The following is a 57671-nucleotide window of genomic DNA, read 5'->3' as shown; positions in this document are numbered from 1 at the left end:
GTACTCCAGGATCCGCCGCTCCTGCTCGGTGAGCGACCTCAGCTCGCGCGGCTGCTCGACGCCGTTGCGGATGCGCTCCAGCACCCGGGTGGTGATCGCCGGGTCCAGCAGCGACTGCCCGGCCGCGACGCGGCGCACCGCGTCGACCAGGTCGGTGCCACGGATCTGCTTGAGCACGTACCCGGCGGCACCCGCCATGATCGCCGCGAACAGCGCCTCGTCGTCCTCGTAGGAGGTGAGGATCAGTCCCTTGATGGACGAGTCGACGGCGCGGACGTCACGGCACACGTCGATGCCGTTGCCGTCGGGCAGCCGTGCGTCGAGGATCGCCACGTCGGGCCGCAACGCCGGGATGCGGCGGGCCGCCTCCTGCGCCGAGCCGGACTCGCCGACCACCTCGATGTCGCCGCTGCTCTGCAACAGGTCGGCCAGGCCACGGCGGACGACCTCATGGTCGTCGAGGAGGAACACACGGATCATTCCTCGTTTCTACCCGCTGCCCACTGCCCACCGCACGGGCCGAAAGTCCCGATCGGCACGCGGCGAGCGGGCGCTCGGACCCGACTGGTCGGGACGTCCGGCCCTGCTCGGCGACCACCGAACGATGGACCGTGAAGGTACGCCGGCACCGCGGCACCACCCGCCGCCGGCCCAGTGGGAGAGGAGCACCGCCATGGACATCGGCTACACCGCAGCCCAGCTACGGACCGCCGCCGTGGACGCGGTCCGGGCACCGTCGTTGCACAACACCCAACCGTGGCGGCTACGGCTGCGCGACGGCGGCATCGAGGTGCTGGCCGACCCCACCCGCCGGCTGCCGGTGACCGACCCGAGCGGGTGGGGTCTCCGGATCGCCTGCGGCGCGGCGTTGTTCAACCTGCGGATCGCCCTGGCCGTGGCCGGCAGCCCGGCCCAGGTGCGGCTACGCCCCGACCGAGCCGAGCCGGACCTGCTGGCTCGGCTGGTACCGGACCTTCCGCGCCGGCCCACCCCCGCCGAGCAGAGCCTGTACGCGGCCATCCCCCGCCGGTTCAGCAACCGCCTGCCGTTCTGGCCGGACCCGGTGCCGGCCGACGCCCGGTGGCGCCTCGGCGAGGCGGCCCGTGCCGAGCAGTGCTGGTTGGAGCTGCTGATCGGGGTGAGCGCGGTCTCCGCGTTCGGGGAGATCGCGCGCAGCGCGCACCGGGTGCTGGAACGCGACCCCGCGTACCGGGCCGAACGGGAAGGATGGCTGCGTCGGGAGTCGACCCCGGACGGCGTGCCCGGCTCGGCCGGAGGTCCGCAGGGCGAGCCGCAGGACGTCCTCCCGACGCGCGGCTACGGTGGGCGCGACCGCGCCCCCGGACGGGACTTCGAACCGGAACCCCTGGTGGGTGTGCTGGGCTCGATGGGCAACACCGCCGTGGACCAGGTGATCGCCGGGCAGGCCCTGCAACGCCTGCTACTCACCGCCACGGATGTCGGACTCAGCGTGTCGATGCTCTCCCAGCCCATCGAGGTGCCCACGGCGCGGGAACAACTGCGGGTGTCCCTGGGCCGGTTCGGCACACCGCAGATGGCACTGCGGATCGGGTACGGCCAGCCGGGTCGGCCGACCCCCCGACGCAGCGTCGACGAGGTGCTGGACCTGCCGGTGGTGTCCGCCTGACCCGCCGGGACACGGTCAAGCGGCGAGCACGGCGGCCTCCACGGTCGGGTCCAGCCCGATCGAGCTGCGCTGCGGTCGCCCGGCACGCGGCGGAACCGCACCGACCTCGCGCAGCCAGCGCCAGGTGTCGCCGACGGTCTCGGCCACCGGCCGGCAGGTCAACCCGGCAGCCAGCGCCCGGGTCACGTCCTGCTCCAGCAACCCCCGGTACGGATGCCCGCGCGGCAGCCAGATCGGCAGGTCGCTCCACGGCTGCACCCCGGCGGCGAGGATCGACGCCGGATCGGTCCACCGCAGCCGGGCGTCGGCGCCGGTGGCGGCCACGCACGCGTCGAGCAGCTCGCCCATCGTGGTCTGCGCCGGACGACCGACCGCGTTGAACGTGCCGCGCACCCGCCGGGTGCCCGCCTCCAGCATCCACCCCGCCAGGTCGCGGACGTCGACGTACTGCACCGGCAGGTCGGCCGGCGCGGGGGCGAGCACGTCCCCGCCCCGCTCGACGCGCCGTAGCCACCAGGGCAGCCGACCGATGTCCTCGCCCGGGCCCAGGATCAGGCCGGCCCGCGCGACCAGCGCACGCTGACCGAACACCTCCCGCACGGCGCGCTCGGCACCGGCCTTGAGCTGCGGGTAGTCGCCGTCGACGGAGCCCGGGTCGGCGGCCACCACCGGGGAGTCCTCATGCAACCCCGCCGCCGCATGGTCGGCGTAGACCGAGCCGCTGGACACGTACACGTAGTGGCCGACCGCGTCGACCAGGGCGCGGGCAGCGTCGCCGGCGGCCCGGGGCGCACCGTCCCAGGTGTCCACCGCGACGTCCCACTCGCCGCCGGCCAGCGCGGCCAGGCCGTCCGGCGCGGTGCGGTCACCCCGCAACCGGTGTACGCCGGACGGCACCGTGCCGTGCAGCCCTCGGTTGAACACCGTCACCGACCAGCCGCGGCGCACGGCCTCGGTGACAGTGGCCCCGCCCACGAAGCCCGTACCGCCCAGCACCAGCAGTCTCATGCGCTTCACAGTGCCGGCCCCGGCCGGCGAAGGGCACCCCTGTTCACCGGCAGCGGATCTGCCCGCGGCAGAACCCGGGTCCGGTGCTCGGGAGACACCGGTCGGGTCGTTCACATCGGCCCCTCGTCCACCATGCAGGAAAGCCGCCCAGGGCATGGTCAACGGAGCCGCCGATTGCGAAACTGCTTCAATCTGCGTCAGCACGGGCAATCGAGGCGCACAACCCGGACGGAGAAGGCGTGTCCAGCACACCGCTGTCCCTGCCGCAGCCATCGGCGCGGGCACCCGAGTTCGGCCGGGACGCGCTCATAGTCTGCGAAAACCTGGTGCGGATCTACCAGACCGGTTCGATCGAGGTACAGGCACTGCAGGGGCTGGACCTGGCCGTGGAGAGCGGTGAGCTGGTCGCCGTCGTCGGTGCCTCCGGATCGGGCAAGTCGACACTGCTCTCCATCCTGGCCGGCATCGACGCCCCCACCGCCGGGCGGGTCCGGGTCGACCGGTGGAACCTGCTGGCGATGTCCCGCGCGGACCGGGTGGACTACCGGCGGCACACCGTCGGGTTCGTACGGCAGCAGACGGCGAGCAACCTGATCCCCTACCTGACCGCACGGGAGATGGTGGACCTGCCGATGACGGCGGCCCGTACCGCGAAGAAGGAGCGCCGGGAGCGCGCGGCCGAGCTGCTGGACAGCCTCGGTGTCGCCGACTGCGCCGATCGCCAACCCGGGCAACTCTCCGGAGGGCAGCAGATGCGGGTCGCCATCGCTGTGGCGCTGGCCAACCAGCCGCGGGTCCTGCTCGCCGACGAGCCGACCGGCGAGCTGGACGCCGCCACGTCCGCGGAGGTCTTCGGCGTGCTGCGCGACGTCAACCGGCGCTACGGCGTCACAGTCGTCGTGGTGACCCACGATCCGGAGGTCAGCGGCCAGGTCGAACGGACCGTCGCGATCCGGGACGGGCGCACCAGCAGCGAGGTGCTGCGCCGCACCACCACCGACGCGGAAGGCGACACGCACATGATCGCCGAGGAGTACGCCGTGATGGACCGGGCCGGGCGGGTCCAGGTGCCCCGCGAGTTCCGCCAGGCGCTGGCGCTGACCCGACGGGTCCGGCTGGCCCTGGAACCCGACCACATCACGATCCGCCCCGACTCGGGAAGCGGCGAGTGAGCAGTCAGCCGCTGCTGAGCGTGCGCGGCGTACACCGGCGCTTCCGCACCGGGCCGACCGTCGTACACGCCCTGAACGGCGTGTCGTTCGACGTGGCCGCCGGTTCGATGGTGGCGCTCGTCGGCCGGTCCGGCTCGGGCAAGACCACCCTGCTCAACGTCATCGGCGGCCTGGACCGCCCGGACGCCGGCACCGTGCACGTCGACGGCACCGACGTCACCGCGCTCGACGAGGATGGCCTGTCCCGGCTGCGGCGCGAGAAGGTGTCGTACGTCTTCCAGAGCTTCGGGTTGATCCCGGTGCTGTCGGCCGCGGAGAACGTCGCGGCACCTCTGCGGATGGCCCGCGTCGCCCCAGCCGAGCGCGAGCGGCGGGTCGAGTTGCTGCTGGAGCTGATCGGCCTGGCCGACCACGCCCGGCAACGGCCGGCCGAGCTGTCCGGCGGCCAGCAGCAGCGGGTGGCGATCGCCCGCGCGCTGGCCGCCTCGCCCCAGCTTCTGCTCGCCGACGAGCCCACCGGGCAACTGGACGCCGAGACCGGCCTGTCGGTGATGGCCCTGCTGCGCGGGATAGTGGAATCCGAAGGCGTCACCGTACTGGTGTCGACGCACGACGCGGTGATGATGGCCCTGGCCGACCGGGTGATCCGCATCCACGACGGACAGCTCGACGAACAGGCGGTCGGGCAGCCGTACGCTCCCGTGCCGGACGCCGGGTGACGCGACGATGAGGCTGGTCAGCCGGCGCGCCCGCGCGCAGTGGCCGTTGCTGGCAGCCCTGCTCGGGGTCGTCACGATCGGCGCGTCAGTGCTGGGTACCTGCACCCTGCTGACCACCCGCACCGCCGAGCGGGCGCTGGAGGTCGCCATGGCCCGCGCCGCCCCCGCCGCCGTCGACGTGACCGTCTACACCGGTACCGTCGAGGGCCCGGACACGCCGTCCGTCGCCGCCGACACCCGCACCGTGGTGGCCTCCACGCTCGCACCGTTCCCGGTGACGACAACCGCGCGGGCGTCGACGGTGCTGCGGGCGCTGCCGCCCGCACTCGCCGAGGGCACCACCGTCGGAGCTCAGGCGTACCTGTCGGGGCTGGACGACCTGCCGACCCGAAGCGAGCTGATCACCGGGCGCTGGCCACAGCACCCTGGCGACGCGGTGTTGCTGGAGTCCACCGCACAACTGCTCGGCCTCACCCCCGGTCACCGCGTACGCCTCGGCGCCGAGCTGGCCCACGCGCCCGTCCCGGCCATCGACGTGGTCGTCGTCGGTGTGGTACGCCCGCTGCCGGGGCGTGGCTGGGACCGCGACCCGCTGGCCGCGGCCGGCTCCGCCACCGGCTACCGGGACGGCCGCTTCCAGCAGCCGGTCAACGCCTACGGCCCGTTCCTCGTCGACCTCGCCGACCTGGTCACCACCGGTGCCACAGTCGACCGGCTGGAGGTCACCGCCCATCCTGACCTGTCCCAGAGCAAACGCCACGACCTGGAGACCGTGGCCGCAGCCGTCGACGGCGCCGACGGCCGGCTGGCGGGCACCCTCGGTGACCGCGTCCGGCTCGCACGTGTCGCCTCCGAACTGCCGCTGACCCTGCGGGCCGCCGACGACCAACGGCACGTCACCGCCGCCGTCGTGCTCGCCGTCGCCGTCCTCGGCGGTGTCCTGGCCGCGACGGCACTCGTCCTCGCCGGCCGGCTGACCACTGGCATCCGCGCCGACGAGACCGCCGTGCGGTCCGCCCTGGGCACCAGCCGTGGCCAACTCGCCGCCACCGCGACACTCGAGGCCGGGCTCGTCGCCGCCGTCGCCGCCGCGCTCGCGATACCGGCCTCGTCTGCCCTGCACGCCGGCCTGACCCACCTGCCACCGCTGGACGGCGCCGGCCTGACCGTCCGGCCGGCCATCGCCGCTGCCCAGGTCCTCGCGGTCGTCGGCGGCGCGCTGGTGCTCGCCGCTGTCCTCATCGTCCTGGCGATCCGGCCCGTCCCGGCAGCCGGCGACCAGCGCACCCGCCGCGAGCTGCTGGCCCGATCCGGCGGCGACCTGATGCTCGCGGTGTTCGCCGCCGCCGGATGGTGGCAGCTGTACGCCCAGCCCACCGCCGCCAGCCCACGCGCCGACGCGGTCCGGGTGCTCGCGCCGGCGCTACTGCTCACCGCAGGCGCCGCCCTGGCTCTCCGGGTGGTACTGCCCGCCCTTCGCGGCGCCGACCGGCTGGCGTACCGCGCCCACGGGCTGGCGCTTCCGCTGGCGGTCTCCGAGGCCGCCCGCCGGCCACAGGCGGTCGCCGCCGGGCTGCTCGTCGGGCTGGCCTGCGCGGCCGGAACCTTCGGCCTCGCCTTCGACGACACGTGGCACCAGTCGCAGCGCGACCAGGCCGCGCTCTCCGTCGGCACCGACCTGGCACTCACCCTCAGCACCGCGCCGGTGGCCGGCGACGGTGCCATCGTCAGCGCGGCCACCGCGGGGGCCGTGAGTCCGGCCCTCAACCGTGGCACCGCCGTCGGTCAATGGCTCGGCGGCGCCGGCGACGCGCCGCGCCTGGTCGCCGTCGACACCACCCGCGCGGACGCGCTGCTGCGCGGGCGGCTGGACAACGACAGCGGATGGGCGGACGTTGGTGCCACGCTGGCGCCACGCACCCGGGTCACCGGCCTCGCCGTTCCGGCTGGCGCCCCGCTCGTCCTGACCGGGACCACCGCCGGCGACACCCTGCTCGCCGTGACGCCCCGGCTGATGCTGCAGGATGCGACCGGCCTCCGCACGTCCTGCACCGGTCCCGCCGTACCGCTCGACGGCCAGCAGTTTCGGCTGCCCGCCTGCGCGACGGCTGACGGGCTGCGCCTCGTCGCGGTCGCCCTGCCGGTCACCGCCGACTCCGTCGGCGGACGCGTCGCCGTAGCCGTGACACTCACCGTGCCGCCCGCCGGGTCGGCGGAAACACCCACTGACGGATCGAATTGGACCGCCACGTCCGCGCCGCCCGTCCCGAGCAGGTTGAGCGACCCGACCGTCACGGTGTCCGCCACCCCGACGGGAACCACGCTGCGGATGGCCGCGACCGTCGACCTCGGCGGCGCCGAGGACGCCGCCCGGACCCTCGTCGCCACCGCCTTCCCGGACCCCGGCCCGGTGCCCGTGGCCGTCTCCGCCCGCTTCGCCGGCGAGGTCGGCGCCGAGAGCGGCAGCCGGCTCAGCGTCACTGTCGGCATCACGCCCGTCCCGGTCGTCGTCACCGAGGTCGTGCCGGCCGTACCGTCCGCCCCCGGCGCCGTCGCCGTCCTGGCCGACCTGGACACGCTGTCCCGCGCACGTGCCGTCACCGGCGACCTGACATTCCCGGTCGACGCCTGGTGGGTCGGCCACCCAGCCGGCCCCGGCGCCGGCGAGCGGGCCACCGCCCTGCACCTGGGCACCGTCGCGACCCGCGAGGCGGAGACCGCCCGCCTCACCAGCGGCCCGCTGCGCGCCGGGCTGCCGGCCGCGCTGCGCCTCATCGTCCCGGCCGCGGCCCTGCTGCTGCTCGCCGGCGTCGTCCTGCACGTCACTTGTGACCTCCAGGTCCGCGCCGTCGAGGTGACGCGGCTGCGCGGCCTGGGGATGTCCCGGCGCGGCATCCGGGCCGTGCTGCTCGGCCAGCACGCCGCCGTTCTTCTGCCCCTGCTCGCGGCGGGCGCCGTCGTCGGCGCGCTCGTCACCCGCGTCGCCGCTCCCCTGCTCGTGCGCTCCGAAACCGGTGCCGCGCCCGCCCCGGCCACCGAGGCACACTGGCCGTGGCCGGCCGAGGCCGCACTTCTCGCCGTACTGCTGGCCGGATGCATGCTGGCGGTCGCCGTAGTGGTCACCGTCCAGGTCCGCCGGGCCGACGCCGCACACCTGCGGGTGGCCCCGTGAACCGGTGGCTGACCCGCCGGTGGCCGGCGCTGCACTGGCCCAGCGTCCGCGGCCGTGGCCGTGCCGACGCCGGGCCGCTGCTGCTCACCGCGACCGTCATCGCGGCCGTCGCGCTGCTCGCCGGGGCCGCGCCGGTGCTGCTCCGCGCCGCCGCCGACAAGGCCGTCCAGGACACGGTCCGCCGAGCCGGCAACGACTCGAACGTCCTCGTACGCGCCAACTGGGAACGCGACGACGGGCCGACCGGCGGGAGAGTCCGGATGCCCAGCCTCGCCGAGGACCTCGACAACTTCCGGGCCCGGGCGACATCGGCGCTCGGGCCCGATCTGGACGCCGCGCTACTCCCGCCCCTCGCCGCTGTCAATGGCCCGATCCTCACCATCACCGACGGCAGCGTGCCGCGTACCTTCCAGTTCACCTACCTGGCCGGTGACCTCGGCGGCCCGGACGTGACCTGGGTCGCCGGAAGCCCGCCCGGCCCCGCCGTCTCCGACGAGTACGTCGAGACCCCCTACGACGGGCCGCCCTGGCCGGTGCAGGTCGGCCTCTCCGAGGTGGACGCCGCCGCACTCGACCTCGGCCCCGGCGATCGAATCCCGGTCCGGGACGGCCAGGGGCGCGACAAGGACGTCCGGGTCAGCGGGATCTACCGACCCACGGACAGCGCCGACCCAGCCTGGCGGCTCGCCCCGGCGCTCCTGCGCCCCGTGCCCGGCGCCGACGGCGTGGGGACCACCCGGTTCGCCGGCCTGCTGTCGCGCGAGTCGTTACCGGACGCCCGGCTCGCCGTCGACGAGGATCAACTACGGCGCGCTGTCCACTTCGCACCCGTTCCCGACGCGCTCACCTGGGACGGCACCGCGGCGCTCGCCAGCCAGGTGGTCAAGCTCAAGGCGACCTCCGGCTCGTCAGGCGACCGCGAGCAATCCCTGAAGTGGGAATCGCAGCTCGACATCGCGTTGCGCGACGCCCGTGCACGGAACAACGCCGCTTCCACACAGGCCGCCGTCCTGCTCGCCGGGGTACTGACCGCCACGGTGCTGGTCCTGCTGCTCGCCGCCGACCTGCTGGTCCGCCGCCGTACCCCGGTGCTGAGCGCCGCCCGGCAGCGTGGGGCGGCGCTACCCGACCTCGGTGCGGAACTGATCATCGAGTCCACAGTGGTGTCCCTGTCGGCCGCCGCCGTCGGGCTCGCGCTCGCGCGCGCCGCCGCTCCGGGCGTCTCCTGGACCTGGGCCGTTCCCGTGGTCCTGGCCGGCGCTCTCGCCGGGCCGGCGTTCGGCACCCTCGCCGCCGCCCGCGCCAGCCGGGACCGGCGCCAACCCGCCAACCCGGCCGCTCGGCGCTGGATCCGGGCCACCGGCCAGTTGCGCCGCGCCGCAGTGGAGGCCGCCGTCCTGATCGCCGCGGTCGCCGCCTTCGTCACACTGCACCAGCGCGGGCTCCTGCCCGTCGCCTCCGACAGCGCCACCGGTGAGCTGACCGGCGACCTCATCCTGCCGGTCAGCGCCCTCGCTCTGGGCGCGCTCGTCGGCGCGCTCGTCCTGCTCCGGCTCCTGCCCCTCGGGGCGCGGTTCGCGCTCCGACAGGCCCTGCGCTCACGCCGCCCGCTGGCCGTGTTCAGTGCCGCCCAGGCGGCCACAACGGCCGGGCGTGCGCTGCCGCTGCTGGTTCTGGTCAGCACCACGGCGCTCGCGTCGTTCGCGCTCATCCTCGGCGCCACCGCCACCCGGGGTGTGACCGACGGCGCGTGGAGCACCGTCGGTGCCGACGCCCGCCTCGACGTCGGCGCCGACGCCGAGGCCGCCACGCCCGCACTCGCCGAGCGCATCGCCGCCGCACCAGGGGTGGAGCAGGTTGTCGTCGCGCAGGTGACCGACTCCGCACGCGTCTTCACCGAGTCGACGCTGCTCACCCCACGCCTGGTCATCGTGGACACCGCAGCGTTCCGGCGCCTGCTGGCCACCACTCCGCTGCCCGACGCGCCGGCGCTGGCCCGGCTCACGGCACCGGGTCCTGGCCCCGGGGAGGTCCCAGCGCTGGTCCGCTCGAGTGACGGCGATCTGCGCACCGGCACGCGACTGCAGCTACCTCGGGAAGACGCCCCGGCGATCCGACTCGCCGCCGTCGGTACCGCTCCCTCCGTCGGCGGCGTCAACAACGTCGTCATCGTGGACGCCGCGGCCCTCGCCGACGCCGGGCTGCCCGCCGTTCCGAACACCGTCTGGGTGACCGGCCCCGGCGCGGAGCGAGCCGTGTCGAACACCGGAGTCGCCTCCGACGTCGTGCTGCGTGCGGACGTCCTGCGGGCGCAGCGGGTGGCGCCGCTCACGGCAGGGCTGGTACGGCTGGCGTGGACGGCCGCCGGGGTGCTGCTGGCGCTGGGGTTGCTCGGCCTCGCGCTCGCCGCGGCCGCCGGTGCGTCGCAGCGGTGGCAGACCCTGACCCGGCTGCGGACCCTCGGCCTGCGGCCACGCGACGCCCGCTGGGTCGCCGCCGGAGAGCTGCTGCCGCCGGTAGTGGTCACCGCGGTGTACGGCCCGCTACTCGGGGCCCTGCTCGCACGTCTGACGCTCGGCCCGCTCGACCTGCGGCTGCTCACCGGCCAGGCCGCCGACCCGGCGGCGGTCCTGCCGTGGTGGCTGCTGGGCCTGGTGAGCGTGGCGCTGCTGGCGACGGCCGCCGCTGTCGTACCTGTCGAGTCGGCGCTGCGGCGACGCGACCGGCTGAGCGAGGTGCTCCGCGCCGGCGAGTGACCGATGGTCTCCCCGTGCGGGAAGCGGAAACGGCGAGACCCGTTACCGGATATCCGGTAACGGGTCATCTGATCCGCTTGTAGATGGTGGGCGATACTGGGTTTGAACCAGTGACCTCTTCCGTGTCAAGGAAGCGCGCTCCCACTGCGCCAATCGCCCGTGGTGGCCCCGTGGGGCACATCGCGAGCGGACGACGGGATTCGAACCCGCGACCCTCACCTTGGCAAGGTGATGCGCTACCAGCTGCGCTACGTCCGCACGTCCCCGGCAAGCGCCGGCGACAGGTGAACTCTACCCGATGCCAAGATCGCTTGGCACGGCACCCTGACCGGTCGCGGTTGCGCTGGTCCCGGCCGGGGTACTGAAGGGCTCGACAGCGCACCACACCCCCTTAAGGAGGCTGTCGTGGGTATCGGCACCAGCATCTTCCTGATCGCGCTCGGCGCGATCCTCACCTTCGCACTGGACGCGAGCGTCGGCGGCATCAACCTCGACGTGGTCGGCTGGATCCTGATGGGCGCCGGCGTGCTCGGCCTGATCATGACCACGCTGATCTGGGGTCGCCGCCGCCAGGTCGTCACCACCACCGAGCAGCCGGTGGAGTACCGCCAGGTCGAGGAGCGGCGGGACATCGCGCCGCCGCTGTGACCCGGGCCGGCTCCACCGCTGGCGGAGCCGCCAGACCACCGTGATTCCGGGCCGGCCGGCCGTCTCGTCGAAGGCGGCCGGCCCGTCGCACCGCGACCCAGCAGACGACGGGTAGGCACTGCCGCCGGTGAGTGGACCGCCATGCTCCGTTGGTGCCGGCGGCGGAATCAGAACTCGATGATCAACCGGCCGCGTACCCCTCCCGCTTCCAGGAGCTCATGCGCGCGGGCCGCCTCCTGCGGCGGGAACCGGCCGGCGACCCGCAACGTCAGCGCACCCTCCTCGGCGAGCCGCCGAAGCAGGTCGAGCTTGTCGCGGCGCCCGTCGTACTCGTGCACGTACGCGGACACCATGTCGATCCTCCGCTGGTCGGCCTGCGCGCGCAGCACCGGATCGGGCCCGCCGCGCAGCAGCGCCACGGCACCACCCTCGCGCACCGCGGGCAGCAACGCGCCACCGAGCAACGCGGTGTCGACGGCGGCGTCCACCCCGTCCGGGGCATGCTCCCGGAAGCGGTCGGCGACACCCGGACCTCGGGTCACCGTCACGTCGGCGCCGAGCGCGGCGACCAGGTCGGCGTCACCCGGCGCCGCGTCGGCAAACACCCGGTGACCGGCGGCCTTGGCGAGCTGTACCGCGTACCCGCCGACGGCACCGGCCGCGCCGGTCACCGCGAGGGTACTGCCGGGCGACAGCCGCAACTGGTCCAGGGCGTGCAGGGCGGTCAACCCGTTCAACGGCAGAGTGGCCGCCTCGGCGAGTGACACGCCCGCCGGAGCGGGCACCACCCAGGCCTCCGGGAGCACTACCCATTCGGCGTACCCGCCGCCGGCCGCCCGGGTCGGGTTGATCATGGCCATCACCGGGTCACCCGGGGCGAGTACGCCACTGGTGCCGGAGCCCACCTCGTCGATCGTGCCGGCGATGTCCTGGCCGGGCAGCAGCGGGTCGCTGCCGCGCAGTCGCACCGGCGTCATACCGGCGCGGATCAGCGTGTCCGCGGGGTTGACCGCCGCGGCGCGCACCCGGATGCGGACCTCGCCCGGGCCGGCGTGCGGCGTCGGAATCTCGACCACCCGCAGCACCTCGGGCCCGCCGTAGCGCAGCAGTCCGACCGCTCTCATGCTCGACTCCTCATTCGGGTAACCGGCCGCCCGCCGTGTCCGGCGGTCAGTTCAGGCAGGTGAGCGCGACCTCGGCGTACCGCGTCAGCGCCGCCCGGTCCGGGTTGATGGCACCCATCACCCGCAGACCCTGAAGGCTGGTGACCAGGAAGCCGGCCAGGTCGGTGGCGCTGCGGTCGGTGGTGATCTGACCCCGCAACTGCGCCTCGGCGAGCAGGTCGTACAGCGCCAACTCCAGAGACTGGGTGGTCGAGCGAAGCCGCTCGGCGACCCGCACATCCTGGTGCGCCCGTTCCATCGACGCCCCGACGATGAGGCAGGAGAGGTGCCGGCCGTCGCCGGTGATGTCGTCCACCGTGCCGATGAACACCTCACGGATGACCGCCCGCGCGTCGTTGCCCGAGCGCAGCAGATCGACCATCGGTGTGGCGTAGCGCTGCCGGTACAGGTCGAGCACCGCCAGGTAGAGGCCGTCCTTGCTGCCGAACGCCGCGTAGATCGAGCCGCTGCCCAGGCCGGTCGCCTCGGAGAGGTCCCGCATGGAGGTCCCCTCGTAGCCCTTGCTCCGGAACACGTCCATGGCAGCGTCGACCGCGGCGTCGAGGTCGAACTCACGGGTGCGGGCCATGGCTGAACGCTACCCGCTATCTGGAACGATCGACAAAGTACCGCCGGTCACAGGCACCGATCCGAGCCGTTTCCGCTGGCCGAGAGGCGGGCGGACCCCGCGTTACGATCCAGATCATGGAGCCTCTCGACACGGTGCTGGCCGCGCACCGGGCGTACCTGCTCGGCTGGAACATCGGTGCCGCCGGGGGGCCGGACCTCCCGACCTACCGCAGTGACGTGCCGCACGCACCCCTCAACGGTGTGCTGCGGGTGGTCGGGCGCACACCACAGGACGCGCTCACCGAGGCCCGGAAGCGCCTGCACGGCGTACCCCGGATCTGGTGGGTCGGCCCGGACAGCGACGCCGGCACCGCGGACGGCCTGATCTCCCTCGGCACGGTGGAGGTCGCCCGCATGCCGATCATGACGGTGGGGATCGGAGCGGTGGCCGAGGTGCCGACTCCCGCCGGCGTGCAGATCGCCGAGACCACCGACCTCGCCACGTTCGTCCCGGCCTATGCCCGGGTGTCTGGAATCCCGACGGACGGTGTGGCGGCGACGATCGAACGGGAGAAGGCGTTCACCGGCGACGGCACCGTGCTCCGGCTGGCCGGCCGCCTCGATGACGGCCGGATCGTCGCGACGGCCGTCGCCTGGATCAGCCACGGTCTGGTCACCCTCTACTTCGTCGGCACCCAGCCGGAGCAGCGCCGCAGGGGCATCGGCGCGGCCATGACCAGGGCTGCCATCGAGCTGGCTGGCGAGCGGGGCGCCCGCACCGCCGCCCTGACCTCGTCGGCCGTCGGCGAGTCGGTCTACCGCGGCCTCGGCTTCCGGCCGGTGGGCGAGTTCCGCCTGTTGACCTTCTGAGAGCGATCGCCCGACCCGGCGAGCCCGAGTGGATCACGGGGTGGCCGCCCGCCGGAAACCATTGACTACGGGGTTCAGACAGCGTTGTCTTTTACTGGCGCCTGGGGAGGTACGACAGTGATCGACGATGTGTCCCTCGTGTTCTGCGTGACCGCCGACGTGTCGGTGCGCGAGCGGATGGTGCGGCGCCTGGACGGACTCGGCACCCTGGTGATCTGCACCGACCTCGCGGAGTTGCAGGCGATGATCGGCGGGCCGGTCATCAGCGGGCCGGCGCGGCTCCCCACCCCCACCCCCACCACCGCGTCCGCCCCCGCTCCGGCCGCTGCCGCAGCCGCTCCAGCCGTCGGCCTGGCCGGCCGGATCAGCCTCGGTGACCTCACCATCGACCCGCTCGACCATCGGGTGACGTGGCGCGGAGAACCACTGGCCCTGACCCGGCTCGAGCGGAACCTGCTCACCCAACTCGCCACCGCACCGGTCGGAGTCTGGACGTACCAGAGGCTGTTCGAATCGGTCTGGGGCTGCGCGTTCCTCGGCGACACGTCGGTCCTGCACTCGGCCGTGAAGCGGTTACGTCGCAAACTGCACGCCGTCGACGATGCCCTGCGCGTGCACACCGTGCGGGGCATCGGCTACCGGCTCACCGTCGACTGATGACGTGGCACCACAAGCGAAACGGCTCGTCACCGGGTCTTCCGGTAACGAGCCGTTCTCCTCTGGTGGGCGATACTGGGTTTGAACCAGTGACCTCTTCCGTGTCAAGGAAGCGCGCTCCCACTGCGCCAATCGCCCGTGCTTGTTGCCGAGGTGGGGACGGGATTTGAACCCGCGTACACGGCTTTGCAGGCCGTTGCCTCGCCTCTCGGCCACCCCACCGAGGTTGCCCCCGTCATACGTGGCGGCAGCTCCGAGCGGACGACGGGATTCGAACCCGCGACCCTCACCTTGGCAAGGTGATGCGCTACCAGCTGCGCTACGTCCGCACGCCCCCGGACGTTCCCGGGTGACGGATGAGAACTTTAGCCGAGTGGGTGTTTGACTGCCAACTCGGGGTCGCCTCGGCGCGTCCCGGGTGGCCGGGGCTGGGGCGGAGTCACCCCCGGCAGGCTTCCTAGGGGGCTGATCCGGTTTCTGGATCCAGCACGGACCGTCACACTCCGACATTCCTCGGCAATGATCGTCATCATCGCGGCGCATGCCCGACCATTGACGTCTGCGGAACTCGACACCGGGCAGCGGACCTCGACGAACACTCCCTGTGGAACGACCGACGACACCCGAAAGAAGTGTCCGGCTTCCGACTGTCACCGCGTGGATCGGCGCGCGGTGGTAACTGTTCGTGTTCAGTCGGATGGGCTACGGTAACGGTCGTGACGAGACGTGCGGCCGAGATCCGCCTGGATGCCCTGCTGCGCACCGCCTGCGACGTGATCGTGGAGCGCGGTCTGGCCAACACCCGGACGGCGGACGTGGCGAATGCCGCGGGCGTGAGTCAGGCGTTGGTTTTCTACCACTTTGCCACCAAGGAGCGGCTGCTCGCGCAGGCCTTCGCGTACGCGGTCGAGCAGGATCTGGCCCGGCTCGACGCGGTGACCCGCTCGTCGGCCGCACCGCTGACCAAGCTCCGCCGGATCCTCAAGCTCTACACCCCGGCCGGGCGGGCGACCTCCTGGTCGATGTGGATCGACGGCTGGTCCGAGTCGCTGCGTACCCCCGAGTTGGAGAAGGTCTCCCGGCGACTCGACCTGCGCTGGCGGCAGGACCTGGCCGCCGTGATCACCGCCGGGGTGGCCGACGGCACCTTCCAGTGCGCCGACCCCGACGGGGCCGCCTGGCGGATCAGCGCGGTGATGGACGGCCTCGCCGTCCAACTCGCCGTGCACGACCGGGTGATCTCCCGCCGCCAGTTCGGCGAGTGGGTCCGGCTGGTCACCTCGCGAGAGCTCGGCCTGGACCCGGCCGACCTGGACTGAGCTGAGCAGCCAGCACCGATCCCCCACACCAGGCCGGGCAAAACGGGCTCAGTCCGCCCCGTCGACCGGAACAATCGGCAGCATGGATCTCCTGGAGGCGTACCGCCGGAGCCTGGCCGAATTCATCGACCGGGTGGATCAGATCGAGCCCGGCCAGTGGTCCGACCCGACACCCTGCTCGGACTGGGACGTCCGCACGCTCGTCAACCACGTGGTGACCGAGGACCGGTGGAGCGTTCCGCTGCTCGCCGGCCGGACCATCGAGGAGGTCGGCGACCGGCTCGACGGTGACCAACTCGGCCCCGACCCGATCGCGACGGCTCGGGAGGCCGCCGCGCAGGCCGAGGTCGCCGCCACCCACCCCGGCACTATCGATCGCACAGTGCACCTCTCCAGCGGCGACACCCCGGCCATGGAGTACCTCCAGCAACTCCTCGCCGAACACCTCGTGCACGGCTGGGACGTGGCGGTGGCGATCGGCGCGCAGCCACGGCTCGACCCGGACGCGGTGCACGCCGCCGCCCAGTGGTTCGCCGGCCAGATCGACGCCTACCGGCGCAACAACCTGGTCCACACCGGCGTACAGGTGCCCGACGACGCCGACGAGCAGGACCACCTGCTGGCCGCGTTCGGCCGCGACCCCGACTGGGCGCCGAGCGCCTGACCAAATCTCGATCTGTTCGTGCGACAGCGGCTCGGGACCTTGCCGCGACCTCGGGAGACTGATATCCACAGATGCGCATGCGTCACCGCGCATCTGTGGTCGGCGACTCGCCGGCCATCCCCGCTCCCACGAGGAGGTCCCGTGCCACAACCGGAGTGGTCACCCCCGATGAGCCGGCGTCGACGCCGGCTCATCGCCATCCTGGCGACGACGGCCACTGTCGCCGCGCTGCTCCCCACCGGCGTGAGCACCGCGGCCCCCACCGGCGGCGCGGCGTCCGCCGAGCGCCGGTCCGGGCCGTTCGCCGAGGGACACGCGCCCGCCGACGCCGACAACCGGACCGGTACGGCGGCACCCGACGCCCGCCAACGCGGCCTGGCCCGCGCCGTCGACCCCGACGTCCGGTGGAACCGGCTCGGCACCCCGCAGGCGCTCGGCCCCGGCCGCACCCCGCTGGCCACCGGGCTGCCCGCCGACCCGGAGGCCGCCGCCCGCGCCTACCTGGCCGCCAACCACGACCTGTTCGGCATGGACGCCGCAACGGTGGCCAGCATGGAACGCGTGCTGGTCCGACCGATCGGCAGCGGCACCGTGGTCACCCTCCGGCAACGCTTCGGTGACCTGCCCGCCGGGCCGGACGGCCTCGTCACCCTCGCGGTCGCCGACGGCGCGGTGCTCTCGGTCAGCTCCTCGCTGGCCCGCAACACCGGCACGCCAGCGCCGGCCACCCGAACCCCCGAGCAGGCGTACGCCGCCGCGCTCGCCGACGCCAAGCTGACCGCCGACGCGGTGGCCAGCCACACCATCCGGTCGGTGGCCGTGCCCACCCCGCTGGACGGGCCGCGGGCCGCCTACGAGGTGACCATGATCGGCGCGGACACCGAGCACCCGGCCGCGTTCACCAGCTACGTGGACGGCAGCACCGGGCAGGTGCTGGTCCGCGAGGACCTCGTCGACTTCGACTCCGACAACCCGAGCTGGGCGGTCTTCCCGGCCACCCCGCCCCGCGACCTCGGCCCCGGGCAGGATCCCCGGGTGCGCTGGTGCGGTGACCCGGCCCCCGGCTGCCAGGCCGCCTTCCGCGACCCGGCCACCGGCCAACCGTGGGACGTCGACGCGGCCACCGGCACGCCGACCTTCACCTCGCGCGGCAACTCGGCGAACACCGTGTTGTCCTGGGGTGCGAACACTCCGGTCGTGCCGGCCCCCACCAGCCCGGAACGCCGCTACGAGTACCCCTTCACCGACCAGTGGCACCAGGCCCGTTGCAACCCGGCGGTGTTCACCTCCGCACAGCGCAACGACGCGGACGCGTCGATCGCCAACCTCTTCGCCATGCACAACCGGATGCACGACTGGTCGTACCAGTTGGGCTTCACCGAGTCGGCGTGGAACCTCCAGGCGGTCAACCTCACCCCGTCCGGCCTGGGCGGTGACGCCGAGCAGGGCCGCGCCCAGCAGGGCGCGCTGAGCGGCAACCGGAACAACGCCAACCAGGGCACCCCGCGCGACGGGCTGCCGCCGACCACCAACATGTATCTCTGGCAGCCACATGCCGGCGGGCCGTACCCGCCGTGCGTGGACGGCGACTACGACATGACGGTGATCGGTCACGAGTACACCCACGCGATCACCAACCGGATGATCGCCGGGCCGGACAGCGGGATCAGCGGCCACCAGGGCGGGTCGATGGGTGAGTCCTGGGGTGACCTGTTCGCCGCCGAGTACCTCTTCCAGCACGGGCTGCGCGCGCCCGGCGAGACGCCCTTCATCACCGGCGGCTACGTCACGGGCAACCTGGTCAGCGGCATCCGCAACTACGACCTGAGCCGCAGCCCGCTCAACTACTCCGACATCGGCTACAACACCGCCGGCCCGGCCGTGCACGCCGACGGGGAGATCTGGGGCGCCACCAACTTCCGGGTCCGCTCCGCCCTGGTGAAGCGGTACGGCCTCGGCACCCCGCAACGGCAGCTCGACTGCGCGCTGGGCAAGGTCGCGGCAGATCAGTGCCCGGGCAACCGGCGCTGGTCACAGCTGGTCTTCGACTCGTTCCTGCTCCAGGCCGCCAGCCAGGTCAGCATGCTCGACATGCGCGACAACATGCTCACCGCCGACCTGCTCCGCTTCGGCGGCGCGAACCAGGACCTGATCTGGGCCGAGTTCGCGCGCTCCGGGATGGGCCGGGACGCCGCCACCAACGGTGCCGGCGACACCGACCCGACGCCGAGTTTCGCCTCACCGCGCGGTGGCAACGCGACACTCACCCTGCGCCCGCGCGGGGACAGCGCCGAAGCGCCGATCCGGGTCTACGTGGGGGCGTACGAGGCGCGGGCCGTGCCGGTGGCCGACACCGACCCGGCGACGCCGATCCCGGACACCGTGGAGATGGTGGCCGGCACGTACGACCTGCTCGCCGTGGCCCCCGGGTTCGGGCACCAGCGGCTCAGCGTGGTCGCCAAGGCCGGTCAAGACGGGTACATCGACCTGCGGATGAGCCGCAACCTCGCCTCCACCGCGTCCGGCGCCACAGTCACCGGCGACGGGGTCAACCTGGACCGGGTCGTCGACGACACCGAGGCGACGAACTGGGCCTCCCTGGACGGGGTCGCCGGCCGGCAGCTCACCGTGGCGCTGCCGGGCGACGCCCCGCAGACGGTCAAGCGGGTGAACGTCAGCGCGATGCTGCGCCCGGCGATCACCGGTGACGCCGACACCGGCGCCCAGAACGCGCTCACCGCCCTGCGCTCGTTCGCGGTGTCCGCCTGCAACGCGACGACCACCGACTGCGCGGATCCGACGCGTTGGCAGCGCATCTACACCAGCGCGGGGGACGCGTTCCCCGGCGGGGCGTACCGGGCGTACAGCCGCGACATCAACCTCCGGACGTTCGCGGTACCCACCACCCTCGCCACCCACCTGCGCCTCGAGGTGCTGGCGAGCCAGTGCACCGGCGGCCCGCACTACGCGGGCGAGCAGGACGACGACCCGGCCACGACGACGGACTGCGCGACCGCCAGCCCGGCCCGCAGCCAGGTCAGGATCGCCGAGTTCCAGGCGTTCTCGAAGTGACACAGTGGGGCCGGCGGACATCCGCCGGCCCCACTGCCCTCGATCAGCGGTGCGCCCGGCGCCAGGGGTCGGCGACCTCCGGGCGCTCCCATCGCCGGTCCACCGGGGGACCCTCGCCCCCGTCGGCGTCCCCGGCCGCGGCCCGGGTCAGGTGCCGCAGCCTCAGCAGCAGCCCCACCCCGAGGAAGAGCAGCAACCCGCCGAGCAGGAAGGCGACCTGCACCACACCGAACGCGCCGGACTGCGAGACCGGACGGTTGGCCGCCGGTGGCACGGCCTCGGCCGGGTACTCCGCGACCGGCTCCTCCGTCGCCGTACTCTCGCCCTCGGCCGGCGCGCTCGCGGATTCGGTGGGCTCCGGCGGGGTCGCCGTCGGCTTCGGCGTACTGGTCGGAGCGCCGCCCACCCCGACCACCGAGCGGGTGGCGGTCTGCCGGGCCAGCAGGCGCAGGTTGGCGTCGTACGCCTCGGCCGCGAGGGTGACCCGTCCCTGGGTGACGTCCTCGGCGAAGGCCACCCGGTAGCGGGCCGTTACCGTGCGGCCCGGGCAGAGCGTGCCCGGGTCGAGCTGCCGGTCGGTCAACCGGGCCACGTCACCCTCGGTACGGATCTCCAGCGGAAAGTCGCCGGTCTCCTCCACCCGGTCCATCTTCACCTGGTCGAGCCGGAGGCCGCCCTGCACGCTGAGCACCATCGACCAGCGCACCTTCGCGCACCTGGCGCGCCGATCCGTCTGCGAGACCACAGCGGAGATCGTCCGCACCTGATCACCGGCCGTGAACCGTCCCGGCAGGCCGCTCATCTCGGTGGTGAAGGCCGCCTGTGCCGGGGCGGCCACCGCCAGCTCCACCCCGCTCAGACAGGCCAGCACCACCCCTGCCCTCAGCGCATACCGCCACACCGTCACCACCGCCGTCCTCCGTTCGGTTGCCTCCACCCCGCAACGCTAGAAGCGGGTCACCGCGCCGACCAGACGGGTGTGTTCGCACCGGACGGCAAGGACGGGGTGGGTTTTCACCGACCGTGGTGAACCGGTCACCACTCCCCCGCGACACGCCGGGAGCCGGGCCGCTGGGAGAATCACCCCGTGTCCGAGCTCTCCAGCACGTTCGTCCGGCTGCACGCGCGGCTGGCCCCGGTCCCCTTCGTTCCCGAGGTGCGGCTGCACCAGGCGGACGAGCCGATCGGCCTGTGGGAGCTGACCGAGGGCGAGTTCTCCAGCGACCGGCCGCCGCCGTTCTGGGCGTTCGCCTGGGCCGGCGGGCAGGCCCTCGCCCGCCACGTCACCGACCACCCGGAGCTGGTCGCCGGCCGGCGGGTGCTCGACCTCGCCTCCGGCTCCGGTCTGGTGGCCATCGCCGCCGCCCGCGCCGGCGCGGCGTCCGTGCGGGCCGTCGAGGTGGACGAGCTGGCGGTGGCGGCGGTCGCCCTCAACGCCGAGGCCAACGGGGTACGCGTCGACGCCGAGTTCGGCGACATCCTCGACGGCGATGCCGGGGACGCCGAGGTGGTGCTCGCCGGAGACGTCTTCTACAGCGAGGCGATGGCCCGCCGGGTGCTGCGGTTCCTGCTGCGCGCCGCCCGGGCCGGCGCGCCGGCGCTGGTCGGTGACCCCGGCCGGGCGTTCCTGCCCCGGGACCGCTTCGACGAGGTGGCCGGGTACGACGTGCCGGTGCCGGAGGCGCTGGAGAGTGTGCGGGTGAAGCGCACCACCGTCTGGCGGCTGCGGGCCGGGCTGCCGGGGGCCTCCGGCTAGCGTGTCCGGGTGCTGTTCCGCAGCTGGGCGCAGGTGGCCGACCCCGCATGGCCGGACGTGGCCCGGGTGCCGGACCACGTCGGCGGCACCCACCTGGTCGTGACCCGGCACGCGTTGGTCCGCCAGGTCCTCGCCGACCCGGTCACCTACCGGCCGGACAACGCGCTGGACGCGGTGACACCGATGCCGGTGACCGCGCTGCGGGTGCTCGCCGGGCACCGGTTCCGGCTGCCGCCGACCCTGGCGAACAACTCGGGCGTCAGCCATCCGCAGATCCGGGCGATCGTCGCGGAGGCGTTGCACCCCGCCCGGGTGGCCGCGCAGCGGCAGTGGCTCACCGCGCTGGTCCGGGACCGGGTCGCTCGGATCGGCGCCGCGCTCGACGCCGGCGAACCGGTCGACCTGTACGCGGACCTCGCCGCCGACCTGCCGCTGCTGGTGCTGGCCCGGCTGGTCGAGTTGCCGGACGCCCCGGTCGGCGCGGTCAAGGAGTTCGCCCGCGCCGCGCTGGAGTTGTTCTGGGCACCACTGGACGCCGACCGGCAGGTGGCGCTCGCCGCCGAGGTGGGTCGGTTCCACCGGGTCCTGCGTGACTTCGCGGCCGTCGGTGGCGGTCTGGCCGCCGAACTGCGCGCGGCCGGGCACCCGCCGGACGTGGTGGTCGGCGCGCTCTTCTTCCTGTTGGTCGCCGGGCAGGAGACCACCTCGCAGTTCCTCACCCTGCTACTGCACCGGCTGGCCAACGAGCCCGTGGTCCGGGCCGGCCTGCGCACCGGCGAGGTCGCGGTGGCCGACGTGGTGGAGGAGGGGTTGCGGCTGGAACCACCGATCGTCACCTGGCGGCGGGTGGCGACAACGGAGAGCACGCTGGGCGGCACGCAGGTGCCGGCGGGCAGCAGCCTCGTGCTGTGGCTGGGCCGCGCCGGTCGGGACCCGGCGGTCGTCGAGTCGCCCGACGAGTTCCGTCCGGGCCAGCGTGGATCACGCCGACACCTGGCGTTCGGGGCGGGCGCGCACCGCTGCGTCGGGGACGTGCTGGCCCGGATGGAGGCGGCCGTCGTGGTGGCCGAGGCCGCACCGCTGCTGGACGGGGTGACAGTGCTCCGTCCGCCCTGGTGCCCGGACAATCTCACCTTCCGGATGCCGGACGCGTTCGTGGTCCGCCGCTCCCCCGGGGTCACCGGGCTGACCGGATCCTGACATCCGCTCGGTATGTTTCCGGGCGTGTCAGCCATCACCACCCGTCGGATCCCTGCCGTCGTAACGCTTCTGGCCCTGCTGGCGTTGACTGCCTGCACAGTCGGTCCCAGCCACCCGGCGCATGCTCGGCAGATCACCGCGGCCCAGCCGACTCCGTCCGCACCGGCGCCGACCCCCTCGGCCGCACCGTCCCCGACCGCGAAACCCGCGTTCAAGAGCCTGGCCTGGTACGTGTCCCAGGTGCCGACGTTTCCCGAGGCGCCGCAGCCGCAACCGGTGGCGCTGCCCACGACCGGTTCGGCGGCGTTCTGGCACCGCCTGCCGACCGACCAGAGGGTCGCCTTCATCACCATCGACGACGGTGGGCTGGCCCGCCCGCCTGGAGTGATCGACTTCATCTGGGAGGCGCGCATCCCGGTGACGATGTTCCTCAACTCGCCGGCGGCGGCGGAGCACACCGACTACTTCCGGCAGATCGAGGCGGTGGGCGGGGTAGTGGAGAACCACACCGTCACGCACAACTCGCTGGCCGGCCGGTCGTACGACTACCAGAAGCAGGAGATCTGCGGTGCCGCCGACACGTTGGAGGAGCTGTTCGGCAAGCGGCCCACCCTGTTCCGGCCACCGTTCGGTGAGCATGACAGCACCACGCTGAAGGCCGCGCATGACTGCGGCGCGAAGGCGGTCTTCCACTGGACCGAGACCGTCCACGAGGGAAAGGTGCGCTACCAGACCCCGGAGAAGGTGGTCCAACCCGGCGACGTGCTGCTGATGCACTTCCGACCGGCGCTGATGGACGACCTGCTCGCGGCGTTGAAGGCGATCCACCGGGCGGGGCTCACCCCGGCGCTGCTGGAGCAGTACGTACGGTGATCAGCCCGCCACCGGCCTGACGAAAGTCAGGGGTGGGTGGTGCCGTTCGGGCGCGGCGGCATGGCAGGCCGCTCGCCTAGCGTCAGCGCATGATCACATTACGTGGGTTGACGAAACGGTTCGGGTCGACCGTCGCTGTCGACGCGTTGACAGTCGACATCGCGCCCGGCCGGGTCACCGGCTTCCTCGGCCCGAACGGCGCCGGCAAGTCCACCACCATGCGGATGATCCTCGGGCTGGACCGTCCCACCGCCGGGCAGGCCCTGGTGGGCGGGCGCGCGTACCGGGAGTTGCGCCGACCGCTGCACGAGGTGGGCGCGCTGCTCGACGCCCGAGCCATCCACCCGGCCCGGTCCGGCCGGGCGCACCTGCGGGCCATGGCGCACAGCAACGGCATCCCGACCCGCCGGGTCGACGAGGTGTTGGACACCGTCGGGCTGGACGGACGGGCCGCCGCTAAGCCGGGACGGACGCTCTCGCTCGGCATGGGCCAACGGCTCGGCATCGCCGGCGCGCTGCTCGGCGACCCGCCGGTGCTGATGTTCGACGAGCCGGTGAACGGACTCGACCCGGACGGGGTGCGCTGGGTGCGGCAGCTGATGCGCTCGCTGGCCGACGAGGGACGGACGATCTTCGTCTCCAGCCACCTGATGAGCGAGATGCAGCTCACCGCCGACCAGCTCGTGGTGATCGGCCGAGGGCGACTGCTCGCCGACGAGCCGATCGGCGAGGTGATCGCCCGCAGCACTGTCGCGGTCCGGGTCCGCAGCCCGCACCCGGACGGGCTGGCCGCGCTCGCCGCGCGCCTCACGGCCGCCGGGGCGAGCGTCGAGGCGGCCGACCGGAACGAGCTGACCGTCACCGGCGCCACCGCCGACCAGGTCGGCGACCTGGCTCACGAACTGGGGGTACGACTGCACGAGCTGAGCGCGCACGCCGCGTCGCTGGAGCAGGCGTTCATGGAGCTGACCGCCGACAGCGTCGAGTACGCCGGTGGCCCGACCGGAGGTGGCGCGCGATGAGCACCAGCACCCGTCACGGCGCCGTGGCCGCCGAGTGGACCAAGCTCTCCTCGGTGCGGAGCACCTGGTGGACGGCGCTGGCCGGGCTGCTGGTGATGGCCGCCAGCGCCGGCCAGCTGGCCATCTACGCGGCGAACGACAACACCAACGACGACCCGACCGACGACCGGGGGATCGTCACCGTCGGCAGCGTGCTCATCGACTCGGTCGAGCTGACCCAGTACGTGGTGCTGGCGCTGGGCCTGCTCGCGATCACCGCCGAGTTCACCAGTGGCACCATCCGCACGACGTTGCAGTGCACCCCGTCCCGTGGTCGGGTACTGCTGGCCAAGGCCGCGGTCGCCGGGGCGGTCACCTTCGCGCTCGGGCTGCTGCTCGGCGGCGTCGGCGCCCTGGTCGCCCGACCGGTGCTCGGCGAGTGGGGCAGCGCCCCGGCCGCCGACACGGTCGGCGACATCGTGGCGGTGGCGACCTACCTGGCGCTGATCGGTGTGCTCGCCCTGGGCCTCGGTGCCGCGTTGCGCAGTGCGGTGCTCACGCTCACCGTCCTCCTCGCCACCCTGATGATCGTGCCGCTGTCGCTTCAGGAGCCGGACATCGACGTGCTGAACCGGATCGCCGACGTGTTCCCCGGCGTGGCCGGCGGGCACTTCCTGGCCGGCGACACCGAGCCGTACCCGCCCCTGGTCGGGCTGCTCCTGCTCGCCGGGTGGGCCGGCGCCGCGCTGCTCTTGGGCCGGGCCGCACTGCGCCGCCGCGACGCGTGACGATGTCGGCTGAGCGAGGGCTCCCCGGCCCCCGCTCAGCCGTCGACCAACCCCGCCTCGTACGCCAGGATCGCCGCCTGCACCCGGTTGCGTACGTCCAGCCGGGTGAAGATGCTGGTCAGGTAGCTCTTCACGGTGCCCTCCACGAGGTGCAGCCGGCGGGCGATCTCGGCGTTGGAGAGGCCCGCCCCGACCAGGGCAAGCACCTCCCGTTCCCGCTCGGTCAGCCCGGCCGCACGCTCCCGGGCGGCGGGTCGGCGGGCCAGCCGGTCGGCCCCCAGCTCGATCACCCGGCGGGCCACCCTCGGCGACAGGTACGCCCCACCGTCGGCGACGGCGTGCACACCGGCGATCAGTTCACGCGGGTCGCCGGCCTTGAGCAGGAATCCGCTGGCACCGTGCCCGAGCGCCCGGGCCACGTGGTCGTCCTCGCCGAAGGTGGTCAGCATGATCGTCGCGGTGTCCGGCACGACCCGGCGGATCTCGGCGGCGGCGGCCAACCCGTCCAGCCGCGGCATCCGGATGTCCAGCAGCGCGACCCGGGGTCGGTGGGCACGGACCAGCTCCACCGCCGCGTGCCCGTCGCCGGCCTCGGCGACCACCTCGATGCCGGGATCGCTGGCGAGGATGGCCCGGACACCGGCCCGGATCATCGCCTCGTCGTCGGCCAGCACCACCCGGATCGGCGGTGCCCCCGTCGTGTCGGTGTCCACTACGCGATCCACTCCTTGCTGACCAGCCGGCCGTCGGTGAAACAGAGCCGCCAGGTCGGCGCGGCGAGGGGAAAGTTGCCGTCGGTGTAGTACTCGCAGCCGACCCGGTCGACAGGTGTCGGGCGTTCCAACTGCCGCCGGGGCAGCCCGACCAGCTCCGACCGGGCCGCGCCGACGCGCATCTGGTCGAAGGTGGCCCGGTCCAGCACCGTCCCGGCGGTCGCCACCGGGTAGTAGACGAACGAGAGCACCAGGGCGAAACCGACCGGGGCGACGAGCGCCACCAGCAGGCTGCGCCGAACGCGCCGCCGGGCGTCGTGCAGCCGCCGCTCGGCGTCCACCGGCCGCTCCGCCGGACCCTGTCGCTCGTCGGACCAGGACGTCGGCCCGACCTCGGCCGCCGACCCGATCGGCTCGGGCGGCGCCGCGGTGGCCGGCAACACCGCCCATACCGCGAACCCGCCGTCGGCCCGGTGGCCGGCGTCGAGCGTCCCGCCGGCGAGGCGGACCCGCTCGGCGAGGGCGAGCAGCCCACTGCCCTGCGACGGCGGGGCGGGCAGCGGCCCGGCCGGCGGAGCGTCGTTGACGACTGTCACCTCGACCCGGTCACCGTCGCGGGTGAGGCGCACGTCGACCGGGGCGCCCGGCGCGTACCGGGCCGCGTTGGTCAGCGCCTCCCGCACGATCCGGTGCGCCGCGTGCCCGGTCATCGCCGGTAGGTCCGCGACCACCGGGGCGGTGTCCAGCCGTACCGCCATGCCGGCCTCCCGGGCGCCGTCGACCAGGTCGGCCACGGTCTCCCCGCTCGGACGCAGCGACGCGCCAGCCTCCTCGCGGAGCACCCCGATGATCTCGTGCAGTCGCTCGGTGGCGGCGGAGACGCTGGCCCGCAACTCCCCCGCCGCGGCCCGGTGCCGGTCGTCCAGGTCCGCGGCGACCTCCAGGGCGGCGGCGCGCAACGCGATCAGGCTGAGGTCGTGACCGAGCGAGTCGTGCATCTCCCCGGCGATCCGGGCCCGCTCACGCAGCCGGATCCGCTCGGCGGCACCTCGCTGCTCGCGGGTCAGCGCGTCGACGTGCCGGCGACCGGCGTCGGTCAACTCCTGCTGCTGGCGGCGGTACCGGCCGACCAACCAGGGGAACACGGCGGCGAAGAGCAGCACCGAGGCGAGCAGGAACCAGGTGGCCGCGCCGGCGCCGAGCAGCCCCAGGTTGAGCGCCGTGCCACCGGCCGTGATCAGCACGAAGACCATGATCGCTGGACCCACTGTGGCGCTGCGCCGCCCGGCGAGATAACTGAAGACCGGAATGGCGAACACGAAGTTGCCATCGACCAACGACCCGAGCACCGCCAGCACCAGGGCGACCAACGGCTGACGTCGACTCGCCACCACCGCCACACTCAGCACCAGCAGCTTGCCGACCAGCAGCGGCAACGTGTACCGCGTATAGGGCGGGCTGGCCTCGGCGTAGCCGACCGGGGCGACCACCACCGCCCAGAGCAGCACGTCCAGCAGCAGGCGACGCCGCCGGTGCAGCCAAGCCGGCGGCGGGAAGTCGAGGATCCGCACGGCGGTCAGGCTACCCACGCCCGACCTGCGCGGACACCGACGAAAGTCAGGTGTTCAGCCGCTCTCCTCGGCCCAGACCCGCCAGTCGTCCAGCACGCCGTGCAGGGCCGGGGTGAGCCAACCCGGCGCGGACCGCCGGAACACGCCCGGGTCCATCGCGCCCGCGCCGTCGGGCAGAGCGCCGAGCAGGTTCGGCACCAGGTCGGTGAGGTTCGTCCAGTGCACCAGCTCCGGCCGGGCCGGCCAGGCGCCGATCACCACACCGGCCGGCACCGCCCTACGGTCCAGCGCCTCCAGGGTCAGCGCGGTGTGGTTGAGCGTGCCCAACCCGGCGCGGGCGACCACCACCGCGGGCGCACCGAGCGACACCGCCAGGTCGGCCATCGTCCACGGCTCCCCCGACGGCCGCAGCCCCATCGGAACCAGCAACCCACCCGCGCCCTCGATCAGCACGAGGTCGTGCTTGTCGGCCTCCGCACGGACGGCGTCCACCGCCGCGTACAACTCCAGCGGAGGCAGGTCCGCGACCCGCGCGGCGGCCAACGGGGCGAGCGGATCCGGGTAGCTGGCCAGGGTCCGGCCGGTCAGCGGCGCAGCCAGCCTGTTCACCGCGTCCACGTCGCCGGGCTCACCGCCGGCCGTACCGGTCTGACCCGGTTTGATCACCGCCACCCGCAGCCCGGCGGCCTGCGCGGCGGCCGCGATCGCCGCGGTCACCACCGTCTTGCCGACCTCGGTGTCCGTCCCGGTGACCAGCACCGACCCCGCCCACCCGGTCACGGCGCCACCTCGGTTCGCGACTGCGGGGCTCGCAACCCCGGCTCACTCCTCGCGCTCACGGCGCCCCCTCGGTTCGCGACTGCGGGGCTCGCAAACCCGGCTCACTCCTCGCGCTCACGACGCCCCCTCGGTTCGCGACTGCGCGGCTCGCAAACCCGGCTCGCTCCTCGCGCTCACGGCGCGGTGTCCACGATGACGTCCAGCGCCCGCTCGAACGCCGCCCGGGGCACCCCCGCGCTCACTGTGAGGCGCAGGCGGGAGCGGCTGTCCGGGGTGGATGGTGGCCGGAAACAGCCCACCGCGACGCCCCGGTCCCGGCAGTCCGCGGCCCAGGCGGTCGCCGCCTCCGGCCCCGGGGCGGTCACCGAGATCACCGCCGCGTCCGGGGCGGAGACGGTCAGCCCGGCCGCCCGCAGTCGACCGACCGCCAGTCCCACCCGGTCGGAGAGTTCGGCGCGCAGGTCGTCGCCGGCCTGGGCGAGCCGCAGCGCGGCGTGCACACCCGCGGCGACCGCCGGCGGCAGTGCCGTGTCGAAGATGAACGTGCGCCCGGTCTCGACCAGATGCCTGACGAACTCGGCCGGGCCGGCGACAACGCCGCCCGCGCCACCGAGCGCCTTGGACAGGGTGGCGGTCACCACCACGTCCGGCTCGCCGGCCAGCCCGGTGGCCGCCACCGCGCCCGCGCCGGCCGGGCCGGTCAGGCCCAGCGCGTGCGCGTCGTCGACCAGCAGCAGCGCGCCGTGACGGCGGGCCACTGCGTGCAGCCGAGCCAGCGGGGCGAGATCACCGTCGACCGAGAAGACCGACTCGGTCACCACCACTGCCGGGCGGCCGGGAGCGGCCGCGAGCGCGGCGGCTACCGCGTCGACGTCGGCGTGCGGGGTGACCACCGTCTCCGCGCCGGAGATGCGGCAGCCGTCGATCAGCGACGCGTGGTTGTGCGCGTCGGAGACGAGCAGCGTCCGAGGTTGGACGAGCGCCCGCAGCGCGCCGAGGTTGGCCAGGTAACCGGAGGAGAAGACCAGGGCACCATCGGTGCCCAGCCAGCGGGCCAGGTCCTCCTCCAGCGCCCGGTGCGCGTCGGTGGAGCCCCGGACCAGGCGCGACCCGGTCGCCCCCAGCCCGTACGCCGACAGGGCCGCCGTGGCCGCCGCGATGACGTCCGGGTGGGCGGCCAGGCCGAGGTAGTCGTTGCCGGCCAGATCGGTCATCTGGTCGTCGGCCGGACGCGGATGCAGTCGCCTGGTGAGCCCGGCCTTCGCCCGCAGCTCCGCGCGGCGGTCGAGCGCCGCCAGCCAGTCCGCCACCGTCACCCTCCCCCGCTGTGCGTGCCGGTCAGCCCGACACCCGCCGGGCGAAATTACCACCCGCCGCCACCGGCCCGACGATTCCACTCGGTGCGAGCTGTCCACGAGCTGCCAGGGCATTCCGGCTGATCGGGCGGCCTTGTAGGGTACGAGCCATGCCAGAGATCCTCGACCAGGCCCGGACCCAGGTCCTGGGTGACGGTGTCGGCCTCGATCAGGCCGGCGTCCTCGCCGTGCTGAACCTGCCCGACGAGCACCTGCCCGCCGCCCTCCAGCTCGCTCACGACGTGCGGATGCGTTGGTGCGGCCCGGAGGTCGAGGTCGAGGGAATCGTCTCGCTCAAGACCGGCGGCTGCCCGGAAGACTGCCACTTCTGCTCGCAGTCGGGCCTGTTCACCTCGCCGGTGCGTTCGGTCTGGCTGGACATCCCGTCGCTGGTCGAGGCGGCGAAGCAGACCGCCGCGACCGGGGCCACCGAGTTCTGCATCGTCGCCGCGGTCCGCGGTCCGGACGCCCGGCTGATGAAGCAGATGCGCGAGGGCGTCGCCGCCATCAAGGCGGAGGTCGACATCCAGGTCGCCGCGTCGCTGGGCATGCTCAGCAAGGAGCAGGTCGACGACCTGGTCGACATGGGCGTGCACCGTTACAACCACAATCTGGAGACCTGCCGGTCGTACTTCCCCAACGTGGTCACCACGCACTCGTGGGAGGAGCGCTGGGAGACGCTGCGGATGGTGCGCGACTCCGGCATGGAGGTGTGCTGCGGTGGCATCCTCGGCCTCGGTGAGACCGTCGAGCAGCGGGCCGAGTTCGCCGCACAGCTCGCCGAGCTGAACCCGCACGAGGTGCCGCTCAACTTCCTCAACCCGCGCCCCGGCACCCCGCTGGGTGACCGCCCGGTGGTGGAGGGCAAGGACGCGCTGCGGGCCATCGCCGCGTTCCGGCTGGCCATGCCGCGCACCATCCTGCGGTACGCCGGTGGTCGCGAGATCACCCTCGGCGACCTCGGCACCCGTGATGGTCTGCTCGGCGGCATCAACGCGGTGATCGTCGGCAACTATCTGACCACTCTGGGTCGACCGGCGACGGCCGACCTGGAGCTGCTGGACGAGTTGAAGATGCCGGTCAAGGCGCTTTCCGCCACGCTGTGACGACCATGACGACGACGGAGCTGTGGTGCGACCGGTGCGGTGAGTCGGCGACGGCCACCGCGCACCCGGCCTGCGCGTCGGCCCGCCAGTTGGAGCCGCCCCGGTTCTGCCCCCACTGCCGTCGCCGGATGAAGGTGCAGGTGCTGCCGGTGGGCTGGTCGGCGGTCTGCGTCGAGCACGGCGAGATCCGGGGCTGAGCCGGTGCTGCGAGGGCGGGCGGTGACACTACGACCGGCGACGGTCGCGGACGTGCCGGCCCTCGCCGCGATCCGGGCCGACCCGGAGGTACGCCGGTGGTGGCGGGGCGGCGACGACCTGGCCGACTCCGTACACGCCGACCTCGCCGACGACGACCTGCACGTGTACGCGATCGAGCACGACGGTCGGGTGATCGGTGCGATCCAGTGGTACGCCGAGGCGGACCCGGACTACCGGCACGCCAGCCTGGACGTCTTCCTCGACCCGGCGGAGCGCGGCGCCGGCCTCGGCGGTGACGCCATTCGCACCCTGGCCCGACACCTGATCGACCAGTACGGCCACCACCGCTTCACCATCGACCCGGCCGCGGCGAACAGTGCCGCCATCCGGGCGTACGCGAAGGTCGGTTTTCGCCCGGTGGGGGTGCTGCGCCGCTACGAGCGCGGCGCGGACGGCCGCTGGCACGACGGCCTCTTGATGGACCTGCTCGCCGACGACCTGGTGGAGTGACTCAGGCGTCGTCCCACAGCAGGTGGCCGTCGGGCAGTCGGCGGGCGCCCTCGGCCGGCGGGTGCGGGCTGAGGCGGCCGTCCGGCATCAGATGCGCCACGGGGACTCCGTTGCCCAGCGTCGCGACGTCGGCGATCAATCGCCGGTGGCAGCGCCACCACACGCTCTCGCTGCACATGATCGCGGTGGTCCGACGATCCGCCTCGGCGAGCACCTCGGCGAGCGCGTCGTCGAACTCGGCCGTCCGCGTGTGGGCGGCGTACGCCCGGAACGCCGCGACCGTCCACCAGGTGTCCGGCTCCGGCTCCCCGGCCGGGACGTGTCGTCGTCCACCGAGCCGCGGCTCCCAGCGGTAGTCGATGCCGCACTCGGGCAGCCACTGTTCGAGTTCCTCGCGGCGGACGTCCGGGTTGGTGCGGCTGGCCGGGTATCGCCGCACGTCCACCACCTGGGCGATCCCGGCCCCGGTCAGCAACTCTCCCAGCCGGCCCCGATCGGCCGCGCCGTGTCCGACGGTCAGCAACTCTCGCACCACCGTGGCTTGCCCGGAATCCCGCTGATCTATCCCACCCGGGTCCGCCCGGGAGGGCCGGGCGCCGCAGATCTTGGACAGTTACCGTTCGCGCGGAACGGTAACTGTCCAAGATCTCGTCGCGGTGCCGGTCAGGCGATGGTGCAGGGGGTGTTGTTGACGGTGATGGCGGTCGGTTTCGGGTTGGCGCCGCTGTACGTGCCGTTGAAGCCGAAGCTCACCGACGCGCCCGCCGCGATCGTGCCGTTGTAGGACAGGTTCGTGGCGGTGACCGCCGCGCCGCTCTGGCTGATCGCCGCCGACCAGCCCTGACTGACGCTCTGCCCGCCGGGGAAGCTGAACCGCAGGGTCCAGCCGTTGATCGCGGTGGTGCCGGTGTTGGTGATCGACACGTTGGCGGTGAAGCCGCCGCCCCAGTCGGTGGTGGCGTACCCCACAGTGCAGGTGCCGCCGACCGGCGGGGCCGCGGTGGTCACCGCGACCGGCGTGGACGCCGCGGAGGTGTTGCCCGCGGCGTCCACGGCCACCACGTAGAACTGGTACGCCGTCGAGGCGGTCAACCCGGACACCGCCTGGGTGGTGCCGGTCGGCGAGCCGACCAGCACGTCGGTGGCGCCGGCCTCGCGGTAGACCCGGTAACCGGTGACGCCCACGTTGTCGGTCGACGGGGTCCAGGCCAGTGTGAGCCCGGTGGGGGTGACGGCCGAGGCGACCGGCGTGCCGGGGGTGCTCGGCGCTGTGGTGTCGGCGGTGCCGGCCGGTGGCGTGGTCACGCTGAGCTTCGGCGAGGCGGCCGACTCGTTGCCCGCGCCGTCGCGCGCCACGATGGTGTACTCGAACGTCCGCTCCGGCAGCAGCGTGGTGATGGTGATCGAGTTCTCGGTGACCCGTCGGGTCGCCACCACGTCGTTACCGACCATGAACTCGCGGACGTCGTACCCGGCGAGGCCGCTGCCGCCGCTGTCGGTGGACGGCGCCCAGGTCAGGGTGACCGTGCGGGGGCCGAGGTTGGACGCCACGGGAGTACCCGGGACGGTCGGTTTGGTGGTGTCCGGTACCACCGGGCCCGGCTCCTCACCCCAGACGCGGGTCGCGCCGGAGTAGAGCGGCACCTTCCGGTTGGGCCCTGCGGTGGCCTGGTACGACGGGTCGTTTGTCGGGTCCCAGGTGCCGCCCTCCGGCACGCCGATCTTGAACTGGACCTCCATCCGGTGCTGCGACTGACCCGCCGGGGCGATGGTGTGCCCGGCGCAGTCCACCTCGACGTACCAGATGTCGCCGCTGAACTGCTTGGCGGTGGTCGGGGACGGGCAGCCCTGGGTGTAGCCGGCGGTGACCTGCACGGGGCCGGTGCCGTCGGGCCGGAAGTAGTAGCGGAACCGGCCGTCGGTCAGCGCGCGGGCCGGGAACGCGGACTTGTTGTAGACCATCACCTTGAGACCGGTGGCCCGAGGTTCGGCCTGCGTCACGGTGGTCTCCACTGTCAACTCGTCGATGTCCGGCGTCTCGGCGACCGGGAAGTTCGCCAGCGGCGTGCCGCCGTACTCGGAGGTCAGCCGGACCAGCGCGGACGTGAAGCCGGCGTTGTAGTCGGTGGCCACCTCGTTCATCACGTAGTCCGAGCGGCTGTCGCTGTACGCGTCGTTGGCCGAGGACGGGCCGCCGACCAGCGCGCCGTAGAGGGTGTGCCGGGTCTCGACAGGCACGGTCTGGCTGTCCCACCAGGAGCCGTGTGCGGTGCGGTGGTGCGGGTTCTTCGGCGCGTTGGCACCGAACCCGATGACGTAGCTGGAGTTACGGGGGTTGTCGCCGAGCGCGTAGTTGATCTGCCGGACGGCGAAGTCGTGGTAGCGGGCCTTGCGGGTGGTGTCGGTGGTCTTGTCGCTGTAGACCAGCGCGGCGAAGGAGGTGTTCGCGGCGTAGCGCAGCGCGCCCCAGGAGTCGAGCACTGCCATCCCGCCCGGCGAGTACGGCACCCGCTGCCCGTTCACCCCGACGGTCCAGTAGTCCAGCCACCGGTTGGCGTCGTCGACGTACTTCTGCTTGCCGGTCAGGTTGGCCAGCAGCACGTACGCGCCGAACTGCTTGTTGTCCCAGGCGATGGTCCACTTGTAGGAGCGGGTGGTGGACTGGTTCTCGGTGCCGAGCTTGTCGTACTCACTCTCGGCCTTGGTCAGGTAGCTGGCCTCGCCGGTGGCCCGGTGCAGCCAGATCGCGGCCCAGACCAGCTCGTCCTGCCAGCCGCTCCACGAGCGGTAGAAGCTCGTGGCGTCGGTGATGCACTCGTGGTACGCCTTCCGCACCGTGTCGGCGAAGGTGTAGAGCTGCCGGGCGTGGCCCAGCAGCTTGTCCGCGTAGGCGGCGTCGGTGGGCCGGAACACCATCGAGGAGGCGGCCATCGCGGCCGCCGTCTCCCCCGCCAGGTCCGCGCCGCCACAGCTGGCATCGATCTTGTACGCGGGCCGCGCCATCGGCATCACCTCGGCCGGGCCCCACCACTTGTGGTCGTCGTCGCCCTTGCCGACCTGTCCGTAGAGGACGTTGGCCGACGGGTGCGCCTTGATGAAGTAGTCGTTGACGAAGCGCAGGTTGTTGAGCAGGTGCGGCAGTTGCCCGGAGGAGGTGTAGCCGCTGCGGTACTCGACAGCTCCCCAGGCGAGCATGGTGGCGCTGAACGCCATCGGGAAACCGAACTTGACGTGGTCGCCGGCGTCGTACCAGCCGCCGGTGAGGTCCACCCCCGCGCTCGCGCCGTCGGTGAGCGCGCTGTCTCCGCGCCAGGAGACCCGGTTCCAGTCGGGCAGCCGACCGGACTGCTGCGCCTCGTAGAAGAGCAGCGACTTCTGCAACGCCTCGGCGTAGTTGTAGGTCGCCGCCGGCGCGGCGGAGGCGGGCCCGGACGGTGGCGCGGTCACCGCGAGGGACGCGCCGGTGAGCAGCGCGACGCCGAGGGCCAGCAGCCGCCGCGGCCAGGGCTGGTCGGCGGCCGGCGACCGGCCGGGCTGGCCGCTGAACGGCCGGGTCAGGTGGCGCATGGCGGACTCCTGTCGGAGGCGCCGCCGGCGGTCGCACCGACGCGGGACGGCGTACGGGCGGCACGGCCACCGGCGACAGCGGGGTGGCGGTGTGACCACGGGTCATGGAAGCGCTCCCATGGATAACCGACAATGTAATGTGCACGTCGTCGATTGGGAAGCCCGCGCTGCGCCGCCAGCGCCACCGCTCTCGTGGGTGTTACGACGACACGCGCACGGCAGCACGGAAGGTCGACCCGGCAGGCACTTCCGCCCGAGACGTCGTCCCAGCTCAGGCCGGTTGGCCGATGCCGTGGGCAGACCCCACCCGTGGGACCATGGGCGGCCCCCTCGACCATTCCGGAGGAATTCTCATGCCACTGCGTCGGCGCCTGACGCGCGCGGCCGTCTGCACGGCCGCCGCCACGGCCGTTCTCGCCATCGCCTCCCCGGCCTGGGCATCGAGCATCGTCCCCCTCAACCCCGCCCACGCCGGCGCGACGGCCGGGACCTTCCAGCAGGAGTGCCAGGACCCCAAGTTCGGCACGCGCCCCACCAATCAGGACGGCTGGCACTTCGTGCTGCCCACCAAGGGAGCCGGTGACTTCCAGAGCCTGACCCTGACCTTCAAGGACAATGCGGGCGTCCCGGTTACGGTGACCGTGCCGGACCCCGCGGATCCGTACACCGACTTCCTGTCCGCCAACGGCGGCGGCGACAAGCAGGTGAAGCACGCCTACCTCTTCACCCCGACGGGATGGACGTTGACCGGCGGCAGCGCCCTGGTCAGCGGCGAGGGCGACAAGTTCAACCTCAGCCACACGTGCGCCGGCACCGGCACCACCGAGTCGCCGACCCCGACGCCGACCACGCCGACCACGGAGTCCCCGACGCCGACGCCGACCACCGGCTCGCCGGCGCCGACCACCGGCCTGCCGACGCCGACCACGCCGGCGCCGACGGGCTCGGTCTCGCCGTCGGAGTCGGCAGCACCCGGCGGATCAACCTCGACCCCGGAAAGCGGCGCGGGCGGCGGCGACAACGGTGCCAGCCTCCCGCTCACCGGCGCGGCCGTCACCAGCATGGCACTCGGCGGTGTCGCCCTGATCGGCGGCGGCACCCTGCTGATGATGCGTCGCCGGCGCGACCGGATCACCTTCACCAGCTGACGCAGGAACGCCCACGACCGGCTCCGGACATCGCTTCGGCTGCCGGTCGTCGGCGTTTCGCATGCCCCGCGCGCCGCGTTCCGTACTCACGGGTAACCCAGTCAACAACCTCACACTATTCATTGTCATCAATTGGTTGATTGCCATCCTCGCTGGCCACGACACCCCTCTCGGAGTTGACCATCAAGCGGCTTCGGTCGGCCGGCGGCCAGCCAGATAAACGTACTGTTGCTGACCCACTACCAAGCGCGAGACAGTACCGCTCACCAGCGGTGCCGTCGACGCCGCCGCTCCCTGGTCAACCCTGAGGAGAAGCGATGGCACTACGACTCGCCGACGACACCGCCTGGACCGACATCCTGGCCCGCGCGGTGGCCGTCACCCCGGAGGCGTTCGGCGCCGAGGTCGACGGCGTCACCACACTGCACAACCTGGTCGAGGGCGAATGGCGGGCGGTCGGCCAGCCCACCCCGGTCCGCACCCCGGTGGACAACACAGTCCTCATCAACCTGCCCCGGGTCGATGCGACCACCGCGCGCGCCGCGGTCGCCCACGCCGCCGACGCGCACCGGGCCTGGGCCCAGACCCCGCTGGCCGACCGCAAGGCCCGGGTCGCCGGGGCCGTGGACTCGCTCACCGCCCACCGCGACCTGCTCGCCCTGCTGCTGGTGTGGGAGATCGGCAAGCCGTGGCGGCTGGCCTGCGCCGACGTGGACCGGGCCCTCGACGGCGTCCGCTGGTACGCGGGCGAGATCGACCGGATGCTCGCCGACGGCCGCGAACCGCTGCCCGGCCCGGTCAGCAACATCGCGTCGTGGAACTACCCGATGAGCGTGCTGGTGCACGCCGAACTGGTGCAGCTCCTGGCCGGTAACGCGGTTATCGCCAAGACCCCGTCCCAGGGCGGCGCGGTGTGCCTGACCGTCGCGCACGCGCTGATGCGCCGGGCCGGGCTGCCCGCCACGCTCGTCTCCGGCAGCGGCGGGGAGCTGTCCGAGGTGCTGGTCCGGGCACCCGAGATCGGCGCGGTGGCGTTCGTCGGCGGCCGGTCCAACGGCGGCAAGGTGGCCGCCGCGCTGCTCGACAGCGACAAGCGGCACTTCATCGAGCAGGAGGGTCTCAACGCCTGGGGCATCTGGAACTTCTCCCAGTGGGACCTGCTCGCCACGCACCTCAGGAAGGGCTTCGAGTACGGCAAGCAGCGCTGCACCGCGTACCCCCGGTTCGTTGTGCAGCGCGATCTGGTCGACGAGTTCCTCGACATGTACCTGCCGGTCGTCCGCTCGGTCCGCTTCGGTCACCCGCTCGCCGTCGGCGACGACTGGGCCGCCGGTGACCCGCTGCCCGAGCTGGACTTCGGGCCGCTGATCAGCGCCGCCAAGGCCGACGAGCTACGCCGCACTGTCGACGAGGCGGTCCGCGGCGGCGCGATCCCACTGCACCGGGGCAAGCTCACCGGCGCGCCGTTCCTACCCGGGCAGGACACCTCGGCGTACGTGGCGCCGTCGGTGCTGCTCGCCCCGCCCGGACGGTCCCGGCTGATGCACGCCGAGCCCTTCGGGCCGGTCGACACTATCGTCGTGGTGGACACCACCGACGAGCTGCTGGCCGCGATGAACGCCTCCAACGGCGCGCTGGTGGCCTCGCTGGCCTGCGACGACACCGACGAGGCCGGCAAGCTCGCCGTGGACCTGCAGGCGTTCAAGGTGGGCATCAACAAACCGCGCTCACGCGGTGACCGGGACGAACCGTTCGGCGGCCGGGGCGCCTCCTGGAAGGGGGCGTTCGTCGGCGGCGACCTGCTGGTGCAGGCCGTCACCGTCGGCGGAGACAGCCGGCTCTACGGCAACTTCCCCGACTACAACAGCTACCCCACCACCTGAGCACCGGAACCGGAGAGGCCCCCTTGTGGACGCTCGCCGGGCACAAGGGGCCCTCGTCGGCACGTACCGTCGGGAGATGGCATTGATCGCGCAGCTCTCCCTGGGCGTGTCCGACGCCGAGCGGGCCGCAACGTTCTGGGCCGCGGCCCTCGGCTACCGTCGCCGCGAGCCCCGATTCACCGGCGACGAGTGGATCGTGCTGGAGCCGCCGCCGGGGGTGTCGGGAGTGGCCCTCGCGATGGACCTCAGCGAGAGCCCCGTGCGGGAGTTCCCCCGACTCCACCTGGACCTGGACGCCGGCGACCGACCCCTCGACGAGGAACTCGACCGACTGCTCGCCCTCGGCGCGCGGATCGTCAACTGGCGGCACTATCCCACCGATCCACACCCGACCGAGCCGCCGTACGTGGTGCTCGCCGACCCGGAGGGCAACCGGTTCTGCGTCTCGGGCCGCCGCGAGCCGTCCCGACCCTGAGCAGGCCCTAGGCGAACGCGCCCTTCCGGTCCGCCCTGGCGGCGACGGCGAGCGGGACGGTGAGGGTGAGCAGCCCGCCGTCGCGCTCGACAGCAGCGGGCCGGCCCAGCCGGTGCAGCGTACGCAGCATCGGGTCGTTGGTGGCCTGCACGTGCAGCACCAGCGCCGCGTACCCGGACCGGTCGGCGTGCTGGACCACCCGGCGCAGCAACGCCGAGCCGAGCCCACGCCGCTGCCAGTCGTCCTGCACCAGCAGCGCCACCTCGGCCTCGTCGCCCTCGCCGAGCAGGTTCGCCATGGCGACCACCGACTCGGCCGTGCCGTCGGAGCCGGTGGTGCTGGCGATCAACGTCAGCCCTCGGCTCGGCTCCAGCAGTCGACGCAGGCGGGCCGGCTGCGGCAGCGCCGCCCCGCCCAGGTAACGCCGCTGCCGGCTACGCGGTGAGCACGCCTCGTGCAGCTCCACCACGCCGGACAGATCTTGGGCGCTGGCCGGCCGGACGGCCACCTCCGCGCCGTCGGGCAGCACCACTGTGACCTGTTCGGCAGCCCGGCGCGCCACGGTGGCGGCCAGCTCGACCAGGGCCTGCGCCCGCGCGTACTCCGCCGGGGTGAAGTCGGGCGCGACCCGGCGCAGCACGAACGAACCGCCCGCCGGGTCGGCCAACAGCATGTCGGCCCCGGTGATCCCCCGTTCGCCGCCGACCGACGCTGGTCGCCAGCTGACGACGTCGGCAGCAAGCAGGGTCCGCAACGCCTCACCCGTCGCGTCCGGGTCACGCACCAGCCGGTTGGCCAGCCCGAGCACCCGGGTGGGCTGGTCGGCCAGACCACGCGCCTCGCTGCGCGCCACCCAGCAGTCCCGGCCCCGACCACGCTCGACGGCGGCGATCAGCTCGGCCTCGTCGAGCGCGTCCGGCGCGTCGACCAGGAAGTCGTCCACCGCGCCCTGCTCGGTGGGCTGCACCTGCACGGTGAGGATGTTGACCCCGCGCAGCGCGAGGCTGGCCGTGAGCACCGACAGGTAACCCGGCCGGTCGTCCACCGTCGCCCGGATCCGCCACAACGTCATGGTTGGCTCCCTTCCCCGGGTGCCAGCCTCGTCCCCCGCTGTTGCCGCCCGATTGCCCGGCGGTGACGGGTTGCGCTCAGGAAGTCGACCCCGCGCGGCGGGTCACCGGATCCGCCGCTACACGAAACGGCCGCGGTAGCCGATGGGGCCCTCCCCGACCCGCTGGTAGGTGCCCAGGAATCCACCGCCGCCGAAGGCGATCGTGCCGTTGTTGCCGCGCAGGTCCCGCCAGGCCAACCTGGTGACCGGGCAGCCGCGCACCTCCACCGCGAGGAGCAGGTCACCCGAGCGGTGCCAGCCACCGGCCCAGCCCTCCTCAGTGTCGAAGCGCCACGCCTCCTTGGCGACGGTGCCGCGCTCGGTCAGCCGGCCGCGGAACTCCGTCGGCTCTCCACCCGGCTGCCGCCGCCAGCCGTATAAGGCCCGCTGTCGCTTCTCGAACGTGATCGCGTACTCGGTGCCGGACGTGTCGGCCCACGCCACCTGGTCGAGGACGGACTGCTCGCCCCGATCGACGAAGATGGTGACCTCGCCGGCGTCGCTCGCGTACCGCAGCACCGGCTTGGCGACCGCCTGCCGGACGAGGGCCAGGCCCGCCTGGTCGTGCGCGTTCATCGGGTCGACCGTGACTCGGTAGAGCCACAGCATGCTGCGGGCGTCGACACCGCTCGCGATCCGCATCGTGTTCCGGCCGGGCACCAACTCCTCGGCCGGGACCGCGAAGACCAGCCGTTGCGGAAGCCCACCACCGTTCGGGATGCGGAGCTCATCGGCCAGCGGCCGGCCGTTGAGGTGAACGGTGAGCGGGGCGTACCCGGGGCCTCCGGCCAGCATCGACACGAGCGCCACCAGGGTGACGCACGCCTCCCGCACCACGGCCGGGTCGGGCACGTCGAACTCGAACTCGACCGACCCGCCGGCGTTGATCGCCAGGTGGTCGTCCGCCGCCGAGGACCGGTGCACGCCGGTGATCTCGACGTTGCCGAGACGGGGCGGCTCGGTGCCGAAGTCCGCGTAGGTGGGTGCCATCTGGATCCCCGGCCGCCGTCCGGGCACCGGCGGGGGCGGCAGCTTGGCATCCGCCTCGTAGGCCCGCGGCGCACCGGAGGGGACGCGACCGCCGCCCTCGGGGGTCTCCGCGCGATATCCATCAGTGGAGATGTCCATCCCGAAGAGACTAGATCAACAAGTCCGAGCCCTGCGGACCGCCCGGTCGACGGGTGGCGCCTCAGGGATTGGCGCTGACCGGGGGCGCGCCCACCAGGTCGAGTCGGTCACCGAGGATCACCGCGCAGGCGCGGACGAGCTGGGTGAGCCGATCCACCTCGGTGCTGTGGAACGCCGCGGCGGAGAGGGTCTCGCTGCGCTCACGGGCCACCACCAGCACCAGGCCCGCCCGGCCGAACGGCGCGATCGCGTGGTGGGTGCCGTCGGGCGTGGTCATCGACCGACCGCGCAGCGGGGTCACCTCCGGCAACCGCGGGGGTACGGGAGCACGCCAGCTCGCGTACCCCACTGTCGCCCCGCCGCCCCCGCTCCGCGAGGCCCAGTCGACCGGCACCACGGCGGCCACGGCCCAGTCGGCGGCCAGCAGCCCCGGCACCGCGTCGACCAGGGTGGCCAACCCGTCGGCCGGGTTGGCCGCGACCTGGGCCAACAGCTCCGCGTCCTGCCCGGTGGTGGTGGGCGCGCCGATCGCCCGCCACACACCGTCCACCCGCACCCCCGGTATCGCCGCGAGGCCGGCCAGCAGTCGTTCCACCCGCGCCGCGCCCGGCCAGACGACAGTGAAGTCGTCCACCGCGCGCCCGCCGAGCCGTTCGAGGACCACCACCTGGACGATGTCCGCCCCGGAGACGCCCAAGGTGCGGGCGACCTGACCGAGGGTGCCCGGACGGTCCGGCAGGGTGACCCGAACTCGCAGCAACATGTCTGTCCCTCCGCTCGGCGGGCCGGCGAGAGAGCGGCCGGCAGGCTGACCCCAGCCTGGTAGTTGACCATTTCGTCCCTGTTGCAGGGGCATGTCCCGAGCGGAAACTCTGACCTTGACAACGTGAGCGGGCTGCCATCAACTAGTCGGATGAGCGATCCGGCCGTCGACGCGTCCCGGCCGGAGGCCGTTCCCGTCTCCCCGGCAGGGCTGGCCCTGGACCGCCTCGCCGACTATCTGGCAACGCACCGACCCGAGCTGGCCGTCGGGCCGCTGCGTGCCACGCTGATCGCGGGCGGCAAGTCCAACCTCACCTACCTGCTGCGTCTCGGCGACCGCGAGGTGGTGCTGCGCCGCCCCCCGCTGGGCCACGTGCTGGCGACCGCGCACGACATGGCGCGCGAGTTCCGGGTCATCTCGGCGCTGGCACCGACCGATGTGCCGGTCCCGGGCGCGCTGCTGCTCTGCACCGACCCGGAGGTGATCGGGGCGCCGTTCTACCTCATGGAGCGGATGCCCGGCGAGGTGTTCCGCACCCGCGCGCAGACCGACCCGCTGGGCGACGAGCGCCGCCGTGCCCTCGCCATGGCCATGATGGACACGCTCGCCGCGCTGCACAGCGTCGAGCCGTCCAGCGTCGGGTTGGCTGACTTCGGCCGCCCCGAGGGCTACCTCGCCCGGCAGGTCCGCCGCTGGGCCGGGCAGCTCGACCGCTCCCGCAGCCGGCCGCTGCCCGGCATCGACGAGTTGCGTGACCTGCTCGCGGCGACCGCCCCGGAGGGTGCGAACGCCGGCCGGATCGTGCACGGCGACTTCCGGCTGGACAACCTCCTCGCCTCGGCCGATCCGGTCGCCGTGCACGCGGTGCTCGACTGGGAGATGGCCACCCTCGGCGACCCCCTCGCCGACCTGGGGCTGCTGCTGACGTACTGGGACGTGCTCGGCGGCAGCGACACCGCCGCGGGCAACCCCGTCGCCGACGGGCTCGGCCCGCGCGCCGGCTTTCCCACCGGCAGCGAGCTGATCGACAGGTACGCCGGACGCAGCGATGTCGACGTCGGGCCGCTGCACTGGCACGTGGCGCTGGGCTGTTTCAAGCTCGCGGTGATCTGCGAGGGCATCCACTACCGCCACACGCTCGGGCAGACGCTCGGCGAGGGCTTCGACCGGATCGGCGAGATGGTGGCACCGCTGGTCGCGCACGGGCTGACCGCTGCCAGGGAGCGCTGATGGACTTCTCATACGACAGCCGGACCGAGGAGCTGCGCGACGAGCTGACCCGGTTCCTGACGGAGCACGTCTACCCGGCCGAGGCCGTGCACGCCGAGCAGGTGGCCGCCGGGGACCCGTGGTCGCGTACCCCGGTGTTGGGCGAACTGAAGGCGGAGGCCCGCAAGCGCGGCCTGTGGAACCTCTTCCTGCCCGACCCGCGCTACGGCGCCGGCCTGACCAACCTCCAGTACGCCCCCCTGGCCGAGCTGACCGGACGCAGCCCGCACCTCGCGCCGGAGGCGGTCAACTGCGCGGCACCGGACACCGGCAACATGGAACTGCTGGCCGAGTTCGGCTCGGAAGCGCAGCAGAAGCGCTGGCTGACGCCGCTGCTGGAGGGTGAGATCCGCTCGGCGTTCTGCATGACCGAGCCGGACGTGGCATCCTCCGACGCCACCAACATCGCCACCCGGATCACCCGCGACGGCGACGAGTACGTGATCAACGGGCGCAAGTGGTGGTCGTCCGGCGCGATGGACCCGCGCTGCGAGATCTTCATCGTGATGGGCAAGACCGACCCCACCGCCGACCGCCACCGCCAGCAGAGCATGGTGCTGGTCCCCCGGGACACCCCCGGGGTGACAGTGCGCCGGGGCATGACCGTCTTCGGTTACACCGACGGTTCCCACGGCGGGCACGCCGAGATCGACTTCACCGACGTCCGGGTGCCCGCGGAGAACCTGATCGGCGCCGAGGGCACCGGCTTCGCCATCGCCCAGGCCCGGCTGGGGCCCGGCCGGATCCACCACTGCATGCGATTAATCGGAATGGCTGAGCGGGCATTGGAGCTGCTCTGCCGCCGCGCGAACGAACGGATCGCGTTCGGCCGACCGCTGGCCGAGCAGGGCGTGGTCCGGGAGTGGATCGCCGAGTCCCGGGTCCGCATCGAGCAGGCCCGGCTGCTGGTGCTCAAGACGGCCTGGCTGATGGACACCGTCGGCAACAAGGGCGCGCACACCGAGATCCAGGCCATCAAGATCGGCACGCCGGCGATGGCGGAGTGGGTGATCGACAAGGCCATCCAGGCCTACGGCGGCGCCGGTGTCAGCCAGGACACACCACTGGCCGCCCTCTGGGCGCAAACCCGCACCCTGCGCCTCGCCGACGGTCCCGACGAGGTGCACCGCAACTCCCTGGCCAAGCGCGAACTCCGCCGCTGGGCCCCCTAACCCGGGCCCACCGCCCACCCGCCCACCGCGCACGCCGGCGCCGCCCCGCATGCCCGCGCCCCGCAGGTCCCGCACGCCACTACACCCCAAGATCGTGCTCGATCCTGGATGTAGTGGTGTGCGGTCGCCGGGAGGCCACTCAATCCAGGATCGAGCACGATCTTGCCCCGCCGGCCTTCTTGATCATGAGGTTGGCGAGTCGGGATGCCAGAAATGTCCAGGCCAAGTCCATGATCGACGCGCCGTGCGGGGGCGCGGCGTGTGGGTTCCTGGGGGGTGGGGGGGACGGGTGGGTTAGGCGGAGGCTCGGTGGACCAGTTGGGTGTCCAGGAGGATGTGGGAGGCGGGTAGCTCCTCGCCACGGATCCGGGCCACCAGCAGGCGGGCCATCTGCCGGCCCATCTCCTCCACCGGCTGGAAGACAGTGGTCAACGGCGGTTCGGCCTGTCGGGCGATGGTCGCATCGTCGAAGCCGATCACCGCGACGTCCTGCGGAACGCGCCGGCCGGCCTCGCGCAGGGTACGCAGTGCGCCGAACGCCATCAGGTCGGACGCGACGAAGACCGCGTCCAGGTCCGGGCAGACCTCCAGCAGCCGGCGCATTCCCGCCGCGCCGCTGCCTTCGCTGAAGTCGCCGTACGCGATCAGGTCGGGGTTGACGCTGGCGCCGGTGGCCTTTACCGCGTCGGTGTAGCCGGCCAACCGGGCCAGGCCGGCACCCATGTCCTGCGGACCGGCGATGGTGGCGACGCGTCGCCGCCCCTGCCTCGCCAGGTACTCCACGGCCTGCCGGGCCCCGCCAACGTTGTCCACGTCGACAAACCAGGCCGGTTGGGCGCCGGGTTGCAGCATGCGGGCGGGCCGACCGCCGAGCACGGCGGGCAGGCCACGTTCCTCCAGCAGCGTCGGCAGCGGGTCGGAGTCGTGCAACGACAGCAGCAGTACGCCGTCGACGTGCTGGTTGGTGAGGTGGTGCTCGACCCGTTCCCGCTCCACCGGCGACTGTGCCATGGCCAGCCAGAGCTGCATCGGCGTCTCCAGCAACCCGGAGCTGATCCCCCGCACGATGCTGGCGAAGAACGGCTCGGTGAAGACCCGCTCGCCGGATTCGGACACCACAAGCGCGACGGAGTCGGTCCGCTGGGTGACGAGCGCACGGGCGGCCCGGTTCGGCACGTACCCCAGCTCTGCGATGGCCTGTTGGACCGCGGCCCGGGCCTCCGGGCTGACCTGGGGCGAGCCGTTGACCACGCGGGAGACCGTGCCCCGACCGACGCCGGCACGCGCCGCGACCGCGTCGAGGGTCGGGCGCCCGAGCGACCGGGTGCGCTGCGTTGTCATCGTCTGCTCCTCCGACGGCGGGCGGACCCGGCGCCACCTGCGGGAGGTGGACGCCGGGGCCGTCCTGATGGCTGGCCCGAGCCTATTGTGCGGCCAGACCGTTGCGCCGGATCACCGAGGCGTACCACTTGGCGCTGGACTTGGGGGTGCGGACCTGGCTGTCATAGTCGACGTGGATCATGCCGAACCGCTTGGTGTAACCCCAGGCCCACTCGAAATTATCCATCAACGACCAGGCAAAGTATCCCCGCAGAGGCACTCCGGCGTCGATCGCCTCGTGGGCGGCGCGCAGGTGGGCATCGAAGTAGGCCAGCCGATCGACGTCGTCGACCTGCCCGTCGACCACCGAGTCGACGAACGCCGAGCCGTTTTCGGTGACGTACAGGGGCAGATCGGTGTAGCCGTTCACCCGGCGCAGCGTCTCGGTCAGACCCGGGGCGTCGATCTCCCAGCCCATGTCGGTGACCGGAACGCCACGGGTGACGAACCGGACGTCCTCGCTGCCCGGCCAGCACGAGGGGGCCGGGTCGGCCTCCACGCCCTCGACCGGCGCGGCGACCACGTGCCGGCTGTAGTAGTTGACCCCGACCAGGTCCAGCGGCGTGGAGATGGTCGCCAGGTCGCCGTCGCGCACGTGCTCGAAGTCGGTCACCGTGCTGAGGTCGGCCACCAGGTCCTCCGGGTACGACCCGCGCAGCAGCGGGTCGAGGAAGAACCGGTTGGCCAACCCGTCGATCCGCCGGGCGGCGTCCCGGTCGGCGGGACTGTCACTGGCCGGGTCGACCGGGTAGAGGTTGACTGTCACGCCCACCTCGGCGGCCGGCCGGGCGGCCCGCAGTGCCTGCACGGCCAGGCCGTGACCGAGCATCAGGTGGTGTCCGGCTCGCACCGCGTCCGCTCCGTTGGTGCGGCCGGGGGCGTGCACGCCGGAGCCGTAGCCGAGGAACGCGGAGCACCACGGCTCGTTCAGCGTGGTCCAGTAGCGCACCCGGTCACCGAGCGCGTCGGCCACCAGGGTGGTGTAGTCGGCGAAGCGGGCCGCGGTGTCCCGGGCCGGCCAGCCGCCGGCGTCTTCCAACGGCTGCGGCAGGTCCCAGTGGTAGAGGGTGAGCCACGGCTCGATGCCGTTGGCCAGCAGCTCGTCCACCAGCCGCCGGTAGAAGTCCAGGCCGCCCGGGTTGGCCGCGCCGGCGCCGGTGGGCTGCACCCGGGACCAGGAGACCGAGAAACGGTACGACTTCAGGCCCAGCTCGGCCATCAGCGCGACGTCGTCGCCGAGGCGGTGGTAGTGGTCGCACGCCACGTCCCCGGTGTGTCCGGCGACGACCCGACCCTCGGTGTGGCTGAAGGTGTCCCAGATCGACGGGGCACGGCCGTCCACGGCCGCCGCTCCCTCGATCTGGTACGCCGCCGTCGCGGCCCCCCAGAGGAATCCGGGTGGAAAGGTCAGCCCGGGGCGCTCGTCGAGGACATCGACGGCGGGTGGGCTGGCGGGGTTGCTCACGACTTGACGGCACCTTCCATGATCCCGCCGATGATCTGGCGGCCGAACACGAGAAAGACGATTACCAGGGGGATGGTGCCGATCGCCGTGGCGGCGAACACCTGGGAGTAGTCGGTGTAGTAGGCGTACGAGAGGAAGGAGAGCGAGACCTGCAGGGTCGGGTTCTCCGGGGTGAGGATGGCGTACGGCCACAGGAACGAGTTCCAGGTCTCCATGAAGGTCAGCAGACCGAGGACACCGGCGGCGGGACGCAGCGCGGGCAGCACGATGCTCCAGTAGATCCGGAACGTGCTCGCGCCGTCGACGCGGCCGGCCTCGATCAGCTCGTCGGAGATCGCCTGGCTGGCGTACTGCCGCATCATGAACACGCCGAAGGCGGTGACCAGGAACGGCACGGTGACCGCGTAGAGGGTGTCGTACCACCCCAGGTCCTGCATCATGCCCCAGAGCGGGATGAGCCCCATCTGGGTCGGGATCATCATGGTGACGATGATCGCCAGCAGGAGGGCGTTGCTGCCGCGGAACTTCAGCTTGGCGAAGGCGAACCCGGCCAGCGAACCGGTGAGCACCACCGACAGGGTGACCACCGAGGAGACGATGATCGAGTTCATCATGCCGGTGAGGAAGTTGGCGGCGTCGTTGTCGAGCACCCGCCCGAAGTTGTCACCGAACGCGCCACCGGGGGTCAGCGGCGGCGGCACGTCGTTGATGTTGTCCAGGCTGCGACTGCCGATCACCAGCATGTAGTAGAACGGGTAGATCGACAGCAGTGCCGCCAGGACGAGCGCCAGGTAGGTCAGCGGGCTGGTGCGCCACAGGCGCTGGGAAGCCGAGATCATCGATCTCTCCTCACTTCGCCGAGCGGCGGACGAGTAGGAAGTTGAACAGCGACACCACGATGATGATCATGAAGATCGCCCAGGCGACCGCGGCTCCGTAGCCGGCGGTGTTCAGGTTCACGATGCCCATCTCGTACATGTACATGGCCAGCGTCTGGAACTCCCGCTGGTTGCCGCCGATGATGTTGCCGTTGCCGAAGAGCAGGGGCTCGGTGAAGAGCTGCATGCCGCCGATCGTGGACAGGATGACCACGAAGATGAAGGTGGGCTTGAGCATGGGCAGGGTGATCTGCCAGAACTGTCGCCACGGACTGGCACCGTCGATCTCCGCGGCCTCGTAGAGGTCCTTCGGGATCGCCTGCATGCCGGCGAGCAGGATCAGGGTGTTGTACCCGGTCCACCGCCAGTTGACCATGGAGGAGATGGCCGTCCAGGAACTCCACCGGTGCCCGTCCCAGTCGACCGGGTCGACACCGACGAAGCTGAGCAGCCAGTTGAACAGGCCGAACTCGCGCTGGAACAACATCCCGAAGACGATCGCGACCGCGGCCACCGACACCACGTTCGGCATGAAGATGGCCATCCGGAAGAAGGTCTTGGCGCGCAGGAGGCTCCGGTTCAGCAGGTTCGCCAGGAAGAGGGCGAGCAACAACTGCGGGATGGTCGACAGGGCGAAGATGCCGAACGTGTTGACCAGCGCGTTCCAGAAGTACTCGTCGGACACCAGCCGGGTGTAGTTGTCGAAGCCGATGAACGTGTGCTCGCCGATCATGTCCCAGTCGTGCAGCGACATCCAGGCGGTACGCAGCATCGGGTACAGCCCGAATACGCCGAAGATCAGGAAGAACGGGGCGATGTAGAGGTACGGCGAGTACTTGACATCGAGGCGGTTGAATAACCTTCCCCGTCGACGTCGGCGATCGACGTCGGGAGAAGGCGGTGCTGCTGGCGACGGCCGTGCCGTCGTGGCCGACAGGCTCATGCGAATTTCCTTTTCCGGCGAGGCCCGGGGGCCCTCGCGCAGGGCGCTACGCGGAGGGGACCGGCCGGTGGCGTCCGGGAAACCCCGAACGCCACCGGCAGGGAATCACTCAGAAGGCACCCTGAGTCTTTGCGTCCTTCGTGAACTGCTCCCAGGCCTTGGCCTTGTCGGCCTGCCCGTTCTCGAACGCCCGCAGGGCCGGCTCGAGCGCGTTCTCCTTCACCGCCTGGTGCTTCGGACCCAGGTGGATCGGCTGGATCTTGGCGACGCTCTCCCCGAAGATCTTGCCGGTCGGCGCGTTGCTGAAGTACTCGTTGGTGTAGCCGAGGAAGGCCTCGTTCTTCAGCGCCTCCAGGTTGGTGGGCAGCGGGCCCTTGAGCTTGAAGGCCTCCACCTGGCTCTTGGCGTTGGTCAGGTACTCGGCGAGCTTCGCCGCCTCCTTCGGGTACTTGCTCTGCGCCGGAACCGCGAGCCACGAGCCGCCCCAGTTACCGCCGCCGCCCGGCACGGACGCGACGTCCCACTTGCCCTTGTTGGCCGGACCGGAGTTGTCCGACACGATGCCGAGCATCCAGGACGGGCAGAAGGTGGCCGCGAAGGTGCCCTGCTTGAAGCCACCCGACCACTCCGGCGACCAGGTGGACGCCTTGGCGGAGATGTCCGCCATCGAGGTGGCGGTGTCCCAGGCGTTCTTCACCGCGGGGCTGGTGTCCGCGATGATGTTGTCTTCCTTGTCGTAGAACAGGTCACCGTTGCCCTGGAAGAGCACACCGTTGGAGACGGCGGTGATCGAGTCGATGAACGCCTTGCCGCCGCTGCCCTGCTTGTACTTCAGACCGGCGTCGTGGAAGCCCTTCCAGTCCGGCCAGAGCGCCGACACCTGGTCGCGCTCGGCGGGCAGACCGGCCGCCTGGAACAGGTCCTTGCGGTAGCAGACGGCGAGGCTGCCGACGTCGGTCGGCAGACCGATCAGCCGACCGTCCGGCGCCTTGCCCAGCTCCCACTTCCAGGGCAGGTATTCCTTCGAGTGGTCGGCGACCAGCGGGCTGAGGTCGGCCCAGTTGCGCGCGTTGGGCTTGAACTCGTTGAGGATGCCCTCTTCCAGGGCGGTGACGTCCGCCGCGCCCTTGCCGGTGGCCAGGTAGCGGACCAGCTTCGGCCGGTACTCGCCGAGCTGTGCGGTCTTGCGCAGCTCGACCTTGATGCCGGTGTCCTTCTCGTACTGCTTGACGAGCTCGTCGTAGCCCATCTCGCCGAAGGTGTCGACGACCAGCTTGGCGGGCTTCTCGCCGGCCGCTGGCTTGTCGTCGTCGTTGCCGCAGGCTGCGAGACCGCTGACCGCGGTGATCGCGGCCAGGGCAGCGGCCGCCAGGCGGGTACGCCGCGTGGTGACACTCATTCGCTGACCCCTCTTTCCGGTGGTGAGGCTGATGTGTGTGGTGGGGGGTGCCCATCGCGCCGGGCCGGGGTCCGTGAGTGACACACACCACCTCCGGGAGCGCTCCCATGAGATTGCCGGCGGGTAACGGGAGTGTCAATAGGACGTTGGGAGCGTTCCCAGATCGTTACCGCTGACCACTCACACCGCACCAACCCCAACCACACCCCCCGCCCCACCCCGGTGATCAAGAGGTTTCGCTCAGGAAACGGAGCCCTGCTGACGCAAACTTCTTGATCAACAAGGCGAGGGGCCCGAGGGGCGGGCGGGTCAGCAGAAGTAGCGGAGGAGGGTGGTTGCGCGGGTGGGGTCGAACCGGGACGGGTCGAAGGTCGAACCCGCCCAGTCGCGCAGCATCGCGTGGCGGGAACTGACGGGGTCGGCCGTGGCGCTCTGGTCGTCCAGGGCTTCCAGGGCTTCCAGGAGCGCCTGGTAGCCCAACGGCCCGCCGACACCCTCCGGCGGGCAGGCCCGTTCGCCGGCCAGGCAGACCGGATACCGCTCGTCGGGGTCGGCGGTCAACGCGTCCTCCACGACCAGGTCGTGCTCCCACCAGTCGCCGAAGTCGTACGTGTAGGAGAACCGGCTGCCCTTGCCGAGCACCGCGTCGAGCCGCACGTCCAGCTCGTCGTGCAACGCCAACTCCCCGTCCGGGTCCGGCTCGCCGTACTGCACCGCGTCGATCTCGAACGAGTGCAGGTGGCAGTCCCGCCAACCCATCGCGTGCTGCACCACCCGGTGCAGCCGGTCCAGCGTGTAACCGGCCGGCACGAGCACCCGGCGCCACACCGGTGGGCGGGTCCCGGTGAGGGACATCTTCAGCTGGAAGATCTGACGCGACATGCTGTCCTGTCCTCCCGCGGCTTAGGCTGCGAGCATGATCTGCCGAGCGTGCCGGGCCCGGCGACACGACGACTGCCCGGGCCGGAACTGGTGCGACTGCCAGCACCGTACCGCCGAACCCACCCCTCCGGTCACCGGTCCGGCCGGCGAATGACCGTCGGAATTCCGATCCGACGGCTCTGGCCCGAGCCGTCGACGCAGCCGCTCGACGACGCCGCGCTGACCGCCCTCTACGGCCGCGCCGACAAGCCCCGACTGCGGATGAACTTCGTGGCCAGCCTGGACGGCGCGGTCACCGTGGACGGCTACTCCGCCGGGCTCTCCGGCGAGCCGGACAAGCGGGTGTTCGGCCTGCTGCGGATGGTCTGCGACGCACTGGTCGTGGCCGCCGGCACACTTCGCCACGAGGGGTACCGGGCGGTCCGGCTCAACGAGCGCCGCCGTGCCTGGCGCCGTGCCAACGGGCTGGCCGAGTACCCGACGCTGGTGGTCGTCTCCGGTTCGCTCGACCTGGATCCGGCGCAGGCCGCCTTCGCCGACGCGCCGACCCGCCCGGTGGTGCTCACCCACGCCGACGCCGATCCGCCGCCCGGGCTGACCGACGTCGCCGACGTGCTGCGCTGCGGCGCCGAGCGGGTCGACCTGGCGGCCGGTCTCGCCGAACTGCACCGCCGCGGGCTCACCCAACTGCTCTGCGAGGGCGGCCCACACCTGTTCGGCGCACTCACCGCCGCCGACCTGGTGGACGAGCTGTGCCTCACCGTCTCGCCGCTGCTGGCCGGGCCCGGCCCCGGCCGGATCACCGCCGGCGACGCGGCACCACCCCGGCACCTGCCACTGCGCCACGTGCTCGCCGCCGAGGACGGCGTCCTCCTGCTCCGCCACGCCCGTCCGTGAGACCTCAGTCGATGAGCACCGCCCCGGGGGCCCACGGGATCTGGTATCGCCGGCCGTCCTCGGTACTCGCCCAGACCTGCACCTCTTCGTACGGCTCGGCGGCGACCACCTCGACCACCGCGCCCCGCGGCGCCGCGCCGAGCGGATGCGGCACGCCGTTGGCGACGACCTCGACGGTACGCCCCTGAGGAGCCTGGGCCAGGACGTAGAGCCGGCCCCCGGAGCGACGGGCCACGGCAACGCCCAGCCCACTGCCGGCGGATCGGACAGCCGCGCAGACCACGTCACCGTCGACGCAGGCCAGGTCGTACGAGAGGTGGTCGAGCAACCGGCGCGGTTCGCCCACGTCCGGGGCGGTCAGGACCTCGACCGCCTGTCCCCCGGCGGCCCGCTCCTCGGCTCGTGGTTCACGCCGGATCAGCACCAGCGTCTCCGTACCGACCCGGCCGACCGCCACGACCTGCGCCTGCGTCACCGGTCGACCGTCGGGACCGACGATCCCGGCCGGAACCTCGGCAGCGGCGATCGGCCCGGTGCCCCCACCCTCGCTACCGCCGCCGCGACCGGCCGGCCCCAGTTGCGGGAGCAGCAGTGCCCCGGCGGCGACCACCACGGCCACCGTGCCACCTGACAGCAGCAGACGCCGACGGCGACGCGCCCGACTTCTCGTGACGACCCGTTGGGCGAGACCGGGTGGCAGCTCCACGGTCGCGACGGCGTGGTCGAGCAGGGCGGCCACCTCGTTGTCACGCATGGTTCTCCTCCGCGAGGTCGAGGTCGAGTGGGGGAACACCGGCCGCCTCCAGTCGGGCCCGCAGGCGGTGCAGGCCACGGGAAGCCTGGCTCTTCACCGAGCCCACAGAACATTCCAGTTCGGCAGCAGCCTCCGCCTCCGAGAAGCCGAGCCAGTACCGGACCACCACCACCGCCCGCATCCGCGGTGGAAGCTCCCGCAGTGCCGCCAGCAGCAGCTCCCGGTCGTCGACCCGGGTCGTCTCATCCTGCTGCGGCACCGCGTCCGGGAGGCCGGCGACCCGACGTCGGTTCCACGGCGAGCGCCACCGGCTGACCAACCGGTTCGTCATGGCACGACGCAGATAGGCCTCCGGTTGCCGTTGCCGGACCACGTGCCAGCGCGGATACGCCTGCTCCAGCACCTCCTGCAGCAGGTCCTCGGCGTCCGCCCGCTGCCCGGTGATCAGTACGGCGAAGCGGAGCAGTCGCGGGCCGCTCGTCGCGACGAAAGCGCCGAAGTCGTCACTCATACGTGCTCCATGCCTAGGTAACGCGACCGGCGCCTCGGGGGTTGAGTCCGGACCTCGCGCGGTGACACGCCTACACGACTCCCGCCCACCTCATGCGCTCGGTCGAGCACCCAGCGTCATGAGTGTGACGGCGCATGGTGTCGTCCGACGCGTCGCGTGGCGACCTGTCGTACTCCTCGGGCAGGATGCAGGGCATGCGCGCCGACCGTGATGCCCGACCGACCCGAGTCGCCCGATGACCGACGCCGACCTCGACAGCCCTGGCGAGGCGGTCGGGCGGGTGCTGGGCACCGCCGACGCTACCCCGTTGCAGTTCTGGACGGCCGTGGCGCCCGGCAGTTACCTCCAGCTCGACGACGTGGTGGTCACGCGACGGGAGCTGCCGGACCGGGAGCCGGTGACGATCGCCGGGGTGGTGACCCAGGTCCGCGCTCGGCACGAGGGCGCCCAGTTCGACTCCGACGTGTTCGCCATCGCCGACGGCACGCTGCCCGCGCAGGTGCAGGAGGCGGCCGAGGTCACCACCACCCGGGTCGATCCCGAGCTGTACGTGCCGCCGACCCCGGGCGCGGTGGTGTTCCGGGCCGAGGGCGACGCCCGGGCCCGCGCGCTGCACTTCGACCGGATGGAGCGGCGCATCCCGATGGGGATGGGTCGGGACGGGGTCCCGGTCTACCTCAACGCCGACTTCCTCGACGGCAGTCGGGGTGCGCACGTCTCCATCTCCGGCATCTCCGGGGTGGCCACCAAGACCAGCTTCGCCACCTTCCTGCTCTACTCGGTCTTCCGCTCCGGGGTGCTGGGCGGCGACGCGGTCAACGCCAAGGCGCTGATCTTCAACGTCAAGGGTGAGGACCTGCTCTTCCTGGACCACCCCAACACCCGCCTCGACGATCCCACCCGCGCGGCGTACGCGAAGCTCGGGTTGAGCGCCGGCGCCTTCCCCGACGTGCGGGTGTACGCCCCACCCCGGGTCGGCGACTCGGCCGGCACGCCGGATGTGAGCAGCCGGCTCACCGGGGTGGATGCGTTCTACTGGACGCTGAGCGAGTTCTGCACCGACCGTCTGCTGCCGTACGTCTTCGCCGACGCCGACGACGAGCGCCAGCAGTACACGATGGTGGTCCACTCGGTGGCCGCGCACCTGGCCCGCTACGCCCAGCCCGCCGACGGCGGGGTGAGCATCGACGGGGTCCGGCTCGGCTCCTACGGCGACCTGGTCGACCACATCGTCGATCAGCTCAACGACGACGAGACCCGCTCCGACTGGGCGGGCAGCGCGGTGGGGTTGGGCACCGTCAACGCGTTCGCCCGGCGGTTGATCGGCAGTAAGAAGGACCTGGCCCGGCTGATCCGTGGCGACCTCGCCACCCGTCGCCCCCACTCGATCAACACGAGCGAGTCGGCGCAGGTCACCGTGGTCGACCTGCACAACCTTCCCGACCGCGCGCAGCGGTTCGTGGTCGGTGTGACGCTCAAGAGCGAGTTCGAGCGCAAGGAGAAGTCCGGCACCGCCAAGCCGCTGCTCTTCGTCGTCCTCGACGAGCTCAACAAGTACGCCCCCCGGGAGGGCTCCTCGCCCATCAAGGAGGTCCTGCTCGACATCGCCGAGCGGGGCCGTTCGCTCGGGGTGATCCTGATCGGCGCGCAGCAGACGGCGAGCGAGGTGGAGCGGCGGATCGTCACCAACTCGGCGATCCGGGTGGTCGGCCGGCTCGACCCGGCCGAGGCGTCCCGCCCGGAGTACGGTTTCCTGCCGCCCGCGCAGCGCCAGCGGGCGTTGCTGGCCAAGCCGGGCACGATGTTCGTCAACCAGCCGGACATCCCGGTGCCGCTCTGCCTGGAGTTCCCGTTCCCGGCCTGGGCCACCCGGGTCTCCGAGGCGGGCCGGGCACCATCGGAGACGCTGCGCTCGATCACCCAGTCCGCCGACCCGTTCGCCGTGGTGGGCTCCGGCGGCGGCACCGACGACGACATCCCGTTCTAGCTAGGGGCCGGCACAGCCATGAAGATCCTGCACACCTCCGACTGGCACGTGGGAAAGGTGCTCAAGGGGCAGTCCCGGGCCGACGAGCACAAGGCCGTGCTGGCGGGGGTGATCGAGATCGCCCGTGCCGAGCAGCCGGATCTGGTGATCGTCGCCGGTGACCTCTACGACACCGCCGCGCCCAGCTCGGAGGCGACCCGCCTGGTCACCAGGGCGTTGACGGCGCTGCGGCGGACCGGCGCGGACGTGGTGGCGATCGGCGGCAACCACGACAACGGCCCGGCGCTGGACGCGCTGCGCCCGTGGGCCGATGCCGCCGGCATCACGCTGCGCGGCGGGGTGCGGGAAAATCCGGACGAGCACGTCATCGACGGCACCACCGCCGGTGGCGAGCGGTGGCGGCTGGCCGCGTTGCCGTTCCTGTCCCAGCGGTACGCGGTGCGCGCGTTGGAGATGTACGAGCTGACCGCCGCGGAGACCAACCAGACGTACGCCGACCACCTGGGCCGGGTGCTGGGGCGACTGACCGAGGGTTTCACCGAACCGGACCGGGTGCACCTGGTCACCGCGCATCTGACGGTGACCGGCGCGGCCACCGGTGGTGGCGAGCGCGACGCGCACACCGTGTTGGGCTACGCCGTTCCGGCCACCGTCTTCCCGGCCACCGCGCACTACGTGGCGCTGGGTCACCTGCACCGGGCGCAGCGGGTCGCGGGCCCCTGCCCGGTGCGGTACAGCGGCAGTCCACTCGCTGTGGACTTCGGTGAGCAGGAGAACATCCCCTCGGTGACGATGGTCGAGGTGACGGCCAGCACCGCCGCCCGGGTGCGGGAGGTGCCGGTGACGGCGGCGAGCGCGCTGCGCACGGTGCGGGGCACCCTGGCCCAGCTCGCCGAGATCGAGGCACCGGACGCGTGGCTGCGGGTCTACGTGCGGGAGCAACCCCGGGCCGGCCTGCGCGAGGAGGTTCAGGAGCTGCTCCCCCGGGCCCTGGAGATCCGGATCGACCCGGAGCTGTTGGCCGCGCCCGGCAGCGGCGCGCGCATCGCCCAGCGGTCGGGGCGTTCGCCCCGGGAGTTGTTCGCCGACTACCTGGACAGCCGGGGTCACGCCGACGAGGGTGTCCGGGAGCTCTTCGACGAGCTTTTCGAGGAGGTCGAGCACTGATGCGTCCGATGCGGTTGGACATGGCCGGGTTCACGGTCTTCCGGGACGAGACCACAGTCGACTTCACCGACGCCGACTTCTTCGCGCTGATCGGCCCGACCGGTTCGGGCAAGTCGACAGTGCTGGACGCGATTTGCTTCGCCCTTTACGGCATGGTGCCCCGCTGGGGTGGTGCCCGAGGGTTGGCGAACGCGCTCGCGCCGTCGGCGACCGAGGCGCGGGTGCGGTTGGTCTTCGAGTCCGGCGGCGCCCGGTACGTGGCGACCCGGGTTGTCCGCCGGGACGGCCGGGGCAACGTGAAGACCGCGAACGCCGGGTTGCAGCTGATGCCGGCCGGCTTCGACGTGACCAAACTGGACACCGGTCTGAGCCCGGACGACCTCGGCGAGGTGGTGGCCGGCACCCCCGCCGAGATGGAGCAGGCGGTGCTGGAGGCGGTCGGGCTACCGTACGAGCAGTTCACCAGCTGTGTGGTGCTGCCACAGGGGCAGTTCGCCGACTTCCTGCACGCCAAGCCGGCGACGCGGCAACAGATCCTGGTCAACCTGCTGGGCCTCGGCGTCTATGAGGACGTGCAGAAGAAGGCGACGGCGCGCGCCGCGCAGGCCGAGGCCCGGCTGGAGGCGGTCGACCAGGTGCTCGCCGGGTTGACCGGCGTGGACGACGAGGCGTTGGCCGAGGCCGACGCCCGGGTGGAGCGGATGGCCGAGCTGGCGGCCGCGGTGGCCGAGGCGGTGCCGGAGCTGGCGGCGGCCCGGGTCACCGCACGGGAGGCCGCGGCGGCGCTGACCGCGCTGGACGACGATCTGACCGTGCTGACCGGGGTGCGCGCGCCGGCTGGGGTGACCGCTGTCGCTCACGCGGTCGCCGCGGCGCGGGCCGACGCCGAGGCGGCGGCGACCGCGGTGTCGCTGGCCGAGGAGCGGGAGGACAAGCTGCGCGGTGAGCTGGCCGCCGCCGGTGACGAGAGCGCGCTGCGACTGCAACTGCGGGCGTACGACGATCGGGATCGGCTGTCCGGCGAGGCCGACACGGTCCGGGCGACGGTGCGCGCGGCGAATGACGAGCATGCCGCCGCGGTGGCGGCGCTGGCCGCCGCACGGGTGGTCGCCGAGCGGGCCGACGCCGAGCTGGAGGCGGCCTTCCGGGCGCACGAGGAGGCGAAGGCCACCGACCTGGCGGTGAGTCTGCGCGTGCACCTGCATGCCGGTGCGGCGTGCCCGGTGTGCGAGCAGCCGGTGGCCGAGGTGCCGGCGGTGCCGGCCGATTCGGCGGTGGCCGCCGCGACGGCGGCGGGCAAGGCCGCGCGGGCCGCGACCAAGGCCGCGCAGGCAACCGTTCAGGAGCGGGACACGGCAGCGCGGGAGCTGGAGCGGCTGCTGGTGCAGGCGCGAGCCCGGCAGGAGCAGATGGAGGCCCGGCTGGCCGAGCTGGACGGGCAGCTCTCCGGCGCGGCCGAGCCGGCCGTGCTGCGCCGGGAGTTGGCCGAGCACGCCCGGTTGCGGCGTGCGCTGGAGGAGGCGGCAACCGCGGTCCGGGCCGGCCGCGAGACCGCTCGGCAGGCCCGGGCCGGGGTGGACGCCGCCGAGGAGCGGCTGCGGGC

General features: G+C 72.6%; 50 protein-coding genes and 5 tRNA genes (1 of these 55 running past the window's edge). 28 read left to right on the top strand and 27 right to left on the bottom strand.

All coding sequences use genetic code 11. From position 1 onward, the window contains the following. Window positions 1-480, bottom strand: partial view of a response regulator gene (locus GUI43_RS19140; protein ID WP_030488585.1) — the 5' portion only. Its footprint begins 159 nt before the window's first position; only the first 480 of its 639 coding nucleotides appear in the window; the start codon lies at window positions 478-480; its stop codon lies beyond the left edge, outside the window. 193 nt (window positions 481-673) lie between these two features. Here GUI43_RS19140 and GUI43_RS19135 point away from each other — a divergent pair, with 193 nt between their 5' ends. Then, window positions 674-1648, top strand: a complete 975-nt coding sequence (locus GUI43_RS19135; RefSeq protein ID WP_112585058.1) for an Acg family FMN-binding oxidoreductase — start codon at window positions 674-676, stop codon at window positions 1646-1648. Between the two features lie 15 nt (window positions 1649-1663). Here the strand turns inward: GUI43_RS19135 and GUI43_RS19130 are convergent, their stop codons facing one another. Further along, window positions 1664-2656 carry an NAD-dependent epimerase/dehydratase family protein gene (locus GUI43_RS19130; RefSeq protein WP_112699429.1) on the bottom strand — a complete coding sequence of 331 codons (993 nt, stop codon included), beginning with the start codon at window positions 2654-2656 and terminating at the stop codon, window positions 1664-1666. Between the two features lie 239 nt (window positions 2657-2895). Between GUI43_RS19130 and GUI43_RS19125 the strand changes: the two genes are divergently transcribed. Genes GUI43_RS19125 through GUI43_RS19110 form a run of 4 tightly spaced genes read left to right on the top strand, consistent with a single transcriptional unit; the run spans window position 2896 to window position 10475 of the window. Then, window positions 2896-3828 carry an ABC transporter ATP-binding protein gene (locus tag GUI43_RS19125; protein WP_112585054.1) on the top strand — a complete coding sequence of 311 codons (933 nt, stop codon included), beginning with the start codon at window positions 2896-2898 and terminating at the stop codon, window positions 3826-3828. Continuing rightward, window positions 3825-4547 (top strand): ABC transporter ATP-binding protein, encoded by a 723-nt coding sequence (locus tag GUI43_RS19120; RefSeq protein ID WP_112699428.1) that lies wholly within the window; start codon window positions 3825-3827, stop codon window positions 4545-4547. Before GUI43_RS19125 ends, GUI43_RS19120 begins: the two co-directional genes overlap by 4 nt. 7 nt (window positions 4548-4554) lie before the next feature. Next, the gene (locus tag GUI43_RS19115; protein ID WP_112699427.1) at window positions 4555-7719 is read left to right on the top strand and encodes a permease; all 3165 of its coding nucleotides are present in this window, start codon (window positions 4555-4557) and stop codon (window positions 7717-7719) included. Further along, window positions 7716-10475 (top strand): FtsX-like permease family protein, encoded by a 2760-nt coding sequence (locus GUI43_RS19110; RefSeq protein ID WP_112699426.1) that lies wholly within the window; start codon window positions 7716-7718, stop codon window positions 10473-10475. Before GUI43_RS19115 ends, GUI43_RS19110 begins: the two co-directional genes overlap by 4 nt. An 84-nt stretch (window positions 10476-10559) precedes the next feature. On the opposite strand, the gene GUI43_RS19105 is transcribed toward GUI43_RS19110, so the two are convergent. Then, window positions 10560-10634: transfer RNA gene (locus tag GUI43_RS19105), tRNA-Val, on the bottom strand. Window positions 10635-10660: 26 nt separating this feature from the next. Then, a tRNA-Gly gene (locus tag GUI43_RS19100) sits at window positions 10661-10733 on the bottom strand. Window positions 10734-10880: 147 nt separating this feature from the next. Here GUI43_RS19100 and GUI43_RS19095 point away from each other — a divergent pair. Next, window positions 10881-11123: a DUF6458 family protein gene (locus GUI43_RS19095; RefSeq protein ID WP_091400768.1), complete on the top strand. Its 243-nt coding sequence runs from the start codon at window positions 10881-10883 to the stop codon at window positions 11121-11123. A gap of 167 nt (window positions 11124-11290) precedes the next feature. On the opposite strand, the gene GUI43_RS19090 is transcribed toward GUI43_RS19095, so the two are convergent. Next, window positions 11291-12247: an NADP-dependent oxidoreductase gene (locus GUI43_RS19090; protein WP_112699425.1), complete on the bottom strand. Its 957-nt coding sequence runs from the start codon at window positions 12245-12247 to the stop codon at window positions 11291-11293. 46 nt (window positions 12248-12293) lie between these two features. Then, a complete protein-coding gene (locus GUI43_RS19085; protein WP_112585044.1) occupies window positions 12294-12875 on the bottom strand; it encodes a TetR/AcrR family transcriptional regulator in 582 nt (193 codons plus the stop codon). A gap of 116 nt (window positions 12876-12991) precedes the next feature. On the opposite strand from GUI43_RS19085, the gene GUI43_RS19080 reads away from it, so the two are divergent. Further along, the gene (locus GUI43_RS19080; protein ID WP_112699424.1) at window positions 12992-13726 is read left to right on the top strand and encodes a GNAT family N-acetyltransferase; all 735 of its coding nucleotides are present in this window, start codon (window positions 12992-12994) and stop codon (window positions 13724-13726) included. Window positions 13727-13843: 117 nt separating this feature from the next. Beyond that, complete coding sequence (locus GUI43_RS19075) at window positions 13844-14383, top strand: winged helix-turn-helix domain-containing protein (RefSeq protein ID WP_428842221.1); 540 nt, start codon at window positions 13844-13846, stop codon at window positions 14381-14383. A 63-nt stretch (window positions 14384-14446) separates the two neighbouring features. Here the strand turns inward: GUI43_RS19075 and GUI43_RS19070 are convergent. From GUI43_RS19070 to GUI43_RS19060, 3 genes are all read right to left on the bottom strand, one after another. Further along, window positions 14447-14521 (bottom strand) — tRNA-Val (locus GUI43_RS19070). Between the two features lie 13 nt (window positions 14522-14534). Further along, window positions 14535-14605: transfer RNA gene (locus GUI43_RS19065), tRNA-Cys, on the bottom strand. A gap of 34 nt (window positions 14606-14639) precedes the next feature. Next, window positions 14640-14712 (bottom strand) — tRNA-Gly (locus tag GUI43_RS19060). 387 nt (window positions 14713-15099) lie between these two features. Here GUI43_RS19060 and GUI43_RS19055 point away from each other — a divergent pair. The 3 genes from GUI43_RS19055 to GUI43_RS19045 all read left to right on the top strand — a co-directional run bounded on the left by GUI43_RS19055 (window position 15100) and on the right by GUI43_RS19045 (window position 19438). Beyond that, window positions 15100-15702, top strand: coding sequence for a TetR/AcrR family transcriptional regulator (locus tag GUI43_RS19055; protein ID WP_091400759.1), 603 nt, complete (start codon window positions 15100-15102; stop codon window positions 15700-15702). Window positions 15703-15784: 82 nt separating this feature from the next. Beyond that, the gene (locus tag GUI43_RS19050) at window positions 15785-16366 is read left to right on the top strand and encodes a TIGR03086 family metal-binding protein (RefSeq protein WP_112585040.1); all 582 of its coding nucleotides are present in this window, start codon (window positions 15785-15787) and stop codon (window positions 16364-16366) included. A 141-nt stretch (window positions 16367-16507) separates the two neighbouring features. Then, the gene (locus GUI43_RS19045) at window positions 16508-19438 is read left to right on the top strand and encodes a M36 family metallopeptidase (RefSeq protein WP_211326728.1); all 2931 of its coding nucleotides are present in this window, start codon (window positions 16508-16510) and stop codon (window positions 19436-19438) included. A 43-nt stretch (window positions 19439-19481) separates the two neighbouring features. Here the strand turns inward: GUI43_RS19045 and GUI43_RS19040 are convergent, their stop codons facing one another. Next, window positions 19482-20375: a hypothetical protein gene (locus GUI43_RS19040; protein WP_283016235.1), complete on the bottom strand. Its 894-nt coding sequence runs from the start codon at window positions 20373-20375 to the stop codon at window positions 19482-19484. A gap of 150 nt (window positions 20376-20525) precedes the next feature. Here GUI43_RS19040 and GUI43_RS19035 point away from each other — a divergent pair, with 150 nt between their 5' ends. The 5 genes from GUI43_RS19035 (at window position 20526) to GUI43_RS19015 (ending at window position 25056) form a co-directional block, all read left to right on the top strand. After that, a complete protein-coding gene (locus GUI43_RS19035) occupies window positions 20526-21194 on the top strand; it encodes a class I SAM-dependent methyltransferase (RefSeq protein WP_091400752.1) in 669 nt (222 codons plus the stop codon). Between the two features lie 9 nt (window positions 21195-21203). Further along, the gene (locus GUI43_RS19030; RefSeq protein WP_112699422.1) at window positions 21204-22394 is read left to right on the top strand and encodes a cytochrome P450; all 1191 of its coding nucleotides are present in this window, start codon (window positions 21204-21206) and stop codon (window positions 22392-22394) included. Window positions 22395-22418: 24 nt separating this feature from the next. Beyond that, window positions 22419-23267, top strand: a complete 849-nt coding sequence (locus GUI43_RS19025) for a polysaccharide deacetylase family protein (protein ID WP_249037790.1) — start codon at window positions 22419-22421, stop codon at window positions 23265-23267. A gap of 89 nt (window positions 23268-23356) precedes the next feature. Next, window positions 23357-24289, top strand: coding sequence for an ABC transporter ATP-binding protein (locus GUI43_RS19020; RefSeq protein ID WP_091400745.1), 933 nt, complete (start codon window positions 23357-23359; stop codon window positions 24287-24289). Beyond that, the gene (locus GUI43_RS19015; protein WP_112699420.1) at window positions 24286-25056 is read left to right on the top strand and encodes an ABC transporter permease subunit; all 771 of its coding nucleotides are present in this window, start codon (window positions 24286-24288) and stop codon (window positions 25054-25056) included. Before GUI43_RS19020 ends, GUI43_RS19015 begins: the two co-directional genes overlap by 4 nt. 35 nt (window positions 25057-25091) lie before the next feature. On the opposite strand, the gene GUI43_RS19010 is transcribed toward GUI43_RS19015, so the two are convergent. The 4 genes from GUI43_RS19010 to GUI43_RS18995 all read right to left on the bottom strand — a co-directional run bounded on the left by GUI43_RS19010 (window position 25092) and on the right by GUI43_RS18995 (window position 29430). After that, window positions 25092-25769 (bottom strand): response regulator transcription factor, encoded by a 678-nt coding sequence (locus tag GUI43_RS19010; protein WP_112585029.1) that lies wholly within the window; start codon window positions 25767-25769, stop codon window positions 25092-25094. After that, window positions 25769-27340, bottom strand: a complete 1572-nt coding sequence (locus GUI43_RS19005; RefSeq protein WP_249037789.1) for a sensor histidine kinase — start codon at window positions 27338-27340, stop codon at window positions 25769-25771. The genes GUI43_RS19010 and GUI43_RS19005 overlap by 1 nt, the downstream gene beginning before the upstream one ends. Window positions 27341-27394: 54 nt before the next feature. Next, the gene (gene bioD, locus GUI43_RS19000; RefSeq protein WP_112585576.1) at window positions 27395-28099 is read right to left on the bottom strand and encodes a dethiobiotin synthase; all 705 of its coding nucleotides are present in this window, start codon (window positions 28097-28099) and stop codon (window positions 27395-27397) included. A 194-nt stretch (window positions 28100-28293) separates the two neighbouring features. After that, window positions 28294-29430 carry an 8-amino-7-oxononanoate synthase gene (locus GUI43_RS18995; protein ID WP_112603891.1) on the bottom strand — a complete coding sequence of 379 codons (1137 nt, stop codon included), beginning with the start codon at window positions 29428-29430 and terminating at the stop codon, window positions 28294-28296. A gap of 155 nt (window positions 29431-29585) precedes the next feature. Here GUI43_RS18995 and bioB point away from each other — a divergent pair, with 155 nt between their 5' ends. Genes bioB through GUI43_RS18980 form a run of 3 tightly spaced genes read left to right on the top strand, consistent with a single transcriptional unit; the run spans window position 29586 to window position 31289 of the window. Beyond that, window positions 29586-30581 carry a biotin synthase BioB gene (gene bioB, locus GUI43_RS18990; RefSeq protein WP_112585025.1) on the top strand — a complete coding sequence of 332 codons (996 nt, stop codon included), beginning with the start codon at window positions 29586-29588 and terminating at the stop codon, window positions 30579-30581. Between the two features lie 5 nt (window positions 30582-30586). Further along, window positions 30587-30778, top strand: coding sequence for a biotin synthase auxiliary protein BsaP (bsaP, locus tag GUI43_RS18985; RefSeq protein ID WP_112585569.1), 192 nt, complete (start codon window positions 30587-30589; stop codon window positions 30776-30778). 4 nt (window positions 30779-30782) lie between these two features. Continuing rightward, window positions 30783-31289 (top strand): GNAT family N-acetyltransferase, encoded by a 507-nt coding sequence (locus GUI43_RS18980; protein WP_112585023.1) that lies wholly within the window; start codon window positions 30783-30785, stop codon window positions 31287-31289. A gap of 1 nt (window position 31290) precedes the next feature. On the opposite strand, the gene GUI43_RS18975 is transcribed toward GUI43_RS18980, so the two are convergent. Next, on the bottom strand, window positions 31291-31821 hold the full coding sequence (locus GUI43_RS18975) for a DUF488 domain-containing protein (RefSeq protein ID WP_211326727.1): 531 nt from the start codon (window positions 31819-31821) through the stop codon (window positions 31291-31293). Between the two features lie 131 nt (window positions 31822-31952). Beyond that, window positions 31953-34856: a glycoside hydrolase family 9 protein gene (locus tag GUI43_RS18970; RefSeq protein WP_249037788.1), complete on the bottom strand. Its 2904-nt coding sequence runs from the start codon at window positions 34854-34856 to the stop codon at window positions 31953-31955. A gap of 353 nt (window positions 34857-35209) precedes the next feature. Between GUI43_RS18970 and GUI43_RS18965 the strand changes: the two genes are divergently transcribed. The 3 genes from GUI43_RS18965 (at window position 35210) to GUI43_RS18955 (ending at window position 38362) form a co-directional block, all read left to right on the top strand. Then, window positions 35210-36004, top strand: a complete 795-nt coding sequence (locus GUI43_RS18965) for an LPXTG cell wall anchor domain-containing protein (protein WP_112603821.1) — start codon at window positions 35210-35212, stop codon at window positions 36002-36004. Between the two features lie 317 nt (window positions 36005-36321). Further along, window positions 36322-37887 carry an aldehyde dehydrogenase family protein gene (locus GUI43_RS18960; RefSeq protein ID WP_112699418.1) on the top strand — a complete coding sequence of 522 codons (1566 nt, stop codon included), beginning with the start codon at window positions 36322-36324 and terminating at the stop codon, window positions 37885-37887. Window positions 37888-37963: 76 nt separating this feature from the next. Continuing rightward, window positions 37964-38362: a VOC family protein gene (locus GUI43_RS18955; protein WP_112699417.1), complete on the top strand. Its 399-nt coding sequence runs from the start codon at window positions 37964-37966 to the stop codon at window positions 38360-38362. Window positions 38363-38369: 7 nt separating this feature from the next. Here GUI43_RS18955 and GUI43_RS18950 read toward each other — a convergent pair whose 3' ends face one another. From GUI43_RS18950 to GUI43_RS18940, 3 genes are all read right to left on the bottom strand, one after another. Continuing rightward, complete coding sequence (locus GUI43_RS18950; protein ID WP_112699416.1) at window positions 38370-39434, bottom strand: GNAT family N-acetyltransferase; 1065 nt, start codon at window positions 39432-39434, stop codon at window positions 38370-38372. Window positions 39435-39551: 117 nt separating this feature from the next. Then, window positions 39552-40601 (bottom strand): hypothetical protein, encoded by a 1050-nt coding sequence (locus GUI43_RS18945; protein ID WP_112699415.1) that lies wholly within the window; start codon window positions 40599-40601, stop codon window positions 39552-39554. Window positions 40602-40662: 61 nt separating this feature from the next. Then, complete coding sequence (locus GUI43_RS18940) at window positions 40663-41364, bottom strand: ACT domain-containing protein (protein ID WP_112699414.1); 702 nt, start codon at window positions 41362-41364, stop codon at window positions 40663-40665. Between the two features lie 150 nt (window positions 41365-41514). Here GUI43_RS18940 and GUI43_RS18935 point away from each other — a divergent pair, with 150 nt between their 5' ends. Together GUI43_RS18935 and GUI43_RS18930 are read left to right on the top strand one after the other, a co-directional pair. Then, window positions 41515-42594, top strand: coding sequence for a phosphotransferase family protein (locus GUI43_RS18935; RefSeq protein ID WP_112699413.1), 1080 nt, complete (start codon window positions 41515-41517; stop codon window positions 42592-42594). Further along, window positions 42594-43805: an acyl-CoA dehydrogenase family protein gene (locus tag GUI43_RS18930; protein WP_112699412.1), complete on the top strand. Its 1212-nt coding sequence runs from the start codon at window positions 42594-42596 to the stop codon at window positions 43803-43805. The genes GUI43_RS18935 and GUI43_RS18930 overlap by 1 nt, the downstream gene beginning before the upstream one ends. Before the next feature lie 294 nt (window positions 43806-44099). On the opposite strand, the gene GUI43_RS18925 is transcribed toward GUI43_RS18930, so the two are convergent. The 6 genes from GUI43_RS18925 to GUI43_RS18900 form a co-directional block, all read right to left on the bottom strand. After that, complete coding sequence (locus GUI43_RS18925; protein WP_091400709.1) at window positions 44100-45146, bottom strand: LacI family DNA-binding transcriptional regulator; 1047 nt, start codon at window positions 45144-45146, stop codon at window positions 44100-44102. Window positions 45147-45228: 82 nt separating this feature from the next. Next, on the bottom strand, window positions 45229-46650 hold the full coding sequence (locus GUI43_RS18920; protein WP_112585005.1) for a GH1 family beta-glucosidase: 1422 nt from the start codon (window positions 46648-46650) through the stop codon (window positions 45229-45231). After that, window positions 46647-47489, bottom strand: coding sequence for a carbohydrate ABC transporter permease (locus GUI43_RS18915; protein ID WP_091400707.1), 843 nt, complete (start codon window positions 47487-47489; stop codon window positions 46647-46649). Before GUI43_RS18915 ends, GUI43_RS18920 begins: the two co-directional genes overlap by 4 nt. 10 nt (window positions 47490-47499) lie before the next feature. Next, entirely contained in the window at window positions 47500-48471 is a 972-nt protein-coding gene (locus GUI43_RS18910; protein ID WP_112585003.1) for a carbohydrate ABC transporter permease, read from the bottom strand. 109 nt (window positions 48472-48580) lie between these two features. Then, entirely contained in the window at window positions 48581-49870 is a 1290-nt protein-coding gene (locus GUI43_RS18905; protein WP_112585001.1) for an ABC transporter substrate-binding protein, read from the bottom strand. Window positions 49871-50179: 309 nt separating this feature from the next. Next, complete coding sequence (locus GUI43_RS18900) at window positions 50180-50752, bottom strand: plasmid pRiA4b ORF-3 family protein (protein ID WP_112699411.1); 573 nt, start codon at window positions 50750-50752, stop codon at window positions 50180-50182. 150 nt (window positions 50753-50902) lie between these two features. On the opposite strand from GUI43_RS18900, the gene GUI43_RS18895 reads away from it, so the two are divergent. Continuing rightward, window positions 50903-51649 (top strand): pyrimidine reductase family protein, encoded by a 747-nt coding sequence (locus tag GUI43_RS18895; protein ID WP_112584997.1) that lies wholly within the window; start codon window positions 50903-50905, stop codon window positions 51647-51649. 4 nt (window positions 51650-51653) lie between these two features. On the opposite strand, the gene GUI43_RS18890 is transcribed toward GUI43_RS18895, so the two are convergent. Both GUI43_RS18890 and GUI43_RS34295 read right to left on the bottom strand, forming a co-directional pair. Beyond that, window positions 51654-52403: a hypothetical protein gene (locus tag GUI43_RS18890; RefSeq protein ID WP_112699410.1), complete on the bottom strand. Its 750-nt coding sequence runs from the start codon at window positions 52401-52403 to the stop codon at window positions 51654-51656. Beyond that, on the bottom strand, window positions 52396-52914 hold the full coding sequence (locus GUI43_RS34295) for a SigE family RNA polymerase sigma factor (protein ID WP_211326726.1): 519 nt from the start codon (window positions 52912-52914) through the stop codon (window positions 52396-52398). Before GUI43_RS34295 ends, GUI43_RS18890 begins: the two co-directional genes overlap by 8 nt. Window positions 52915-53149: 235 nt before the next feature. Between GUI43_RS34295 and GUI43_RS18875 the strand changes: the two genes are divergently transcribed. The 3 genes from GUI43_RS18875 to GUI43_RS18865 form a co-directional block, all read left to right on the top strand. Further along, window positions 53150-54901, top strand: a complete 1752-nt coding sequence (locus tag GUI43_RS18875; RefSeq protein ID WP_112584990.1) for an ATP-binding protein — start codon at window positions 53150-53152, stop codon at window positions 54899-54901. 18 nt (window positions 54902-54919) lie between these two features. Further along, window positions 54920-56068, top strand: a complete 1149-nt coding sequence (locus GUI43_RS18870; protein WP_112584988.1) for an exonuclease SbcCD subunit D — start codon at window positions 54920-54922, stop codon at window positions 56066-56068. Continuing rightward, a partial coding sequence (locus GUI43_RS18865) for an AAA family ATPase (protein ID WP_146765928.1) occupies window positions 56068-57671 on the top strand: 1604 nt, incomplete at its 3' end. The genes GUI43_RS18870 and GUI43_RS18865, both read left to right, overlap by 1 nt.

Origin of the sequence: Micromonospora noduli (assembly GCF_003264365.1) — a bacterium.
Lineage (GTDB): Bacteria > Actinomycetota > Actinomycetes > Mycobacteriales > Micromonosporaceae > Micromonospora > Micromonospora noduli.
Note: the sequence above shows the minus strand (reverse complement) of the source record. Positions and strands in the feature narration are given on the sequence as shown.

Coding starts and splice junctions, on each gene's coding strand:
- GUI43_RS19135 (WP_112585058.1), top strand. CDS start 674: ATGGACATCGGCTACACCGCAGCCCAGCTACGGACCGCCGCCGTGGAC.
- GUI43_RS19130 (WP_112699429.1), bottom strand. CDS start 2,656: ATGAGACTGCTGGTGCTGGGCGGTACGGGCTTCGTGGGCGGGGCCACT.
- GUI43_RS19115 (WP_112699427.1), top strand. CDS start 4,555: ATGAGGCTGGTCAGCCGGCGCGCCCGCGCGCAGTGGCCGTTGCTGGCA.
- GUI43_RS19090 (WP_112699425.1), bottom strand. CDS start 12,247: ATGAGAGCGGTCGGACTGCTGCGCTACGGCGGGCCCGAGGTGCTGCGG.
- GUI43_RS19085 (WP_112585044.1), bottom strand. CDS start 12,875: ATGGCCCGCACCCGTGAGTTCGACCTCGACGCCGCGGTCGACGCTGCC.
- GUI43_RS19080 (WP_112699424.1), top strand. CDS start 12,992: ATGGAGCCTCTCGACACGGTGCTGGCCGCGCACCGGGCGTACCTGCTC.
- GUI43_RS19050 (WP_112585040.1), top strand. CDS start 15,785: ATGGATCTCCTGGAGGCGTACCGCCGGAGCCTGGCCGAATTCATCGAC.
- GUI43_RS19020 (WP_091400745.1), top strand. CDS start 23,357: ATGATCACATTACGTGGGTTGACGAAACGGTTCGGGTCGACCGTCGCT.
- GUI43_RS19015 (WP_112699420.1), top strand. CDS start 24,286: ATGAGCACCAGCACCCGTCACGGCGCCGTGGCCGCCGAGTGGACCAAG.
- bioB (WP_112585025.1), top strand. CDS start 29,586: ATGCCAGAGATCCTCGACCAGGCCCGGACCCAGGTCCTGGGTGACGGT.
- bsaP (WP_112585569.1), top strand. CDS start 30,587: ATGACGACGACGGAGCTGTGGTGCGACCGGTGCGGTGAGTCGGCGACG.
- GUI43_RS18970 (WP_249037788.1), bottom strand. CDS start 34,856: ATGCGCCACCTGACCCGGCCGTTCAGCGGCCAGCCCGGCCGGTCGCCG.
- GUI43_RS18965 (WP_112603821.1), top strand. CDS start 35,210: ATGCCACTGCGTCGGCGCCTGACGCGCGCGGCCGTCTGCACGGCCGCC.
- GUI43_RS18960 (WP_112699418.1), top strand. CDS start 36,322: ATGGCACTACGACTCGCCGACGACACCGCCTGGACCGACATCCTGGCC.
- GUI43_RS18955 (WP_112699417.1), top strand. CDS start 37,964: ATGGCATTGATCGCGCAGCTCTCCCTGGGCGTGTCCGACGCCGAGCGG.
- GUI43_RS18950 (WP_112699416.1), bottom strand. CDS start 39,434: ATGACGTTGTGGCGGATCCGGGCGACGGTGGACGACCGGCCGGGTTAC.
- GUI43_RS18945 (WP_112699415.1), bottom strand. CDS start 40,601: ATGGACATCTCCACTGATGGATATCGCGCGGAGACCCCCGAGGGCGGC.
- GUI43_RS18940 (WP_112699414.1), bottom strand. CDS start 41,364: ATGTTGCTGCGAGTTCGGGTCACCCTGCCGGACCGTCCGGGCACCCTC.
- GUI43_RS18935 (WP_112699413.1), top strand. CDS start 41,515: ATGAGCGATCCGGCCGTCGACGCGTCCCGGCCGGAGGCCGTTCCCGTC.
- GUI43_RS18930 (WP_112699412.1), top strand. CDS start 42,594: ATGGACTTCTCATACGACAGCCGGACCGAGGAGCTGCGCGACGAGCTG.
- GUI43_RS18925 (WP_091400709.1), bottom strand. CDS start 45,146: ATGACAACGCAGCGCACCCGGTCGCTCGGGCGCCCGACCCTCGACGCG.
- GUI43_RS18915 (WP_091400707.1), bottom strand. CDS start 47,489: ATGATCTCGGCTTCCCAGCGCCTGTGGCGCACCAGCCCGCTGACCTAC.
- GUI43_RS18910 (WP_112585003.1), bottom strand. CDS start 48,471: ATGAGCCTGTCGGCCACGACGGCACGGCCGTCGCCAGCAGCACCGCCT.
- GUI43_RS18905 (WP_112585001.1), bottom strand. CDS start 49,870: ATGAGTGTCACCACGCGGCGTACCCGCCTGGCGGCCGCTGCCCTGGCC.
- GUI43_RS18900 (WP_112699411.1), bottom strand. CDS start 50,752: ATGTCGCGTCAGATCTTCCAGCTGAAGATGTCCCTCACCGGGACCCGC.
- GUI43_RS18895 (WP_112584997.1), top strand. CDS start 50,903: ATGACCGTCGGAATTCCGATCCGACGGCTCTGGCCCGAGCCGTCGACG.
- GUI43_RS18890 (WP_112699410.1), bottom strand. CDS start 52,403: ATGCGTGACAACGAGGTGGCCGCCCTGCTCGACCACGCCGTCGCGACC.
- GUI43_RS34295 (WP_211326726.1), bottom strand. CDS start 52,914: ATGAGTGACGACTTCGGCGCTTTCGTCGCGACGAGCGGCCCGCGACTG.
- GUI43_RS18875 (WP_112584990.1), top strand. CDS start 53,150: ATGACCGACGCCGACCTCGACAGCCCTGGCGAGGCGGTCGGGCGGGTG.
- GUI43_RS18870 (WP_112584988.1), top strand. CDS start 54,920: ATGAAGATCCTGCACACCTCCGACTGGCACGTGGGAAAGGTGCTCAAG.